This is a genomic window from Paenibacillus sp. MER 180 (assembly GCF_023713665.1).
Classification (GTDB): domain Bacteria; phylum Bacillota; class Bacilli; order Paenibacillales; family Paenibacillaceae; genus Paenibacillus_B; species Paenibacillus_B suaedae.
This window is the reverse complement of sequence record NZ_JAMAVT010000010.1, coordinates 172517-230187: the sequence shown is the minus strand read 5'-3', so window position 1 is coordinate 230187 and position 57671 is coordinate 172517. Positions and strand designations below refer to the sequence as shown.

The window sequence follows — 57671 nt, the reverse complement described above, 5'->3', positions numbered from 1 at the left end:
GGACAGCGACTGATCGTACTGCCGCATTCGTTCTTCGCAGCCACTTGTTCATCATTCGTTACCTCCACCGTTTTCTTTCAAGTACTTGGATACTCAGCACGACAAATACAATCGCGAGTGTTAGGAAAAAGAGTACGTCCGGCCCATTCAGTACCCCTTTCATAAAGGACTGCAATCGATTGTTCATCGAAAATGGAGCAATCCAATCACCGACGGCAGAAGAAGGAATGGCATCCAGCAGCCAGAACATGAGCAGGATCACGAATGCAGCGATGGCGGTTACCATCTGATGCTCAGACAGTGCAGATGCAAATAAGCCAATAGAAGCCATTGCAATCGTAAGCAGCAGCAATCCGAGTACAGAAGTCAGCAGCACACGCATATCCAATGTTCCGAAGAACGACATGACGAATGGATACACCAAGCTAAACCCGACAAGCACAACCATCAAGACACATGCTGCAGCATATTTGCCAAGAACAATCTCGCTCAGACGGGCAGGCGAAGTAAGCAGCAGCTCATCGGTACCGTGGCGGAATTCATCTGCGAACAGCCGCATCGTCAACAAGGGAATGATAAAAATATACATAAATGTGGTATTGCCCGTTACAAGCCGGAAATCGACGATACTAGGTTGGAACAATACAAAATTCAAATAAAACATAATCCCTGAAATCAACACATACACCGAGAAAGCCGCATAAGATGTCGGCGATGTGAAATATGCGAGCATTTCTTTGCGAAATATCGCGCTAAATCTGCGCATCACCAGACTCCTCCTCTGTCGTCAATCTCGTAAATACATCCTCCAGACTTGTCGATTCCCGCTTCATCTCTAGCAGGGGATACCCTGCATTAGCCAAAGTGAAAAAAAGAGCTTCCCTTATATCCGCCTGCTCCTTCGCAGTAACCTGAAGATGAACCTCTTGATCATTGCTTTCAGATTCGATGTGGGCGATCTCGGGAATAACCGTTATCGCTTCAACCACCTCAGCAGCTGTTCCCTTCACAATGAGATGCAGCTTCGATTCTTGACCAAGTGCAGTTCCCAATTGTTCAGGCAGCTCGTCAAGCACAATTTGCCCTTGATGAATAATAATGACCCGGTTGCATAGTGTGTTCACTTCCGGGAGAATATGTGTACTAAGCAATACCGTATGCTGCTCCCCGAGCTCTCGAATGAGCTGGCGTATTTCCACGATCTGATTCGGGTCTAGCCCTGATGTAGGCTCGTCCAGAACAAGCAGATCCGGCTTGTGAATGATGGCTTGCGCAAGTCCTAGCCGCTGCTTGTAGCCCTTGGATAGCCCCCGAATCGCCTGATTTTCTCTGCCTTGCAAGCCCAATCTGTCTACCATTTCACTAATTCGCACGCTGCGTTCTCGTACCGATACACCTCTTATATCCGCCACAAAACGCAAATACGACTTCACCGTCATATCTGGGTACAGCGGCGGGCTTTCCGGCAAATAACCAATCTTGCTTCTGGCCGTACCCCCATGGTCTGCCATGGAAATGCCATCAATGGAGATGCTCCCGCTTGTCGGATGCAAATATCCCGTAATCATCCGCATCGTCGTCGTCTTCCCCGCACCGTTAGGGCCTAGAAAGCCCACAACTTCGCCGCGCGCCATAGAGAAGTCGATATGCTGAACACCACGACGCTCGTTGTACAGCTTACTAACGTCCTTCACTTCTAACATCTGTATCCCCCTTGTCCAGACTTCATCCAAGACATACCTCACCCATGTTAACTAAGTAAGTCTGTATGAATCGCTATACTCATGTTAACGACTCAACTCTAAATCAAGCTGAAAAGAGGCTGAAAGGTAACTTAAAAACCCGTGTCTAATTTGTGAACAAAAAAATCATAGCCCGGCAAGGCTATGATTCATGGCATTGATATAAAAATAGATAAATAGAGGGATAGATAATAGGTTATCGCACTCGCAAGTCCTCCCATTCAGAGAGAACTAGCACATCCATATGCCTCGCATGACGCACCAACGCCTTCATAGCTCCTAACCTGCCCAAGCGGCGTACACGACTCGGCATCCCTACGATGATTTGGCTTGCCCGCAGTTGATCTGCTACATACACAGCCGTACTGGCCCATCTTCTGCGTGCAACTGCCTCATATTCTTGGTACGTACCGCCAAGCCGTTCGGTCAATGCCTGCACAGCGGCCATCTCCTTCTCTATATCTGCCGTCTTTCCTCTTCTTCTCCATGGAGCAATAGGCAGATGTACCACATGCATAGGCGCCTTCAAGCGATGGGCAATGCGGAAGCCATGGCGCACCAATCTCTCGGGCCGCACGTCAGAGTCGATACATACGAATATCACTTCCTGCCTCCGCCACGGTCCACGGAACAGTGCTCTTCGTTCCCATGACTCCAATCGCTCATCCACATCGTCAGCAACCTCGCGCAGTGCAAGCTCCCGCAGGCCAATCAGATTCGGCGTACGGAAGAAATTCGATAAGGCTTGATCTACCTTATCCGCCTTGTAGATCAACCCAGCGCGCATTCGTTCCTGGATCGTCTGCGGCGTTACATCAATCAATTGAATCTCCCGCGCCTGCCGAAGCACGATGTCCGGAACTGTCTCACGCACGCGTACTCCTGTTACATGCTCTACTGCATCATTCAAGCTTTCAATATGCTGGACATTGACCGTCGTCACGACGGATATCCCCGCCTCAAGCAAACATAAGACATCTTCATATCGCTTGGCTCGAATACTTCCCGGCACATTCGTATGCGCCAGCTCATCGACAAGTACAACCTCTGCATGAATGCGGAGCAGCTCCTCCGTATCCATCTCCTCCAGCATCTTGCCATTATACGCAATGCGCTTGCGAGGAATAACCGGAAGCCCTCCTACTTGACCGGCTGTCTCCGCTCTCCCGTGCGTTTCCAGCAAGCCAATGACGACGTCAACGCCCTGCTCCCGCAAGCGGTTGCCTTCCTGAAGCATATGATAGGTTTTCCCTACCCCTGGTGCCGCACCAATAATCACTTTCAGCTTCCCTCGCTTTAGTCCGGCTGCCTTCTCTTGAACCCGCTGTTCCGTCACCCGCTTAAATGGCGTCTCAGCCTCAGCTGCGCCGGATAGGCGGGCAGGCAGTATCCGCTCCCCCTCTGCAATCGAGTGATCGGCAATGAGGAACAAGTCCGTCAGCTCGATACGTTTCAGCAGAGCTCCAATCAGCGAACCTTTCAACAGCTCCTGCCACCGCGTCTGACGAGAATGGCCGAGTACGAAGCGGGTTATCCCATGCATCTTCGCATATTCAGCCAATGCAGATGCCATATCGTGGCGCGTTCGGGAAGGAATCTCCTCCCATACCGCTTCCGTCTTCATCGCCATCTTCTTCAGCGAGCGGCGGAATGCAGCCTGCTCCGTCGTCAATTCCATATCTGGCTGAACAAAGGTCACAATATACAGTTCACCGTTAAGCCGCTTCGCAATTTGCTGCCCTCTTCGAATATGAATCGATCCATTCCAGCCGTATTGTGCAAGAACAAGAATCCGTTCGGAAGCTCCCGAAGGGCCTGTAAGGCCCATCTCATTCCGATGCTGCTCAAGTGAGCCGTTGACATGCTCCGCCATCGTGCGGAGCGCGAGCTCGCGCAATATACTTATACGGCTTCGCTCTTCCGCTCGATGCTTCCGCGAATGCTTAGCTCGACTGAACTGCCCCTGCATTCTACGCTCCATTAAAGACTCTGCAGACACATCAAGGAGGCGGACTTCGTCTGCCTCCTTCAATGCCTCACTTGGTATCGTCCATTCGCTGACGACGCCGGTCATTTTCTTTGCCGCAGCTTGAACACTTTCCTCTTCATAAGCATTCATCGTCGCAATTACGTTCATGCCCCGTTTCAACAATTCTCTTACATCTTCCAGCCTCGTTGAACGTAAGGCTTCCGGTCGATTGCGATGAGCAAGTCCATCAATAAGCACCACATCCGGCATCCGAACTGTAATGGCCTCCACATCGATGTCGTAACGATCCTGTCCATCCCTCTGCCATGCGATCATCGGAATGGCTTGAATGGGGGAAGAATCAATGCCAACGTGCAGCCCAGCCTCATTCCATATTTCCTGCGTCGGCAGCACTGTGCCGTACACCACATCCAGCCCTTGCTTGGTACAATTCACCCCTTCCAGCAGCAGCTGTGTCGTCTTGCCCGCCCCACTGGCAACAGCCATAAGAATCCGCAGCCTTCCCCGCTTCATCTGCTCAAGCATTCGCAATATCATTTCCGGCGATTGCCTACGGTACTCATCCCCTTCATTCACAGCCGACACCTAACCTTTCATTTCGTGCTGTACTTCCAGGTTCAGCAACAATACATTGATGCGCTGTTGACCGAATACTCCCAAGTCTCTTCCTTCTGTATATTTCGTAATCAACTCTTCAAGTCGTTCCTTCGAGATTCCGCTAGCCTTCGCTACACGAGGCAGCTGTACACGTGCCGCCTCCGGTGTAATGTGCGGATCCAGTCCCGAGGCAGAGTTGGTCAGCAAATCCTGTGGAATCCGCTTCACATCCGCATCTGGATTCTCCTTGCCCCATTCCTCAACTGACTTCTCAACTCTCTCTTTAAGCGCTGGATTCGAAGGAGCGTAGTTCGGCGAACCAGAGCCAGCAGCATCGTTCCCGATGCTAGATATTCGCCCATGGAAATATTGCGGTTCTGTAAATGTCTGTCCGATCAACTTCGAGCCCAGCAACTGCCCCTTCTCATTGTATATCATGCTGCCGTTCGCTTGATTCGGCATTACCGCCTGTGCAAGCCCCGTCATCGCAAATGGATAAGCAAGGCCGCACAGCAGCAGCAAGCCGATTGTCGTCCGCACCATCGCTCCACCAATATTCATACGCTCTGTCATGTTCGTTCATCCTCTCTTCTTCCTTGCTTGAACCCGATATGATTATTTCAACAATCTTCTCTATCTACATACCAACCATTAGCGTTATTTCAGTTATTGCCGCTAATTACAATTTGGGACAGCTACTCAGCTATTACAGTTAAGGTTGTTATTCGGCTATTTGCAGTTACAATTGTTGCAAGGTTACACTAAAATGCCCACAATTAGATCGATCAGCTTAATGCCGACGAACGGAGCTACTAATCCGCCCAAGCCGTATACGAACAGGTTGCGCTGCAGCAGCTTAGCCGAAGACATCGGCTTATACGCCACGCCTTTGACCGCCAGCGGAATTAATAACGGAATGATGATGGCATTAAAAATAAGCGCCGACAAAATGGCCGATACGGGCGAATGCAAGCCCATAATATTAAGGGCTGACATCTGCGGAATGGCAATCATGAACATTGCTGGAATGATAGCAAAGTATTTCGCCACATCGTTCGCAATACTGAATGTCGTCAATGCGCCACGCGTCATGAGAAGCTGCTTGCCGATCGATACCACCTCAATGACCTTCGTCGGATCAGAATCGAGATCGACCATATTTGCCGCTTCCTTCGCTGCTGCCGTGCCGCTGTTCATCGCGATGCCGACATCCGCCTGCGCCAGTGCCGGAGCATCATTCGTACCGTCTCCAGTCATTGCTACCAGCTTGCCTGCCGCCTGCTCCTTGCGAATCAGAGCCAGCTTATCTTCTGGCTTGCTCTCTGCGATGAAGTCATCTACCCCCGCTTCCCGAGCAATGGTTGCTGCCGTCAGTGGATTATCCCCTGTACACATGACGGTGCGAATGCCCATGCGGCGAAGCTGTTCGAACCGTTCCCGCATGCCTGGCTTCACCGTATCCTTCAAGTAGATCAGCCCATAAATATCGCGTCCGACGGCCACAGCCAGCGGCGTTCCGCCAGCAGAAGCAATCGCATCTGAATTGGCATCCAAATCCTGCGGAACGGTACCTCCCTGGGCGATAACCCAGCGTTTCACCGCATCAACAGCCCCTTTGCGCACGCTGCGCCCATCCTTCAGGTCAACACCGCTCATGCGTGTTTCCGCTTTGAACGGGATGAATTCCCCTTGTATAGCAAGTTCTGCTTCATACTTAATTCCTGCCTTGGATACCCAATCCACGACAGAGCGACCTTCAGGTGTCTCATCATGATGAGAGGCAACAGCTGCCCACTGAGACAATGTGTTTACATTCGTTCCTTGCACCGGAATGAGTTCATGAGCCAAGCGATTCCCGAACGTAATGGTTCCCGTCTTATCTAGAATAATTGTATGAATATCCCCGCAGGCTTCAACCGCCTTACCTGACGTTGCAATGACATTGAACCGAGTTACGCGGTCCATACCTGCAATACCGATCGCGGACAGCAACCCCCCAATCGTAGTAGGAATCAAGCAGACCAGCAGGGCAATTAGCACCGCCGCATTCAATTCGACCTGCAAATAATGACTGAATACAGGCAAGGTCACAACGACAACCAAGAAGATAAGCGTCAAGCTGACAAGTACAGTATGAAGAGCAAGCTCATTCGGAGTCTTCTTGCGCTGCGCGCCTTCAACTAATGAAATCATTCGATCTAAGAACGATTCTCCCGGATCGCTTGTAATCCGAATACGAATCTCATCACTAATTACCTTCGTTCCAGCAGTTACCGAGCAGAAATCCCCGCCTGCTTCTTTCAATACTGGCGCAGACTCCCCAGTAATCGCTGATTCATCCACAGAGGCCAATCCGGAGATGACCTCGCCATCGCCAGGAATCGTCTCCCCTTCACGAACGACTACGACATCACCCTTACGGAGCTCGGATGAGGATACGCGAACCGTTCCACCTTCGGTTATCTTGTTCGCCCACAAATCCCGCTTCGCCTGCTTCAACGAATCCGCCTGTGCCTTGCCGCGACCTTCAGCGAGAGCCTCAGCAAAGTTCGCGAACCAAACCGTAATGAATAAGATGAAGCTGACCGCGCCGTTGAACCAACGTGGCATTGGCGAACCAAAGGCATCCGGCACGAACGTAAGCAGCAGTGTAATAACGAAGCCAACCTCGCAAATAAACATCATCGGGTTTTTAACCATCTGGCGCGGATCGAACTTCCGCAGCGCATCGATCGATGCTGCCCGCATTAAGCTGCCTTGGAACATGCTCCGTTCCTTGTCTTGATGTGTATGCGTACGCGCCGGTTCAAATGGCGCAGGTGTTTTCATCTGTTTTTCCGTCTTCATTTTCCGTTCCCCCTTATTTCCACAACGTCAGATGTTCTGCGACCGGACCGAGCACGACTACCGGGAAGAACGTCAGAGCACCCACAATAAGTACTGTGCCGACAAATACGATACCGAACAGCGCCGTATTCGTCTGAAACGTACCACTTGTGTTCGGAATTGGCTGCTTCTTCGCCATCGATCCTGCTACGGCAAGGAGCGTAACGAGCGATACGTAGCGCCCTAAGAACATGACAATACCTGTGGAAATGTTCCAAAACGGCGTTGCATCTCCCAACCCTTCAAACCCGGATCCATTGTTCGCCGCGGATGACGTAAACTCATACAACGCTTGCGACAATCCGTGGAATCCTGGATTGGACAGGGTGTCCGCCTGTGTAGCAACTGCAATTGCAGTCGGTACTAGAATCAATATCGGATGCACCAGCAAGGTAACCGCCAGCAGTTTCATCTCCTTACTTTCCAGCTTGCGGCCCAAAAATTCAGGTGTCCGTCCGACCATGAGACCGGATAGAAATACGGCGATCATGACGTACAGCAGCACGTTCATAAATCCAGCACCGACGCCGCCGAATACGGTATTCAGCATCATATTCGCCATCGGGATCAAGCCACCGAGTGGTGTCAGCGTGTCATGCATATTATTGACTCCGCCCGTCTCCGATGCAGTCGTAACGACCGAATACAGTGACGATTGCACAACGCCAATGCGCACTTCCTTCCCTTCCATGCTGCCTGTTCCACTTAATCCTGCTGCGTTCAGCACAGGATTGCCCATATGTTCGGCCGTAAGCGATGATCCGAGCATAATAAGGAACAAGATCGCCATGGAGACGAACAGCACTCGCCCTTCCTTCTTGTTGCCGACCATGCGGCTGTAGGCAAACGGCAGCCCCGTGCACAGCATCAACATGAGTAAAATATGAATTAAATTCGTCACACCGTTCGGATTCTCGTATGGATGTGCGGAGTTCGCTCCATAGTGGCCGCCGCCATTGTTGCCAAGCTCCTTAATCGACATCATGGCTCCTACAGGGCCGAGCGGAATGTGCTGCTCTGCTCCTTCAACGGTTACTGCACTTTCCATTGGACTTAAGGATTGCGGAACCCCATTCCAGATAAACAGTACACTGGCAACGATCGCAATAGGCAGGAAAATGCGCGTAATCGAACGCACAAGATCTGCCAAGAAGTTGCCGAGCGGCTTGCCAGTCAAACCGCGAATAATCGCCATTACTGCCGCAAGCGCAGTAGCAGGTGACGTAAACATCAAGAAAATAATGCCCGTCATTTGTGACAGCGGAGACAGTCCACTTTCACCGCTATAGTGCTGCAAGTTCGTATTCGCCATGAAGCTGATCGCCGTATTGAATGCTACTCCCGGTTCCATGCCAGGAATGCCATTCGGATTCAGCGGCAATACCCCTTGAAGGCGGAATATTGCATACGTCACCACAATCATTAGCACGTTCGTGGCAACTGCTGTAAAGGCGTATGCCTTCCAGCTTTGCGATTGATCCTTAATGCCGAAACACTTAAATAAAAAACGATCTATCGGACCAAATACAAGATCCAGCGGTCTTGGAGCTCCGCTATTATCAAACACCCCTGCCATATATATTCCGATCGGACGCGCTATCGCCAAGGCAAGCAATAAGGTAATTCCAATGGCGATCCATTCGATTGCACTCATTGTTCCGTTCCACCCTTCTCTAATGTACAAATATCATCAATCACTCTGCCCAAACTAAAATCGTTCCGGCTTGACTAAGGCATATAACAAATAAATGAACAGCGCCGTAATCAAGGTGAATAACACGATCATCATGAGCGATCACCCCGTTCATCCACTTCCGCCTTGCACCAATGGAGAATGCCCATTACGCTTAGTCCAAGCAGTGCGAGAAGAATCATCATGACTGCATCAAACATAGTCCCTTCCTCCTCCTGAATAAGGTTCTTATCTCTCCAGGCAATGCTGCCGCGATCCCGCTCCTACCAAGACTTCTCGCTCAGTAGGAACGCGCAGGCAACACAAAAAGCCACACGGAAAGAGGGACCCTTTCCGTGTGGCTTCACTCACGCATTGTTAAATAAACGTGCGCGTAATGTTCCACGACGAAATAAAGGCTGCCTCCTTGGACGCTTACGAGGTTAGCTGACGGATTCGGGCGCGAAGAGTCGCCCTACCAGCCAGGAACGGATTCCTGTGCCGGATTCACCCCTTGCGCGAACTGCAGATGTACAGCTGGCGCACTAACGTTGGTTCCCCCGTTCCCATGAATGGGATTCAGCGGTGAGCATTGCCTATATGGATAAATTAGATGATATCTGATAGTAAAAATGAAACTTGATCCGATTGCGTATAAATGACGTAATTTGCACCAAGCAATCGGTAGATCGACTGCGGATGATGACGCTTCGTAACGATTGTGATCGGATCCGTCGTCCATTGCCGGCATATTTGAAGCAGCCGGCAGGAAAGCGCAAAGCTCTGTTCAAACACATAGATTCGGCCAATCGGGACATGAGGGACGGCCCATGCCTTCGGCTCCGTCGTATTGATTGGGCATATGGAATGAACGCCAATACCTTCCAATCGCTTTGCCAATCGCCCATTATGGGCAATTCCCGCCACCGAATATCCTGCTCCTTTCAACTGACGTATGAATTCAATCCCCGTCTCACAGCCTGCGAACACTGTAATGACCCGGTCCGCATCGTACATATCCAGTTCCTCCTGTTCATCTGTCCGAAGCCCTACTTGCAAGAAAGAGGTGCGTCGCCATATGATCAGGCGCGCCTCTCCCGTACGCTTACGAGGTTAGCTGACGGATTCGGGCGCGAAGAGTCGCCCTACCAGCCAGGACAGCAATCCTGTGCCGGATTCACCCCATGCGAACGGTGGCTGCTGACTGTCCACTCAGCTCCATTCGCTTTATTGGTTCCCCCGCTTCCGCTTCCTGCGGAATTCAGCGATTGAGACGCAACGGATAACGTTGTTGTTGCTGAACTGAATCTTACGCCTTTCCCCCTCCTGCTGTAAATGAAATGAAAACCATAATTTCTCCATTTCCGGGCAATTGTGATCAACTAATCCCATCTTATCTCTCATTACAGCATCATTACCTCGCAATTTCTCAACTTTGCTTATGCGGCGATGATTTCATGAGAAAAACAAAGAAATTTAAATAAATACCTGTATGTAAACGCTTTGTTTGACCATTTGTTTGGATTTCCTGGATTGGATTCTATTTACAATCTCTATTCCAAAAGGTAGGATACGCACAACAACTGAGACGCTGCTTGCAATCGATTTCGATCTGCACGGCAGATATTGCATCTCATCGAGAGGAGGCACGATATGCAAGACCTAGAACTTGCACAATTACTAAGTCACAAGCTATCTGAACACTGGGGAAAATGGAACGAGCAGCATGGAGACAGAATCGTTCAACCAGAAGAGATGGATGTTCATCTTGCTTCCGACCTTGTTTATATTCGACTTCAACCGCGTGAACAGCTACTCGACAGTACGGAACACAACTATAGCGGCAGCACCCGTCTACGAGCTCACAAGGCGATCTCCCAATGGGAAGTGCAGCAGCGTGGAATCATGTGGGATACGATCATTCCTCGTGCATGGGGAGTAAGCGTTATGCGCATGTGGCTCGATCTACCTCTGGTAGGCGGAACCACGCTTGACGTCATACAACTGGAGCCACATTCAAGCAGGAAGCTATGTCTCTCCCCTTGAAACCAATTAATAGAGAGCTGTAAACGAAAATCAAGTTTCTGACGATGCGCAGGCATACAACTGCGCATCGTTCTACCCCGTTTACCCAAACGTGATACTTGTTCAAGTTCCTTCTTGCTCGAATCCTATCACTCGATAGCCATTAAAAAACAGCCCTCCTCTTGCCCATGCAAGTGTCAGACTGTTCACTTCGTTATGCTTGATTGGCATAGGACAGTTGATGTGCATCTTCATATCCTTTCGCATACCCCACCCGATATCCATCTTGATATGCAGGATGCTGAATGCGATGATGAGTCGAATGTGTTGAGGCAAATTGCTTCGTTGTACGCCGACGATCGGGCTGCTTCACAACCTGAAGACGGCGTTGCGATTTCCGTTGCGGAACCTGCTTGCCCGCTTTCCTTACGCTTCCCGTTGATCCAATGCCGCTAACCAACTTCTGCTGTCCTATTTGCCGCCGGGATCTCCGTGCTCGCTTCAGCTTATTCACTTGCAACTTCTCCCTCCTCCACTCTCATCTCCTCGAATTGACAATCCGGATGCAGCCATGGAGGCGCAGCTGTGCCTGTCTTGCGAATACGGGTCTGAAAACCTGTGACCATGCCGCATAGTGCAAGCTGATACATGGACAACAGACGAATATTGTCCTTGAGCAATTTCGTTGCAGCTTCTGAATGTGCTGTGAGGTCAGCCATTTGATTCAACATACGTGCCAATGCGGATTGGCTCTGCACAATAGCCTTGATCATTTCAATCTGCACCTGCTGCTCCTCGTGCGCTGCAGCCATTACATTTTGTCTCCTATTCCGAACTCTCCATTCAACATGCCCCCTCCGAGGCTATCCCCGTAACCCTCGGATTCCTCACGCCGGAGCAGTACCTTCATATTGTGGGACAGACTGACTTGCAGCTTCGTCAAACTCTCGATTACTTCAACCACTTGCGCATGCACGTCAAGAGGTTCGACAATCTGTTCCCGATGATTCGTGAACGAATGCTCTGTCATATGATTCAACGTCCAGTTGCGCATCTTTTCGGCCTCTACTGCTTTAGCTTCTAGGATCTTCGCTACATTGCCCTGCATCTTGGCCATAGCCTCCAGAATGCCGTGATAGGACTGTTCTCTATTCATGCAGATCCCCCCTTGCATGCGCATTATTCCTCTGCATCATCCGAAATCTCCTTCAACACATGCTGCAGCTGTTCCGCCATCGCTTCCTCTAGCTCCGCGATTCCGTTCAGATAAGCTACGATACTTTTCGTTAATGCCTGGGAGTATTCCTTATAATCGTTCTCCCCCCCGAATTGAGGGTCAACATCTGGCAGTGCATGCACGATTTGCGCCATGCGAGCCGCTACATGCCGCTCTGCGTCAAGCACGCGCGCCATATGCCGCTGCGTATATGACATTTGACCAATCATGTCCGTGATGAAATGTTGCAATATTCTCCCCTCCCAAGCACAAGGCCTAGCTTCCATTCTTCAATTCCTCAAATGTGATAGGAATGAATGACCGGGTGCGCCATAATTGGCAACTGTTCCGTAAGGTCGCTTCTCTCTTGTTCCGTACGGATTGCTACCTTATCAGCGAATCCCCAGCGGTTCAGCGCATGATCACTAACAAGCTCTCTGCATGCTTCACCCTCACGACGATAATACTTGCCTAGTTCTGTTTTAAATACAGCACCGTCAGGAATCCTTCCCTCTGTTGCATGCTGTTTACTCCATTTCTGCGCAACCGCAGCAGCCTCAATCGGTACTCCTGTTGGCCAGCCTCGCAATTCAAGCTGACTTACCCTTACAATCGGGATACGTAACTCCCCTTGAACAGGACGTTTTGCCCCATTTTCAATCCAATAATTTGCATCGTTTAGTCCAGTAACTGCCACCTGAGACGGATAAAATGCCTGACATTGCCGGCCCGCAAGCATCCCATGCTGCGTACGAATACGCTGAAGCCAATCATAAGCATTGCCCCACTTCTCTTGAAAGAAAGCCGCATGCTTATCCTGACTAGATTGAGTGTGACCGTCCTGCTCCTGCAGGCTTCCTTGGAACGAGCGATGGATAAATACGTCCCTCGATACGATAAGCTTGAGCCCTAGCAGCCGCATGCGCAAATGATAATCTTCATCTGCAAATCCGCTATTCTCAAATCGCTCGTCAAAGTATCCATTCGCTTCAAATGTGCTGCGGCGCATAAGGCGGCACACATGGAACAAACGATCTGTGCTATGCCACCGGCTTGGATCTGGGATATTATATTCAGCAGCAAAGTCATACATATCTTTGACATGTTCGTAAGGCACAGGTATCTGCTGTTCGCCGTCAACACGGTTCGACACGGATCCAACCATACCAAATTCTATGTTGCTGTGTAAGCAATTCAGCATACCGGACAACCAATTCGGCGTTACGAGCGTATCACTGTTCAATATGCATATCGTGCTGCCTTTGGACATCATCAATCCAGTATTGATTGCACTTGCCAGACCTCGATTGGTCTCATGGCTGTGATATCTAATCTGTCCGCTAAGCCTTTGCAGATAGGCCAGCGTATCATCGGTTGAGGCATCATCAACAACGATCACTTCGATCGGTCTGTCCGTATTCGAGAAAATACTGTCCAAGCACTGCTCCAGCTGATTCCGTTGATTATAAACAGGCAAAATGATGCTCGTTCCGTCGAATGGGGTGCCATATCGTTCTTGACCTGCCTGAAAGCCTCTGACATAACCTAACGAATAACCATGATCGAATCGGTCTTGCCTCCGGTCACCCTTGCCCTTCCCTGATAGCTGGTGTGTGCTGTTTGATGTTCGAGCTCCTGCCCTCCGCGTCTTCTGCAGTACCGGCCGACGATGTCGAGTCATAAACGTGTCACACCTCCCCTTCCCCTTAATGCAAGTTCACACTACCGAATCCAATTTTCAACTTCATATTGCAATGACTCCATCCGCGATCTTATTCGCTAGATGGCCGAAATCAATGGCCACTTTGTTGTATCGCTCTGCTATTTGCTGTGCCAGGATGACCGCTGGAATTCCTGCCGCTACCAAGGCGATATCAAATTCATATCGGGACACCTCATCTAGAATGCGTGGGATATCCGTTGTCCCCCGAACAGGAGCAATTGTACCGGTTACTGTAATTCCTCGCTTCCTCAACATGGATGCTAATCCCACGGCGGCATTGCCCACAGTCAATACGCGGCGCCTTCTAAGCAAGCCATACAGGTGTCCCTGCAATGCAATAGCGTAATTCACTGTCGAAACGGTCAGCCTCATATCACCCATGTGTATGCCATGTGCACGAAGCACCGGCAAGAGGAGGCCATGGAAATTCGGGGAACGGAAGGTAGGTACACCGACAAATGACGCCTTGCGCACAGCTTCAGCCAATTGTTCCCGGCAATTATGATCAGGAATTTCAAGTCCTGCATAGGCCAGGAAATCGCCATGTCTCCGCACGAGTTCAGTCGAAACGACCTTATCATGTGCCAAGGCGAACATCTCTCCATCACCAAGTCGGACAAGGGACATCGGTCTTCGCTCTTCCAGCGCCTTATGAAGCTCTGCGCATACTGCCTCCGGTTCTATGAACGACTGCAACTGATGCCGGAACTGTTCGAAGCCTGCAGTGATGACGTCTTCTACGGATATATCAGGGAGATACGTATTCTCAGGCAATAAATTCGCCAGAATCAACTCGCCTCCCTCATACCTTCCATGACGATATCCATCTTCAAAGCTAAGCCGCTTCTCATCCTCCAGATTGGGGATGGTTGGAATGAATTGATGAATAACAGGGTCGTTTTTTCCTAGCTTCGGCAGCTTCGGCAGCTTCGATAGCTTCGATAGCTTCGATCTCAGAACCCACTTTTTCCGTAACCCTCTTCGCGCCCCTTTGCGTCTCAGACTGCCCACTCGACCATTCTTTGTTCGCAATCGCTTGCCAAGCGGGCGACGCTTTCTTTTGCGTGGAGTACGAATAGAAGCTGTAGTTAGAATAAGCAGCGGCCTTTTGCGACCTACAGTCGTACTCATGCCTTCACCTTCCCTTGTCATCATGCAGTTATCTGCCTACAAAGCCTATATGCCTGAAGCCTGAATCAGCGTGCGCCTAAATAAGCGCCGGTGCGAACCCTCTCCCACCAAGTTCGGTTGGATACGTACCAATCGATCGTTTCCTGCATCCCTTGCTCCAGATTGACGGTTGGTCGCCAGCCCAACTCACGCTCACTTTTTGCTGGGTCAATGGCATAGCGCTTGTCGTGTCCAGGACGATCTGAGGTAAAGGAAATGAGTGATTCCGGTTTATCCAGCACTTGAAGAATCATCTTCACGATGTCAATATTCGTACGCTCATTATGCCCGCCAATGTTATAGACTTCCCCTGCCTTGCCCGCTCTCAATGCCGCATCAATTGCCGCACAATGGTCTGTAACATACAGCCAATCCCGCACGTACATCCCGTCACCATATACAGGAATCGGTTCATCATGCAATGCACGCAGGATAATCGTCGGAATAAGCTTCTCTGGGAACTGTCTTGGCCCATAATTATTGGAGCATCGAGTAATTACAACAGGCATTCCATACGTATGTGCATAAGCTCGCACAAGCAAGTCAGATCCCGCTTTCGATGCGGAATAAGGGCTGTTCGGCGCCAATGGAGACTCTTCTGTGAAATAACCTGTCTTGCCTAGCGATCCATATACTTCATCCGTAGATACATGAATGAACTTCGAGATCCGGTGACGCTTCGCTGCTTCCAGCAGCTGAAATGTTCCGAATACATTCGTACGGACAAATGCCTCTGGATCAGAAATGCTGCGATCAACATGGGACTCCGCCGCGAAATGGACAACCGCATCATACGCCGTCTCCGCAAAGATCTGTTCGAGACGCGCCTGTTCTGTAATGTCCGCTTTAATAAAACGATAACGACCGGATGTTACAACGTCCCCCACATTATCTGGGTTGCCAGCGTAAGTGAGTGCATCCAAATTCGTAATGCGCAATCCCTCATATTGAGAGAGCATATATAAAATAAAGTTGCTCCCGATAAATCCCATGCCGCCGGTTACGAGCAAATGCGTCACAACCGCACCTCCCACAATTGCTGCGAAGCCTCTGATAAGGAATCGAATGTCCCCGCATCGATCCACCATTGCTGAAGCGTATTGTATCGCAGCTTGCCAGCTTGCGCATAGCAGTTGTTCACGTCGGTAATTTCCAGTTCCCCTCGCGCGGATGGCTCAATTGCGCGAATATGTTCGAACACCTGAGTATCGTACATGTATATGCCTGTGACACAATAGGATGATGGGGGGCTTTTTGGCTTTTCTACAATGCATGCTATTCGATCTTGATGCTCGCTATCGAATTTAGGGACGCCGTATCGATGCGGGTCCTTGACTTTTTTGAGCAGAATACGGGCCTCTCCAGCATCTTGTTGATGAAACGCTTCTACAAAAGGGGTTAAATTGTCCAAAAATAAGTTGTCGCCCAGCAACACAACAAACTTCTCATCCCGCGTCAAATAGGGCTCTGCCAACGACAGCGCCTGCGCGATGCCCCCTGCTTCATCCTGAATTGCATACGTAATGCGCACCCCCATAGACTGGCCGCTGCCGTAATACTCGGTATACAACGAAGCAGACATTTTACCAATCACCATGAAAATGTCGGTTATGCCCGCTGAGCGCAATCGTTCTATCCCATAGCTAACCATAGGATGTTTGCCTACAGGTATTAAGTGCTTATTCATAAGCTTGGTCAGTGGATAGAGACGGGTTCCAGTTCCCCCAGCCAATATGATGCCCTTCATGACGTACATCCTCCCTACATGAACATATGCGTTCGATACTTGATCTCGCACATTTATCCGTTACTTGCGCGCATTATATGTTGAAATGATCATACTGGTGTGTGGATACGGATATGATTTCTTCAGCCAACATTTCTTCCCCTTGCAATGCGCTCTCGCTCCACATTGTCTGTTCGAACTGTATCCCTCTCCATCATTAGCGCCTGAAAGGCTTCCATGTGATCGCCAAGAATTAATGTGGCAACCGGATTGCTTGCTCCGACATTCGTTTGTCTAATTCGGTTATTATGAATGACGTCCACGACCTGTACGGCCTGAACATGAAGCCCACGTACGATAGCAAGTGCCTGCGCCTTGGGTGGAACACAGAGCGCCTCTTCACCCACCGTCTCGATGGCATGGCGGCTAAGGGCATGCGGAACTGCTGTCATTGAGTTCGCATACAGATCTTCTCTCCCCAAGCAGCGATTGAGCCATTGCTTGCAATGCGTAATTCCATCCTGCTGTCCGAAATGATGAAGTAATGGAGTAATATTATTCAGTGCAACATCGACCCCCGTCTCAATTGCCCATATGAACGGAGCCAATTTATCAGCAGGTACTGGAAAGTCCCCATCCATAAACAATACAATATCAGCGTCCGACAGCCTTGCCCCTATTGAGCGGCCTATATCGTGCCCTAACGGATCGGCATAATGAACAATGGTTGCCTCCTGGGCCTGCTCTTTGGCGATTTGCAGCGTACCATCTTTGGAACCATTGATGATGACAAAGAGATCATTTAGCGACAATTGCTGCAATTGCTGCAGAACAGCTCCTATGCTTCTCTCCTCATTGCATGCGCTGAGCACGACGTCTACACGCTTCGTTGTCGGCACAAGCACCGCATCTGCAGCTTGTGGGAAACGACTCTGTACGAACCCGTCTCGGAACGATTCAGCCATAGCCCTTATCCACTCAAAGTGCCGCAGGATGGGGCGATAAGGCTCCATAAACGATGCAAACCGCCTCTGCATCTCATTCTTGACGATTGGGCGCGGGACTTCTGTCGACACTTCTTGTTGCATGGCGTATTCGATGCCTTGCACCTGTCCAGCCCTTGAGGCCTCCATGCACATTTCCCGCGGGACGCGGGGAACAGCCGTGATGCTAACCTTCGGAGCAATTGGGCGAGGCTTCCTCCTCGTCCTCCGTTGGGATTTCCGCTGGCGGATTTTTTTGCGTCGCCGCCGACTGGCCACGCTGAATACTTGCCGGGTTCTACGCCGTATCTTGATGCGCCGTTGTCGCTTTCTCCTTAGCTTCACTTAATTCACCCGCCATCGTTGTCTAGTCAAGTCAGTATGTCCACCACGATCTCCAGCCTGTTCGAGCAGCCAGCAAACTGCCCGCATATGATCGTCATTGATGAGCTGTTCTAATGGATCCGCTATGTGCCCTTTGGTGCGAATTCGGTTCAATTTCCCTACATCGATGGAAGGAGCGGTCGTGACAACGAGCCCTTTGTTGATGGCCATGGCCTGTGCGAGCGGCGGTACGGACAACGCATCCGCTCCGATAACTTCCAATCCCCGACGGCTAATGACGTGGGGCACCGCTGTCATTGATGCCCCCTTCAAGTCAGGACGTGATAGCAGCGCGTTAAGCGCATGCTTGGCCAAGACGACCTGATGCACTTCATGGCGATTCACAGGTCCTGAATAGTCATTAAGTACAATGTCTTTGCCTTCTTCAACCTTCCGTATATAAGGTCTGAGCTTCGAGGATGCGATCACCATATCGCCATCCAAGAATAATAAAATATTCCCCCGAGCTGCCTGTGCCCCAACGGTTCGCCCTATGTCATGCCCTAATGGCTGATCATATCGGAGCACCCGGGCTCCCATTGACTCAGCAATCCGATCTGATCCGTCTGTACTGCCGTTCGATACCACGATAACTTCTGTCCTTGGATGGACTCGGGCAGCCTGTTCAATGACTTTTGACAGCGTGCGGCGTTCATTTAAGACAGGAATGATCACAGATAAGACCGGATAAGAATGTGCAGGTATTTTTATCTTGGGACTCCATCTGCGCATTCTCCGTTTACGCTTTTTTGTAGAACGGAACCGCCGCCGACGCAGTTTCACTCTCCGCAATTCGCTTCACCCCCTAGGACAGTTATGCCTGTGTAACCACCACATTGTATGTGCCTACCTGATAAGTTGTAACGGCATCTGTACATACACGAGGGATTAGCGGGGATAAACGGCTGAAATACGTGGGTGAATAACCGCCAGCAGCCATGTTGACGCTGACGGTTACTCATAATCACGAATCGGCATTCGCGAAGTGATCCTTTTCTATCCGATCACGATCCATGATACGAATCCTTCCGGCTGCGGACCAATGCGTGTACGGATAATTTCAATGACGACATGATCCGTGAACTGCGACTTCAGAACTGCATAACAAGAAGGATGATTGGTCATTGCGACGAAAACATAGTTTTCATGCGGATAGGATTCTTCGAACTGTATCGTTAACTCAATCTTCTCGTCTAGTTCACGGAAAGCGAAAGACGACATCCCGAATTGCTGCAGTGCAGAGGTTCTCGTCGATGTAGTACGAATAGACGAGAACGTACAATGTTCTGGCGTTATTGCCCCAAGGCTCACATGCTCCGAGCTTATCGCTCCTTGGCTCACGTGCTCCGAGCTTATTGCTCCTTGGCTCACGTGCTCCGCTGTTATTGCCCCGTGGCTCACGTGCTCCGCTGTGATCGCTCCTTGGCTTACGTGCTCCGAGCTTATTGCCCTGTGGCTCACATGCTCCGCTGTTATTGCCCCGTGGCTCACGTGCTCCGCTGTGATCGCTCCTTGGCTTACGTGCTCCGCTGTTATTGCCCCGTGGCTCACATGCTCAGAGCTTATCGCTCCTTGGCTTACGTGCTCCGCTGTTATTGCCCCGTGGCTCACATGCTCCGCTGTTATTGCCCCTTGACTCACATGCTCCGAGCTTATCGCTCCTTGGCTCACGTGCTCCGAGCTTATTGCCCCTTGACTCACATGCTCCGCTGTTATTGCCCCTTGACTCACATGCTCCGCTGTTATTGCCTCTTGACTCACATGCTCCGAGCTTATCGCTCCTTGGCTCACGTGCTCCGCTGTTATTGCCCCGTGGCTCACATGCTCTGAGCTTATTGCTCTGTGGCTTACGTGCTCCGAGCTTATTGCCCCGTGGCTCACGTGCTCCGCTGTTATTGCTCCTTGGCTCACATGCTCCGCTGTTATTGCCCCGTGGCTCACATGCTCTGAGCTTATCGCTCCGTGGCTCACATGCTCTGAGCTTATTACTCTGTGGCTAACGTGCTCCGAGCTTATTGCTCCGCGGCTAACGTGCTCTGCAGTTATTGCCCCGTGGCTTACGTGCTCCGAGCTTATTGCCCCGTGGCTCACGTGCTCCGCTGTTATTGCTCCTTGGCTCACATGCTCTGAGCTTATCGCTCCGTGGCTCACATGCTCCGCTGTTATTGCCCCGTGGCTCACGTGCTCCGCTGTTATTGCACCTTGACTCACATGCTCCGCTGTTATTGCCCCGTGGCTTACGTGCTCCGAGCTTATTGCCCCGTGGCTCACATGCTCTGAGCTTATCGCTCCGTGGCTCACGTGCTCCGCTGTTATTGCACCTTGACTCACATGCTCCGCAGTTATGGCTCCTTGGCTTACATGCTCCGAGCTTATCGCTCCTTGACTCACGTGCTCCGCTGCTATTGCACCTTGGCTCACGTGTTCCGAGCTTATCGCTCCTTGGCTAACATGTTCCGAGCTTATTGCTCCTTGCCTCACGTGCTCCGCAGTTATCGCTCCTTGGCTCACATGCTCCGCGCTTATTGCCCTGTGGCTTACGTGCTCCGAGCTTATTGCCCCGTGGCTCACGTGCTCCGCTGTTATTGCCCCGTGGCTCACATGCTCCGCTGTTATCGCTCCTTGGCTCACGTGCTCCGCTGTTATTGCCCCGTGGCTCACGTGCTCCGAACTTATCGCTCCTTGGCTCACGTGCTCCGAGCTTATTGCTCCTTGACTCACATGCTCCGAACTTATCGCTCCTTGGCTCACGTGCTCCGAGCTTATTGCTCCTTGACTCACATGCTCCGAGCTTATTGCTCCTTGACTCACATGCTCCGAGCTTATCGCTCCTTGGCTCATGTGCTGAGATTGGATACACTCCGGCTGCACATGAATCGATTCTACGCTCTCCGGGGCAAGATGATGCCCATGCACAGCATTCTCTACGAGATGAGTCTCATCAATCGAGCCGCTGGCCATATGCTGGCTGTTTATTTCTCCTGCCGCCAAATGAGATCCATGGATAGCTGCTACTGATATATGTTTTGCATGGATAGCGTTGGGCCCTATATGGTCTTTCGTTACAGCAAATGGTTCAAGTTGAGACGATCCAATGATTATGGGCTCTGCTGGTGGGGGATTGACGAGATTATTCAACATCGTAAACAATTCATCATCAAGATGTTCAATACGAACTGCCCCAGATGCCAAGTGTTCGTCCGCAACAGCCTGTGGCTGAATATGTGTCCCTTCCACTGACCCTGGAGCCAGCTTGGAGGCCGTTACCGACTGTTCTGCAAGCTGATAGGTGTCAATCGCCTGCGCTTCTACATGCTTGCCTGATACCAATCCGGGAGCAAGATGCTCCGCCTCAACAGCTTGATAGGCAATTGCTTCCGAGCTTACTGCACCTTTTGTCAAATGGATGGATTCTACACTGCCCGCTGCTAATTTCTCAGAAGTAACACTCTTATTCGCAAGCTTGCTGGATGTAACCGACATATCACTTAACTTGTCGCTGGATACACTCTCTGGAGACAACTTGAGGGATGTAACCACATGATCAGCCAAGTGATGGGAGTATATGGAGGATGAACCTATGTGTCTGTCTCGTACAGCATGCGGAGCAATCTTCTCACTCGTTACCGCTTCTTGCTTCAGCATAGCCGCATCAATCGATTGAGCTCGGATATGTTCGTCGCTAATTGCTCCAGTTGAAATATGTTCATCCTTGATGGAGTACAGCTCTATTTCCTTGGCCCCTACTGCACCCGCACTGATGTGACGGGAAGTTACGCTATCGTCAGCCAATATCTCAGCCGTCACACTTTGATTCGTCAGCTTTTGACGAGTAACCGCCTCATCAGCGAGCTGCAAAGAGGTAACGCTGTGTACACCCAACTTGCTTGTTGTCACTGCCTCATCTACGAGATGCGCTGTGTTAACAGCATTCGCGACTAAATGTCTCCCTTCTACTGCGCCTGAAGTAATCGTACGCTTATCAATTGCCCCGTCCTGCACATGCCGATTTGCGATGCTATCTTGCTCAATATGCTCCCCGCCGATCGCCTCTTCCTGAATATGAAGACCGACTATGGCAAGTGGTGCGATCTGCTGCGTGCTTATTGCATGCTTGACAACATGACGAGACTGAATCATGGCATCTGCAATTTTTTGCGAAGTAATACTCTGATCTGCGATTTTGGAGGAAGTGACGGCTTGATCTATCAACTTCGCTGTTGCGACTGATTGATCCGCTAATTTATCTGTCGTTACAGCCTGTTCGTGCAAATGCCAGCTATGAATTTCTCCTTCGCGCACATGCTTCTGATGGACCGCTTCCTTCTGCAAATGGGCAGATTGAACTGTTTCTGCTGCAAGATGGATCGAATGAATTGATTGAGGCTGTAGATGATAGCTGCTAATCATATTCGGGGTAAGATGTGAGCCTTCAATTTGGTTGGAACCAATATGCCGACTCTCAACAGCACGTTCAGCGATGATACGACTCACAATAATTTCATCAGCTAAATGGTCGCTAACAATGCTAGAGGGGGCTATTTTATCGCTCGTTACAGCATGATTCCGCAGCTTCGAATTCGTGACTACATCATCACTAAGCTTGGATGTGTCCACAGCGCCATTGGCCAAGTTTTCCGTATGGATCGCACCGCTGCGTATCTTTTCAGAGGTTATGGATTGGTCTTGAATCAATTCATTCGAGATGATTAGTTCGCTCAAATGCTTCGTATGAATAGAGCCTTCCGCTAATTTATCAGAATCGATCGTCTTATCAGCCAGCTTCTCGGAGGTTATACTGCCGTCCTTAATTTTGCCTCCTGTAATAGAACGATCTCGAATTTTACTGCCTGAAATCGCATTGCGAATGAGGTGCTCACCCATAATCGAATCAGGAGCGATCTTCCCGCCAGTGATCGCTTCATCTGCAATTTTAATCGATGTGACAGAATGATCCTTTAGCGCATCAGAATCAATGCTCTCACGTTTAATCTTGGATCCGCTTATCGAATACGCAGCCAGTTTCTCATTGGTAACAGCCTCATCCACGATATCATCTGTATATACAATCGCTCTTGGCCGGAAAATGCTTCTCTTCTCGAAAAGCTGTTTTTCCTTCTCTGCCTGCACAGCTATTACTGCATCAACGTCTACCTTCAGCTCCGTTTGCTCAACTGGATTGTTTTCAAGCACATGGAGTGCGTCCATAGAGGAAGCATCAACTGAGGAAGCTTCAACCTCTGCATCTTGGGACACCGTTCCTCTAATAGGCTTTGATGGATTTTTAGTCTTCTTCTTTTCTGTGCGGGTTGCTTTCGAAAGCTTGCTATCTGCTTGCTTCGATGAAGGTGCGTTTACGCCAGTGAGTGTGGAAGCTTCGACTTCCGAAACTTGAGTGGACTGCGCCTTCTGCTCGCTATGCTCAATGTCTGGGGATATAGTGAATGGAGGTACAGGCGTTGGTATGTTCTCTTCTCTACTTACATGGGCATCCAAAGATGGTGTCTTCGACTTCGAAGAACCTTCACCTGCTGTGGGCTGCTTCATGGCAACATTGCCTCTCTTTGCCTGCTGAAGAGCCAGCTTTGCTTGTTTCATCAGATGGTTCATTTCTTCCTGTGCTGTCGCAAACGCATTGATGTTAGCTTTCTTGGACTGTGCAACACTATCGGGCTTAGATTTCGATAATTGATCCAAATGGGGCTCAGATTTCGATAATTGATCCAAACTAGGCTTAGATTTCGATAATCGATCCAACATTTTCAGTTCCGACCTATTCGGATTATCTACATAATAGGAAGGCCTCTTTCCTTTCGGGGACAAGCTCCCTTTTTTCTTTTTCACGCTGCACTCTCTCCTTTCCGATGGGCTTCTACCTACACCTAATCCATCATATGCACCCAGTGCTCTCCCCGACACTCGCCTATACGTATGAATCTATTGCTCTGCAGGAGCGCCTATTTCGTTAGCCCACCGCTCGGCTGTTTTGTCCCATGTAAAATGATTCTGTACATGTTCCACAGCCGCTTCCCCCATTCTCTTTCTTCGTTCATCATCATCCAATAACCGATTTAGTTCATTCGCAAGCCGTACGCTTAGCCGAAACGGCCGCACGAGCACGCCTGTAATCCCGTCTGCAACAACCTCTTGAATGCCTCCGACACGTGTTGCAAGTACAGGGACTCCAGAAGCCATCGCTTCCACATTGACTAAACCGAATGCCTCCTTCTCGACCGAAGGCATGACTACAACATCCGCTAGCAAATACCAATCCGGTATTTGTTCATGGGATACATAAGGGACGAATCTAACGTGCTTCGGATACACTCTGCCCAAACGCTCAAGCTTACGCACATAGACGGTTCTCCGTGCAGATCCATAAAACGCGCTGCCGACGATGACAAATAGCGCCTTAGGCTGCCTCGCAATGACACGCGGAATGGCCTTCAATAAATGATGAACTCCCTTTAAGGGAATAAGACGCCCGACATATAGAATGATTTTGCGATCCGCCCAACCTAGCATGTCCTTGCCTGCTTCAGAACGCTGCATTCCTTCTTCCGTCCATTTAGAGCGGAATCGCTCTTGGTCAACTCCTAATGTATTCACTACGATTCGCGAAGCACAACTTGGACAGACTGCTGCAACTTTGCGATATAAATAGCGGCTGTTGACGAGAATCCGATCTGCCGCTCGAAGTGATGACCTTAATAATTTCAGGGGAATATGCTTGCGGCTCATGAAGGTGACGGAGTGAAGATTCAATATGATTTGGGCATTGGGAAAGGAACGCTTGATAGGGAGAACAAATCGGGGACGGTTCTCAATTTGAATCGTATCAGGCATGAACTGAGCCATGCTGCGAATAACCCCCTGTACGTACATCCGTGCATGGCTCGCTCGAATTCGAACACAAGGAACACCCCGAACCGTGTCTATCTCTTCCTGGCCGCTCCACAGTCTTGCATAAATTCGTGCATCTATTCGCTGAGCAGCCTTGCTTACCACATGCTCCACGACTCGCTCAACGGAACTGCTCGATCCAGAAGGAATCGGGAATGTTCCTGGCGTAATGACAGCCACCTTCTGAAGATGCATTTCGTTCCTCCTCATCTGCTTAGCCAAGCATCAAATTTAGTCATTATGCCTTCATCCACTCGTCCATACCGCCAATACTGGACATACATACGATGCATTATCGCCGATGGCTATTTGTATATCGCATTTTTGCCCCTAAGGAGGTATAACCATGTCCGATAATCGAATCGGCATTTTGTTCAATGCTCCCTTGCTGCGTGGACTCATCCGTGGTAAGACGAAGCACGAAGCTATCCTGTTCTATGAAGAAGCTGCGCGTCAGAACGGAATCATCCCTTGCTTCTTCCGAATTGAAGATGTAAATACCCGTCGAATGGAAGTAGCCGCATATGTAAAAGGGCCGACTGGCTATGTTCGCCGACGCATGCCTATTCCACGAGTCATTCATAACCGAGCGATTTATTTGCGTCCCACTTCACGCGCGCGTATCCGCTCTCTGGTTCAAGCGAATATTATCTTATTCAACGAGGTCAATCGATACGGCAAAATGAGCATTCACAACGTACTCAAGGCAGATCATATGATCGCCCCACATTTGCCAGACACAACCCTCGCAACTCGTTCTTCTATCGCCAGACTCATGGAACGCTATGACGCGATTGTACTGAAGCCTAATAACAGCAGCATAGGACGAGGGCTCACCAAAATTGAGCGAACAAGCAAAGGGTGGAGAACGACCTACATGCTGCGAACGTCAACAGGGGGCCGTAAGTGGAGAACCGTCGAGATGCCTGAGGGGAAATTGCCCGCATCCGTGAAGTCCCAAATGCTGAAGAAGGCCTTTTTGGTTCAACAGCTCTTGCCGCTCGTTTGCTATAAGGGTAGACCCTTCGATCTGCGTGTATCCGTACAACGAGACGGAACCGGAGAATGGAAAATCACAGGAATCGTGGGCAAGGTTGCACCATCGCATACATTCGTCACGAACGTAGCTCAAGGCGGAACAGTCTATCCATTTGAACTGCTGGCAGCTTCTGCACTGCCTTATATTCCGCTTGATATCCTTCGCGAACGAATCAGCCGCTTCTCCTTAGATGTCGCTTCACGGCTATCACACACCCTGCCCCATCTTGCAGACTTAGGACTAGATATCGGGATCTCTCCTGATGGAATTCCTTTATTTATCGAATGCAATGGACGAGATCAACGTTACAGTTTTCGTGAGGCTAATTTACTTGAATGTTGGAGAGCAACCTATGTGAATCCCATTGCCTATGGCGCATCTCTGCTTCGTCAAGCAAGTCAATAACCCTCTTTATTCTTAGCGTTGTGTAGGATCATATTGAAAATGATGGCGTTCTGTGTCAAGATAGTCCACAGGAAACATGCTTCTTATTCTGTTTCTTGAGGCTGAAAAATACAGGACGCCCTTAATTCAGGTGTCTTATAAACCAGGTGATTAATTAACAATGAAAAAAAGATTTTTACGGCTACTAACTGAATTATCCTCACGCAAGTGGGTATCTCGCATCGCAGGCCGCTTCGCCAACTCCGGATTAAGCCGCCGATTTATTCCAACCTTTGCGAAGACGTACAATATCCGTGTTGAGGAAGCTGAGAAGCCTATGGATCAATACGGGACTTTGAATGAATTCTTCACTCGCAAGCTTAAGCCAGATATGCGTCCTATTTCTGCTGCAGAAGACCAGCTTGCTAGCCCTGTAGATGCAATGATTACAGGTATGGGGCCAATTCAGGAAGGCAGTATATTTAATGTGAAGGGGCAGGATTACACTCTCGATGAGATGCTGAACCACTCTCCTCATCGACAAAAATATAGTCATGGCTATTGCTTCGTGCTGTATTTAAGTCCTTCCGATTATCATCGTATTCACGCCCCCGTTACGGGGACCACTGTGGAGAGCGAACATGTGCCTGGGCGTGTCTATCCAGTAAATGATTTTGGTCTGCATCATATGCCGCGTGTACTTAGCCGCAACGAACGACTTATCACGTACATACGACATGGACAAGGTGAAGTAGCGGTTGTGAAAGTTGGGGCACTCAATGTGAGCAGCATCCGTTATTCGGATGATAAAGTGAAGTCCAGCTACGAGAAGGGGCAGGATCTTGCCTATTTTGAATTCGGATCAACCGTTGTGCTGCTGACAGAAACGAATACATTCGAGCCCCTGGAGGGATTAGCGCTCGGCGCCAAGGTTAGAATGGGAGATTGCTTGGGAACGTTCCATGCGAAGACTGAACGCGTACAGAAGACACAGAGCTAACCCTACTTGCGTTCAATAGCATCTTACTGAAAAGGGGCTTTTCCATAGGCCATGAACCATGGCAATTGGAAAAGCCCCTTTTTCTGTGCTCATTTTCTCAGGCACCGACTACTAAAGAAAAGCGCTATAACTTTCTTTAAGTAGTTAACACTGCTCTTTTTAAAATGCTCTTTTTCTGAAATTCCACAATATAACCGTCCAGCTCTTGACTAAGTCGAACGACAGTAGCATCTGTCAGATTCCGGCCATCCGCTACAGCACTGATCATGTTCAATCGTGTCTGCTCCAATTGTCTCAGCAAGGCCTCATCCGTTTCCGTTAATCTAGTGAACATGGATATCCCCTTTTTGAAATAATCGATAGCTTCTTTCTGTCTATTCATTCCGCTCATTACTTTCCCTTTGTTGATGTAATAGTTTGCGAGTTCATTGATTTTCATCGGATTGGAGAAGTCTTCTTCCAGATAGTCTGATTCACCTTGGAGCAAATGTTGTGCGGCAACACCCATAAATATTAGGATTCATTCCATCAACAAAAACCGTTTAAGGATTCCTCTTTTCTGGATCTCAACAATGTAGTCATCAAGCTCTTGACTAAGCTGAACAACTGAAGAATCCGTCAAATTTCGTCCAGTTTCAGCCACACTAATCATCTGTAATCGTGCCCTTTCCATCTTCCTTAGCAAAGCTTCATCATTTTCAGTTAATACAACATAAACGCTTACACTTTTAATATAACATTCAACTGCTTCATCAATCTTTCCAAATCGATGCAGCCATCTTCCTTTATTTTTGTAGTAGTATGCGTGTCCTGTTATTGAGATTGGATTAGAGAAGTCTACTTTGAGGTATTCATGCTCTCGTTGGAGTAATTGAGCTGCAGAGTGTTTATCATTAGATGAGAAATATATACTAAGAAGTGAGTTTACGATATTTATCTTATAATTGGCTTCCGCAAGGCATTGCTGCAATTGGTTAATAGCCAATTCTATATTCCCTCTTTTTTCATTGAGCTTTGATATCATATAGTTAACGCGCTCTTGAACACATGGAAATTGATACTTGCTAAATCTGTTCAAATAGTACTCGGACAAATCGTATTCATCGAGCCGAAAATACGAGGAACAAAGAAGAAGAAGAGAATATGCCTTGTAGTAGTCATCAGAGTCATCAACATTATCTACCAACATACCGAACTCGATACTTTCATAGAAACGCTCTAAGTTGAACGCATGTGCGCCCAATTTATAATATAGAATAACTCGTTCCTCACATGAAAGAAGCTCGGCATAGCGAAGCACCCCCCGCCCCAGCTGATACGTGTCCTCCATTTTACTGAAATCATCTCGTGCCACTAAATACCGATAGAAGTTTCCTTTTGCAACACAAATCTGCATATCTCGTATCGCTGCGAAGGAAATGGCGTAATCCAATAGTTCAAGACGTAAATCTATGTTGCCGGCTTTTTGTTGAATCAATTGAATAACCTTACTTAATGACAATTCGTTGTTCTCAACTGATGAAGCTAACAAATGGACGAGAATATCTATCGTTATTTGTCTATCCTGATTGGAAAAGCTTGTATCTAAAAGAATTAGCCATAGTTCCAAACTAACGCCTTCACATTCTGATAGAATTGTAACCAATTCTGCCAAGGGAATATGCAGCACATTAATAAAAGTTTGCAATACTGCATTTCCCAATGGCAATTCACCCTTCTCAATCGTGAGAACAATTTCATCATCTACTCCTACTAATTTTGCTAGATCTTGTTGCGTTATACCCTCCCGATCCCGGTAGCATTTAATTAGTTCCCCTATGTTTTCATAAACCTCTATAACGGAACCCATGCTCGTTTCCTCCGTTAATTCAGGATTAGTATTACGTCCACCTTAAATTACCCAGCTATTTCTATCTCTAGTATCGCTTTTTTCAGAAGTCTCTTTTTTTGAATTTCAACCAAATACTCATCAAGCTGTTGACTAAGCTCAATGATTTCGGAATCGGTAAATGTTTTTCCCTCTTCAAGTGCCCCTTGTAGTTGCTCGCGAGCTTTTTCTATTGCATCCAGTAATTTTTCATCTGACAGGCTGATTTCATTAGTAGGGATATCAAAGTAAAATCGCATCGTGATAGCCTCCCGCTTTAATGAGATTTTATTGATTATTTCTATTATCCGACAATTATATATCATTGTTATTATATAACATTCTGCTTATTTCACTACATTTCTATGAAATAAGATATATTCGACTCTGTTCAACAATTTGCTCCATACAAAACAACAAAAAACGGACGCCTAGTCAGCGCCCGCCCCAGTTAAAACCTTACCAAGGTAAAACAGCTCCCCCGCCGCTATACAATGTATAGACTTGCGTTTGTTTTGACTGACTAGTTAGACTAGAATCCCCCATTCCATGTGCTACGGATGGAATGACGAGAATCGATGCTGCAATCACAACAGCACATAGCTTTTGGCAGATTGTTTTCAATATTTCTCCTCCTCGTATTTTTTTAAGTTATCAAACAACTCTTGAACTCTACTTGATATGGTCTTGTCATTTATATTCCCAGCAATTTGAAAAACAAGTTCAAGACATTCATATAAGTACTTCTGTTCACAAATCCTTACAAAAATAGAAGCGCTGCAAATATAGCAATCAACTGCTTCTTCTTGCCTATTTGTTATTTGCAAGTATTTCCCTTTGTTCAAATAAAAATGTGCCTTTTCCGCTTCCATTGCAGGGTTTATTTGATCACCAGCAATGTATTCTTGCTCGCGTTGTAGTAAATTTTCTATGGCCGTTAAATCATGGTTAATAAGAAACAAATTAAATAGTGAGTTAACAATATTCATTTTGAAACTAGAGGTTTCCAAACAATATTTCAATTGTTCGATTGCTAATTCAATACTCCCCTTTTTTTCTTGAAGCTTTGCAGACATAAAATCAACATATTCTTGCACAAATGGGAAACTGAATAAACTAAATGTTTTTAAGTACTTTTCCGCCATATCAAACTGTTCCAACTCATAGTAGGAGGTACAAATCGCTAAAGTTGAATATGCTTTAAAACTACTCTCAATATCATCTTCAATAACCGCTTTCTTAGAAAGCTCTATACAGTCGTTATACTTTCTAAGATTAAATGCATGAACGCCTAACTTATAGTAAAGTGTTACACGTTCATCTCGAGACAAAAATTCTACATAGTAGAGAACATATTGACCAGTTTGGTAAGTTGCCTCCATCTTCGAGAAATCGTCTCGCTCAATCAAATACTTATGTAAGGTCCCTCTCGCAACGAAGCGTTGAATTCCATGACTTCGTGCATAGGTAATAACGATGTTCAGTAATGAGAGCTTCAGCTCATTATCGTTCGATATTTCTTGAACTATTTGAAAAAGCTTGCCTAGCAGAACTTCGCTCTCTTCATTGCGGGATGCTAATAGATAGGAAGCGATCTCAGCTGACAAGGAGTAATCCCCACTCGATGTTGAATTATGCAATAATCCGAACCAAGTGTCTGAACGATGGTCAGTCAAGGACAAAGCATCAATCACTTCGCGCAAGGGCACGTTCAGAACGGAAATAATGGGTTGTATGGTCGCGTAATCAGGCCGTTTAATGTCCCCATTCTCAATCTTGGAGATGCTGCCTCGGTTAATTCTTGTCAACTCCGCCAGCTTCGCCTGCGTCATTGACCGCTCATACCGATAACGTTGAATTAATTCTCCTAATGTCGAATAAACAGCACTGATGGAACCCACTCCATCACCTCCTTATTATGGAATTTATTGTCTTAATTCTATCATTATATATATCTCTTGTAAATCCCTCACATTCCAACAAAATGAATATTTATTCGACTCGCACTTTCTACTATTAAAAGTAAACTAGTGAACACCTTTTGTCGATAACCTCGTGCTGATTTTATCGTTCCTTAACAATTCTAATCATTATCTAGGCAGATAAGGTTGTCGTTTTCGAGCAAATCCACACCCAGCAAAAAAAGCTGCCCGGACAATAGTGCCCAAAGCAGCTTGTATGATCCTTTTATCGAATTTCGGACGGGCTCCGTCCTGTATATTGCTTAAACTGGCGGCTGAAGAAGAAAATATCCCTGTATCCTAATGCATCCGCCACTTCCGTCACATTCATTCCAGCATGATGCAGCAGATGCTCCGCTCGTTCAATTCGAGAACGAATAATATACGTCTGCACAGACATCCCGATCAGTTCCTTGAACTTCACTGAGAAATAACGCGGGGACAACTGCGCTCGCTTCGCCAAATGCTGAATACGATGATTGGCACCTGGATTTTGCCTGATATAATTCGCAATTTCATGGATGGATTCCGCAAGCTGATGACTCGTCTTCCGTTCATCCGGCTCTTCCTTGTCTGCGCGCAGCAGATGAATCATCAACTGCTTCAGTACAAGCTGAGCTTCAATCTCTGCACCATACGTATCCCGCAAAAACAAGCGCACATATCTGGCAAGCAAATGTTCGAAGTCAACCGTTTCGTGCAGTTCTCGATAGGACATGGGAATGTCCGACAATGATGCATCCACATCAAAATGAATATAAGTTAATGTCAGCGGCTTTTGCGGATTATGTGTTGCGGATGTGTGATCCCCCGGACGGAATAAGAAGCAGCTACCTTTGCGAATCTCATAGACTTCGCCATTCAGCGTCAGCTCCCCCTCCCCACTCCATACATAGAACAGGTCATAGTTCGGCATTGGCTTCTCTCGCTTCTGCCATTTCCAGTTCGGTTCACATGTAATCTTCGCGCAAGCCGGCTTCAGAATGTACTGCGTCGGCGATGCTTGTAACACGGTAGTGCCCCCTTCTTTCTCTCTAACATGGTCTCTTCTCCATCATAATTAAGTCAATTTCATGTAGGATTGCTCGAAAAATTTGCACTATTTCACTATAGTACCATCACTTTTGCAAAATTTGAACCTCATTCTTTACTCATCAAATATTAGGCGTATCGTTTTTGTATGCCGCTTATAGGTAATGATAACCAATTCATCGTGACGAATGAAGAGCCATAATGCTATAATGAAGAAAGTATTTCAAGGGCGTATTCCATGCATGCATTGCATGGGCCCTCTTACAATGATGGTGGAAGGATGGACGCCATGAATCAACTGGCTCAACAATTGAACGAAACAATTCAACAGCACAATCCCAACATTTATGCCATGCTCTCCCGGCTCGCGCAGCAAATCTACTTTCCGAAGGAAGGCATACTGAGCCAATCAGCAGAAGCCAAAAGCAAGGCCAAGGCATTCAATGCCACAATTGGCATCGCTACGGAAGGCAATACCCCAATGCACCTCAGCGTCATTCAGGATACGTTGTCTGCCTATGACCCTGCTGATATCTATCCCTATGCACCGCCAGCAGGCAAGCCTGAACTGCGCAAAGCATGGAAAGAAAAAATGCTTACGGAGAACCCATCGCTTAGCAATGTAACAATCAGCAATCCGATTGTGACGAATGCATTGACGCACGGACTCAGCATCGTTGCGGATCTGTTCGCGGACGAGGGCGATGTTGTGGTGCTTCCAGAGAAGAACTGGGAGAACTACGAGCTCACGTTCGGCATTCGCCGCAATGCAGAGATGGTCTACTATCCGTTATATAATGACAATTGGAAATTCAATAGTGCAGGACTTCGCGATGCCTTGCTTGCCAATAAGGACAAGGGTAAGGCAATCGTTGTCTTGAACTTCCCGAATAACCCAACTGGCTATACACCTGGAAGAGAAGAAGGCGAGCAGATCGTTGCGGCCTTGCTTGAAGCAGCAGAAGCAGGCATGCGTCTCGTCGTGGTAACAGATGATGCTTACTTCGGTCTCTTCTTCGAAGACTCCATGCATGAATCCTTATTTGGCAAATTGGCTTCCATTCATCCTAACATCCTGCCAATTAAGGTCGATGGAGCTACGAAGGAAGAGTATGTATGGGGATTCCGCGTAGGTTTCATCACGTACGCAGCTGAGTCCGAAGCACTGCTCGCTGCCTTGGAGCAGAAGACAATCGGAATCATTCGGGCTACCATATCCAGTGGCCCACATCCTTCGCAGACGTTCGTGCTCCATGCGCTGAACTCTCCAGATTACGGAGCGCAGAAGCAAGCCAAGTTCAATCTGATGAAGGCGCGTGCGAACAAAGTGAAGGATCTGCTTGACAGCGGCAAGTACGGAGATGTGCTAAGCTACTATCCATTCAACTCCGGATATTTCATGTGCTTGAAGCTTCAAAATGTACATGCCGAAACCTTGCGCACACACTTGCTCGAGCAGTATGGTGTCGGCACAATTGCTCTTGGCGATACCGATCTGCGTGTTGCGTTCTCCTGTATTGAGGAGAACCAATTAGAGCAATTATTTGATACGATCTATCAAGGGATTCTTGATCTGACGAAATAGCACCCTGTGCTTGTTCGTGCAATTCAGCAGCCCTATTATCGTGCAACGAACAATTGTCGCCTAAGGAGTAGAACACTGCTCCTTAGGCGGCTCTTTTTATTTTAGATCCGTTCTCTGTGCTATCTTGAATCTTTCCTCCAATATTATGCAGCTTTGCGAAATTCCCCTCCCCTAACACAAGTTTGTATGTTACAATTTCCCAATATTAAGAATTCTTATAGAAAAGGGGGATATCCTTGCGTTTTATCGAATCACCGCCATTCGCGACCACAGGCATGACCACGGCTGAACTGCTCTTCTGCGGGAGAGCCGATATTCAGGACGATGCTACATTATCTGAACGCTGGCTGCTGATTTCCCAAGATGAAATCTTCATATGCACCTCTTCCGGAAAATTAGAAAAGCGCATTCTTGTAAGCGTTGTCAACAGGTGCCGAACGAATGATGCGATAGGCAGCTCGCAGCTCATCGCAGATACTGAGCACGGTTCGATCGTACTCGTTCGATACACATCGATGGAAAATGTGAAGTTCGCGTTCGCTTGCCGACTGATCCAAGCAATCATTCAGGGAGATGAGCTGCCGCTTCCATCCGTGGATGACATGCCGCGGCGGTGCTCCAAATGTGGGGCACGACTCGTTAACCAGAACGAAAGCTGCCTACGCTGCACCGATAAGGGAAAGGCATTCAGGAGAGTGCTGGACTATGCGAAGCCTTTTAAGAAATGGATGTCGGTTGCCTCATTGCTCGTCATCGCCACAACGTTAATTGAACTTATCCCTCCTTACCTCACGAAAATTATCGTCGATGATGTCCTGCAGACGACACATCCCGCCGCATCCCTGCTCGCACTCGTACTGATGCTTGGTCTTGTTCAGCTCACACTTTCTGTCATGACGACCGTTCGCGGCTATATCAGCGTACATACCGGCAGTAAGCTTATGCATAATATCCGTGAGGATGTATATGGTTCTCTGATGAAGCTGTCGCTCGGATTTTTTGATCGCCGCCAAACTTCACAGTTCATTGGGCGAGTCAACCATGATGCCGATGCACTCAGTCAATTTTTGAACGATGGCGTCGTATGGGTTACCAGCCAGATTCTGCTCATCATCTCCATTTTCACCATGATGGCTTCACTCAATTGGCAGCTTACTTTGCTCGCACTCGTCCCAGCTCCCATCGTCATCTTCTTCTCTTTTGTCATCTGGCCATTCATTCATCAGCGCTGGTATATCCACTGGAGAGCGCTTAATCGCATCAACACGATTGTAGGCGATACACTCCAAGGCATTCGCGTCGTAAAAGCATTCGGACAAGAGAGCACAGAAAGAAGTCGTTACCATAAGGCGAATGATGTGTTAATGAAGCAGTCCATTCGTGTAGACGGACTTTGGGCAGGTGTATTCCCCTTGTTCTCCCTTGTGACACAATCTGGTTTGCTGCTCGTCTGGTTCGTTGGGGGTCAATCCGTACTTGGTCAACATATGACACTTGGAACACTTATGGCGTTCATTGGTTACTTGGGTATGTTCTTTGGCCCACTGAAATGGTTCAGTCAAGCCGTAAACTGGACCAGCCGAGCGTTTGCTGCCGCAGGCCGCATATTTGAAATTATCGATATGAAGCCAGAGGTACCGGATCGAGATCAAGCAATGCGGCTCACCTCTGTACGCGGAGCCGTACAATTCGAGAATATTAGCTATGGTTACGAGAAGCATCGTCCCGTATTGAAGGAACTTACGCTTGCTGTACAGCCTGGAGAAATGATCGGTATCGTTGGTCATTCAGGAGCAGGGAAGTCCACGCTCATTCATCTGCTCTGCCGTTTCTATGATCCTGACAACGGCCTCATTCGCATCGACGGGATCGATATTAGAGATATGAAACAGGAGAGCTTGCGTCAGCATATTGGAGTCGTTCTTCAGGAAACCTTCCTATTCGATGGTTCTGTAGCCCAGAACATTGCTTATGCGAAGCCTGACGCATCTCCAGAGGAGATTATGCGTGCCGCCAAGATAGCGAATGCACATGACTTCATCATCCGAATGCCCGATGGTTATGATACTCGGGTCGGCGAACGCGGAGCACGATTATCCGGCGGTGAGAAGCAGCGGATTGCCATTGCACGCGCAATTCTCCATGATCCGGCAATCCTGATTCTCGACGAAGCTACCGCTTCTGTCGATACCGCCACAGAGCGCCAGATTCAAGAAGCGATGATGAGACTCATTCGTGGGCGCACGACCTTTGCTATTGCTCATCGGCTGTCTACGCTCCGCCACGCCACTCGTATTATTGTCCTGGATCAAGGCAGGCTCGTGGAAGTCGGTTCCCACGATCAGCTTCTCTCGCAGAATGGAGTATACACAAAGCTTGTGCAGGCTCAACAGGAAATGTCTGAAATGAAAGGGGAGTATCTCTTTGCCTGATGTACATGTCCAAGAACCGCTCCATCAAGCCGAGCTGGAAGAACATATCCGCAACCAGTCAGCGAACAACACTAACGATCATGATCAGTCAGCCACTTCCATAAGCGCATTTGCGGAAGATATCCGCTATTTTCCTCCTACCGTATCCTTTCGCCACAGTGAAGGAGGCCTGCTGGAGCTTAGGGATGGAGATACGGTAACATCGGAAGTATCAATCTATCGGGCATTTCCATTCTCTTACGCCTTATGCTATTTATCTGTACGAGATCGTGATGGCAAGGAAATTGGCATTGTACGCGATTTGCAGCAGCTGGATTCCAGCAGTCAAGACGCTATTCAGCTTGAGCTGAAACGTCGGTATTTCATTCCTAGAGTGGAGAGTATTGTGAGCATACATGAGAAGAACAATGTGTGGAAATGGGAGGTTATCACTGATAGAGGAACAATGAGGCTCGAGCTGGAAACTTTGCATGAGCACGTCCAGCCTTCACCAGAAGGGGGAATGATTCTGCTCGACAGCTTCGGACGACGCTGTATCGTGCCTCCGATCTCTGAACTAGACACAGGAAGCAAGCGATGTCTGAACCGGTTGTTCTAAATTCAAATAAAGCCAGTGCCGGCAGCTTCCACACCGTCACTGGCCTTTCCACCGTTCGAGCTATATTGTGAACGATCATCTAGAAATGATCGTTTTCATTCGTCTGCTCCCCTCCCCGACTCATCCAAACGAAATCAACTTCTTCCCAGTCCATATCGATTTCCGGTAAGACGAACTGCCCGCCCAATCCGCCAAGCCTGCCAGATTGTGACATATTCTCCCGAGCGCTAACCGCATGCTCTATTCGGATCCCGACAATCGGGTAACTACGTGTGGCGTGAACACCAAGAATTTGCTCGGCAGCCAGACGGACGCAGCCGACATGCTGCTTCCAGCTCCCCGCTTCATACGGCAGCAGCACCGTTAATTGAATATCATATCCTTGATTCGCCAAGCGCTGCTCAGCCCGGAACAAGGCTTCTGCCTGCATATCGATCCATTCCACAACTGCGCTCGACAGCATGCATTTGTCCCCGTTTCCGGAATGAAGCCACTGCTTCCATTGCTTAAGCTTCAACCACTGCTGATGCAGACGGTGCCGTTCCACTGATAGATCGGAATCGGCCGCAAAGCGCTGAACTACTCCCATTCGCAACTCCAAATCAGCTATACTCGGCAGCAGCTGCATAATTGGGGCATCGAGCAAACGCACATATCCATGTATAGCAGCATGTCGATGAAGGACAGCCAACATATGTTCATATTCGGCCGTCATCAGCGGAAGCAGCTTCTGAAGCGCTGAATCACGTTCCCCCGCCGTTCCAGCAAGCAGCATCTCACGAATGAGACGAACACGTTCCGACTTCATTAATAAGCTATGACTTGGCGCCAGCAGCAACTTATGATACCCTGCTTCTGCAGCAGCCTGCACTTCTGCAGAACTGCCGCACTGCGCAACATGCAGGCCATCTAATTGAGGCGAATAAGGGACGAAGTTCTTGTATTCCGTCTCCCGCCATAATGTGCCCACATGATGAATATGCTGCTGATGCAATTCGATAATCCGTATGCCAGCCGTACTGTTGGAATGGCCATGACGCTGGACAACCGTCTTATCCCACTGCTCCGCCTGATTCGAACTAAGCTTCAATGTACAGTACCTCTCTCTCCATCACTGCTGTTTGCTCTCTACAATCGCGCTTATTGCACTCCACATAGTACACCATGACTTTTTCCGTATCTTGCTCGGCAATTATCCGATCGCACCTCTTGCATATGATTGCCCCAAGCAATAGCTGACTACGTCCTTGCTCCATCGGACATTCACCTCTCCCTTCATCTGCATGACGGGCATCCCCTGCCGAAATTCAATTGGCTGCATATTTGATGATGATAGCGGATTCAGCCATCCCATTACCATAACTATGACGTCACAATGTATCGTATTCTTGTCGCTGTTTGTACGACTAGACACGAAATAAAGAATTAGTGCATATGCATGAACTGCTTGTGAAACATACTGACAGAAAAAAAGACAAGGAAGCAGATAAAGCATCTCTCCCTTGTCCCGTATAGACAATTGCAGTTATTTAATTCGTACGCTTCGAAATGTAATTCTAGGAACCCTTTATGTTGTAATCTTTATGCTTCCTATTCGATTAATCTTCATCATCCTTGCGCGGCTTCGAACGTTTCCATCTAGTCAACAAGACGATAGCCACACCCGATCCGATCATGGCTAGCTTGAATGAGACCGATAATGGCCCGACTGCAATTGGCAGCAGCAGCGCGAAGGCTGCCAGCGCATGCGCAACGGTACTGGCATATAATGCCGCTTCATGACGTGCATGCACGGGAAGTGGGTAAACTTCCTGCCACACATCATGTCGATGGAAGGCAAACACGGCCCCCATCTGTGTGCCTGCAACGAATACAACTGCTGCATACAGCAGGAGGCTCCACTCTGTAGCATTTGTCCAATATAAAAGCACAGCGCCAATGATGACCAGCCTCAATAAGATGCCCAGCAGCTCACTTCGCACCAACGTCTTCATCAGCAAATAACGATAGGCTAATGGTTTCCGCAATGCAAATCGATTGCCCATGAAATTGAGCCACGGTCTCGCATATCGACGTTCGTCTGTTGCTGGCAGATCCACGAATCCACTCAAAAACAAATAAACTCGTCCCTCATGTGCTTTCTCCGCTTCGAAATGCGCCTCCCATGGAAAACGCAGCGTTCTCCCTGTAACCAACCAGCCTATGTACACCAACCCACTCACACCGATGACAAGTAGCGCAGCAGGCATATTGAGCCACAGCCAACAAGCCGTTGCTCCCCAAGCCCATAGATAACGCACGTAGCGGGCAGCAATTCGACGGCGATTGTCACTATAGTGGCGCTCCTTCCAAGCGCCAAATGCAGCAACCGCCTTGAGCATCAACAATAGGATCAAAGTAAAGATGAAGTTCTTCGGGTTATCCTCTGCACGGCTGTATAACGGCCACAATACACACCACACAGCAATAAGGAGTACTGTTCGCGGCCATAGGCTATAGCGTACGCTCCTCTTCATATAGCCGGACATTCGATGCTCAATGCGCAGCAGAAAGGCAAGATCGGCCGGTCGCAGCAGCGTGCGATAGGTCGTATAGGCAACTGCGGGCGCTACCAGCAGCAGGGCAACCTCCTTAATCGGAAAAGTAGGTGGAATGTGCTCGATAAAGGAAGCATATAACGCCGTTCCTGCCACGAGCACGAATAACATGAGTGCCCCGAGTCCGCTCTGTATGACGTAGCGCATATAAGGCATGACCTTACCCCAGAATTCACGCTTGCGGCTTGCCCATAGCTCCTCAGGATGTAGAAGCACCTCTGTCAGACTACTGACGGTGGATGCCTCCTTCATTCGGGTCTGTGTCATCGCTGTGCACCATCCACAGAACCAGTGATACGCTCATCGCTAACCCACGCATAGAACAGCTCCTCCAGCCGCTCTTCCGCCCGCTTGCCTGACTGGGCCTCGTATTGATCGTGCATTCCATGCACCGTGCCCGCTCCGAGAACTTTACCATGATGCAGAAGCACGAACGAATCACAGTAATGCTCAATCGTCGACAAAATGTGAGAGCTCACCAGCAATGATGCGCCCTCTGCCTGCACTTGCTTCATATATTGGAGCAATGATCGAATACCGAGCGGATCAAGTCCAAGGAAAGGCTCATCAATAATATATAAAGGCGGCCGAACAGCAAACGCGCACATGAGCATCGTCTTCTGCCGCATCCCCTTCGATAAATGCTGTGCAGCTTTATCCAGGTGTGCGGTCATATGGAACATTTCCGCAAGCTCCCGTACCCTCTTCTCAAATACCCCTTGTTCGACGCCATATGCGGTAGCCGTCCATACCAGATGCTCGCGCACCGTCAGCGCATCATATAGAATCGGCGACTCCGGTACATACGCAATAGCAGCACGATACGCTTCCGCATCCTCCGCCAGCGTCTTCCCATGTATGGCAACGCTTCCTGCTTGCGGCTCAAGCAGTCCTAATATATGCTTCATCGTCGTACTCTTCCCTGCGCCGTTCAATCCAATGAGGCCAACCATTTCGCCTGCATTCACTTGCAAGGAGATATCATGCAGCACAGGTCTGCCTGTACTGTAACCGCCAGTTAGTCTATCTATCTTCAATAAAGGCTTCATGCCTATTCACCTCACTGTTCTCATTATATCGAACAACCTGACAGGAAGCGAATGGATATCCTCTAATCACGACCTTACATTTCTGTCACAATAGAAGCGATTTGTATGAACAATAAAAAGCCGTCTTTTCAGACGGCTTGTTCACACAAGAACCCTATTCATTTCATCAACCCGACTTTCCATTTTCAGTAGAACTTGATTCTTTGCCCTTCTCTTTAGCCTTGCGCGCTTTTTCGTCTTCATGCGCTTTCGTTAACGCTGCCTGCCCCTTGGCTTCCAGTTCTCCAACAGCCTCATCCACGGATTTCTTTTTCTCAATTACGGATTCGAGGGCTTGCTGAACCATACCGTCATAGGTGCTATAAAAATCTCTAGGAACATGTCTGTTCCACCAGCCATAAGCCGAGATGGATTTTGGCTTCAGCATATAGAGCGGATCCGAGCTCTTACCTGCAATATCCTTCTTATACTTCATTCGTGTCGGCAAGCTTCCCATCATGGAACGCGAGGCTGCCTTGGCCATTTCATTGCCGTTGACAAACTTGACGAACTCCCACGCTGCGCGCTTATTCGCTGAGTCCGCAGACACTGTATAGATTTCAGATAAATTCACATAAGCAGATTCGTCTGGAGACGAAGGGTCGATCGGACCTGTGACGAAGTTCCAGGCAAACTTCTTCGCCTTCTTGTCGTAGGTCGGACGATTATCAATCTCTTGCGCGAGCCAAGTACCACTCATCATCATTGCTGCCTTCCCTTGAACGAACAAGTTATTATTCATAAATTGCGTTTCTTCGCCCTTCGGCGGCATATATACAGCCTTGCTTCGCAGCGCATCCGTTGCCAGTGTAAAGGCCTGTTTCCAGCCATCAGCGTTAATCAGCAGCTTTTCACCCTTCGCATCAAATTGCTTCAAGGATGACGAGCTAACAATATCTTGAAACAGATTGCTCATGTTCCCATACTCCTGATAATACCCATAGACCTGATCCTCACCGGAACCAATACCGCTGAATCGTCTGGCCAAATCCAAGACATCCTTCCAGCTCATCTTGTTGTTCGGCAATTCAATATGATGCTCCTTGAATAAGTCTTCATTGTAATACAAGACTCGCGTATAAAAGGAAGGAGCGAGGCCATACAACTTGCCGCCCCCCTTGCTTTTGATACGCTCGATAAGGCCTGGCATAAAATCTTCTAAATCGAACTTTTCTTGTGCAATGATATCATCTAGGCCGTACAGCTTCCCATCTTCGGCAAAGGTCTCAAAAATATCCTCGCTCAGAAGCATAACGTCTGGCTTATGTTTCTCTATCATTTTCTTAAGTGCTTCTTGATAGTCGTCGCTCGAATTGAGCTCCTCCATACCAACGACTTCAAATTCGATATCCGGGAATTTAATATTGAAGTAGTTTCCATACTGCCTATAGAATGATTCCTCACTATAATAAAGAACTTTAATCTTTCCCTTTCCTTCCTCTAGCGGCTCTAGCACCGGCTTGTCCCCAAGACAACCGCTTACGAGCAACATGGCTGCAAGCAGTAAAGCACTCAACTTCCAGAATTTCCATCTCACCAACACACAACCTCCCACCCTCTATTTTCCAATAAGATTTAGTATATCTACCAAACCTCCAATATTCAAACAATTGCGTCACAAGATAAGGCGAATATCAGATTTCTATCAACAAAGCCGCTGCATCCATGTGCAAAAAGACTCTCCCTATTCCTGTATTATTGCTTCATCTTATCCAGTGCCTCCTGACCCTTCACTTGCAGTTCATCAAGCAGTTCATCAATAGACTTTCCGTTGGCAAGCACCGCCTGCAGTCCATCCCGCAATAACGGAGTGAGGGCGGAATTGAGCTCCATGGGAACGCGTTGATTGTCCCATATGAAGCGATGATGCGAATTCAGCTTCAATGCATACAAAGGCTCTGTACTTCGCCCTTTCCATTTCTTCATATACTGCATCCGGGTTGGCAGCTTAGGGGGCCTCATATCTGGAGCACTCTTCGCTAACTCCTTGCTATTCATGAATTTAATGAACTCCCATGCCGCACGCTTATTCACCGAATCAGCGGGGATTGCACATATCTCCTCTAGATGTGCATTTGTGGATTCCTCTGGATAATTCGGGTTAATAGGGGCAGTGACCATCCCCCAGTTCATCTGCTTCATATCAGTATTGATTTGACGCCTTTCCAATTCATTTGCTACTGATAGTCCAGTAAGCAGCATCGCAGACTTATCCTGATAAAATGCATCTTCACCTGATATCTTAAGAGCTTGACTTGCCTGATCGGTAAATACAGCGCCACTGCGGATCGCATCCACCGTCATTATCATAATCTGCTTCCAACTATCGGAATGAATTTGCAGCTTGCTGCCTGTTGGGTCGGTTAATTGCAAAGTGGATGCCTTAGCTATCTCTCCAAATAGCAAATGGGCATTCGTATATCCGAATGACAACCCATACTGTCCAGTTCTGCCTTCCGATGCAGATTGTCCAAAACGGGCAGCTAGTTGAAGCACTTCCGGCCAAGTCATCTTGTCCTTGGGAAGATCCACATGATTCGATTTAAATAGATCCTCGTTGTAATAAAGAACAAAAGTACTAAAGAAAGGAGCTAGACCATACAACTTTCCTCCTCCTATATCCCGAAGTGATTCAATTACACCAGGCATAAAGCCGCTTAAGTCGTACTGCTCTTGCTTCATAATTTCATCCAAGCTGTATAACAGCCCCGTATGTAGAAAATTGTCAAACAGTTCTTCGTTCAAGAACAGCACATCAGGTTTATTCTCCTTAATAAACTGCTCCATCTTCTGGTCCGATCTGTCCATCACATTATTTTGTATCGTAAATAAATTCGTGGTGCTGACAACTTCTATTTCGATATCCGGATAAAGGAATTGAAAATAATCGCCGTAATCATTGAAAAATTGATCTTCATCATCATATACAACTCGTAATTTCCCTTTACCGTCCTTAAGCGGTGCAAAAACAGGCTTTTCGCCATAGCACCCGCTCATAAGCAGTAAAATGACAACTAGCAACCCTATTGATATCCGTTTAATGTTGGCCCCCTCCATTCTGACTTGCTCGGGCCTGCTTCAATAATTCGTTCCCCTTGATGTCCAATTCATTAATTCCTTGCTCCACGGTCACGTCTTTGCGAATCATGCGAGTTAGGACTTGATTTAACAACTTGTCAAAAGGTTCTGTAAAAGAGTCTGGCACATTCACAGGGTATGGCCGTGAATCACGGTCCTGACTCATACGCAGCTTATAGAACGTTTCAAGCTTGTTATAATCCTTAGTTTTCTTGGACAAACCGCGAGTCATCATTTCGAAGGGGAAATATCGCAACCCCCTCTCTACTTTTTCTGGGCCATTTGAGAACTTAATAAATTCCCATGCTTCCCGCTTATGTTCCGCCTCGATAGGAATTGCCATAATAGTAGGGATCTGAATATAAGGGGTCTCTCCAGGCCGAAATGGATCAATTGGCGCTGTAACCACGCCCCAATCAAAGGCATAATTGTTGCCTCCTTGAATGTTTCCCCTCTGTAAACTAAACACACTCATGTTCCAATCCAACTTCATTGCCGCACGTCCAGCTAGAAATAAATCCGACCGTTCTTCCTTGATCACTCCGTTATTAGCAATTGAGAATTGAGGACGTATATCCCTGTTCTGAATCGCCTCAACGGTTTGGCTGAAAACTCGTTTCCAAGACTCCGATTGGATCAACATTCGCTCCCCTTTGGAATCAACGAGTTTTAGGCCCAAGTTCATAGAAATATCAAATATAGCAGCCTCAATATCCCACACATAGAGACCACTTACTTCATCATTTGAGGATCCCTCATTGCGGAACCGTGCGGCTAATTTCAACACGTCATCCCACGTCATTCCATCATGCGGCAGTTCCACACCGTATTGGTGAAATAAATCTGCATTATAAAATAACACTTTGCCCATAAAAGAGGGCGCTAAGCCATACAAGGCGCCCCCACTCTTTTTACGGATCCAATCGATGAGACCTGGAAGAAACGTATCCACATCGAACTGCTCTTGGCGTATTATCGTCTCCAAATTGTACAGCTTGTGCTCGACAGCTAGTCGTTCATAGGCATCAGGCGACAGAAAGACAACATCTGGTCTAACCCGGCTGATGTTCGCTTCCAGAGCCACTATGCTGTCAAGATTCGATGAATATCGTTCATCAAACGGAATTAACTCTATATCAATATTTGAATATTGAATCCCAAATAATCCCCCATAGAAATTCCTAAAAGACATTCTATCCATATTGGTTAGAATTCTAAGTGTAACTTCCTTCTCCTCGTCCAGATCTTTCAGAAGCGGTTTTTCCGAACTGCATCCTGCCATCATCATCGCAAGTACTAACATAGACACTATGGCACGCGTTAATACCTTAGACATAGACATTACGTTCTTCCCCTTCACCTCTGCAGCATCCCTTCAAACGATCAGTACCTATTCTCGCCACAAGAAGGCATGGAGAATAGGTACTGTAACGTCATATATCTATATCATTTGGACAGGTTAGCCACCCGATTTAGTGGATCCAGTGGATTCTGTAGAGCCTGTAGACTCTGTTTTCGTCGAAGATGAATCTCCTTTTTTCTCTTTCGCTAGACGCGCCTTCTCTGCCTCTTTCGCCTTTATCAATTCGGCTTGCCCCTTTGTTTCCAATTCAGCTACCGCTTCGTCTAACGACTTCTTGTTGTCGACGATATCCTGCAACGCTTTCCGCAGCAATTGGTTATAAGGCTCGTAAAATTCCATAGGAATATTTTTGTTGTAGCGCTCAGCGGTAGACTTCGGTTTCAGCAAGTAGAACGGTTCCGTGCTTCTGCCGTCGATTTCCTTGAAATATTGATTGCGGGTCGGAATTTGTCCACTTAACGCTCGGGAAGAAGCCTTCGCCATTTCTGTACCATTGACGAACTTAACGAATTCCCACGCCGCTCGCTTATTTGGAGAATCTGCGGATATCGCGTAAATTTCAGATAAAAACACATTGCCAGACTCATCAGGTGTTGCTGGATCTACCGGTGCCGTGACGATATCCCAATCGATTTGCTTCGCTTCCTTGTCATAACGATGTCGATCCTTAATTTGACGCGCAAACCACGTGCTCTCAATCATCATTGCCGCCTTGCCTCTCATGAACATATCATTACCGAACCGCATCATTTGTCCATTCTCACCATTATCTCGTGGTGGGACATAGACGGCCTTCGACCGTATCGCATCGGTAGCAAGGGTGATGGCCTTCTTCCAACCGTCCGAATTAATAAGCAGCTTCTCGCCTTTCTGGTCTACCAATTTCAAGCCAGAAGTAGAGACAATGTTGTCCATCACACGCTCAACATCCCCATAGTCTTGGTACAATCCAAAGATTTGATTGTCTCCTGAACCGATACCCGTAAATCGCTTCGACAGATCGATGACCTCCTGCCAGCTCATCTTATTGCGCGGGGGCTCGATATTGTGCTCCTTGAACAAAGCGCGGTTGAAGTACAATACATTCGTATAGAAAGATGGAGCAAGTCCATACAAAGTACCGTTCCCTTTCGCACGAATCATATCAATAAGACCTGGCATATAGCCTTCCAAATCAAATTTCTCCTGTGCAATGACCTCCTCTATGTTGTACAACTTCCCGTCCTTCGCATAGGTTTCATACATGGTGTCATTCAAGAACAAGACGTCAGGCTTATGCTTATCAAGAAACTTTTTCATTTCTGCTTCATAATCAAACGGCTCATTATCCTTCCGATTTGCGTACATATCTTCTGAGTTTACAACCTCGAATTCAATATCCGGAAATTTCACATTAAAATAATTGCCATACTGTTGATAGAATGATTCCTCGTTATAGTAGAGAACCTTAATTTTTCCTTTTCCCTCATCAAGCTGCTCCAACACGGGCTTCTCTCCGAGACACCCACTTAACATAGAAGTAATCGTTAGCAGAAATATGACGAGCTTCCATTTCGTCTTCACACACAACTCTCCTTCCTATTTTTCCAAATATCAACAATAAGTATATAGATCATTTTTCCATCATTCAACAATAGAATTGATTTTATGTGAAAGAAATTAATTTCCCCCTCTACTTCCATCCGATCTATAAGTGAATAAAAAATCCACCATAGAAGGTTCTATGATGGATCTGTGATGCATCTTGATTCAGATTCTATTATTTTTTATCTTTTGATTTGGCCTTTTGCTCTTCATACGCCTTATTCAACATTTGCTGCCCCTTCGTTTCCAGTTCAGCTACAGCTTCATCCACCGTCTTCTTATTATCGACTACCGCTTGTAGCGACGTAGTTACCAATGGCATGAAGCCCTCATGGAATTTCTCTGGAATTTTACTATTCCAAAAGCCTGATGAGGATGTACCCATTTTAGGTTTCAATAGGTAAAATGGCTCTGTGCTGCGGCCATCAATCTCCTTGAAATAGTCCTTGCGTGTTGGAATACGGCCAGACATGGAACGTGCAGAAGCCTTCGCCATTTCAGGCCCATTTATGAACTTGACGAATTCCCAGGCCGCACGCTTATTTGGGGAATCAGCTGCAACCCCATAAATTTCAGATAAGCCCACATTGCTTGATTCGTCAGGACTCGAAGGATCGATTGGTGCTGTTACGATGTCCCAATTGATTTCTTTTAACTTCTTATCATAACGAGGGCGATCCCTGAGTTGCTGTGCAAACCAAGTCCCCTCCGTTACCATCGCCGCCTTACCCTGGAAGAACGGATCATCCGACATACTTCTTTGCTCGGAAGATGGAATGCCAATCGATTTGTCGCGCACGGCATCTGTTGCCATCTTAATTGCCTTCTTCCATCCATCCGAATTAATAAGCAGCTTCTCGCCCTTCGTATCGAATAGATTCAATGCAGAGGATGAGACGATTTGATTCACGGCAGATCGTATGTCTCCATAGGGTTGATAATATCCATAAACTTGATTGTCTCCCGAACCGATAGAAGTAAATCGCTTGGACAAGTCGATAATCTCCTGCCAGCTCATCTTGTTGCTCGGCGGCTCTACATTATGCTCCTTAAATAGATCTCGATTATAGTACAGTACATTCGTATAGAAGGACGGCGCCAATCCATATAGAGTACCGTTCCCCTTGGAGCGAATCATATCAATTAGGCCTGGCATGTAGCCTTCCAAATCAAATTTTTCTTGGCTAATAATTTGATCAAGACCATACAGCTTTCCATTTTGCGCATACTTCTCGAACAGCTTATCGTTTAAGAGAAGCACATCCGGCTTATTTTTTTCTATGAACTTTTCCATCTCTTCATCATAATCAAATGGTTCGCCATCCTGATTGTTGGCATACAGTTCTTGATAGCTAACGACTTCAAATTCGATATCCGGGTGTTTAATATTGAAATAATTTCCATACTCGCTATAGAAAGATTCCTCGTTATAACTAATGACCTTAATTTTACCTTTCCCTTCTTCCAGCTGCTCTAGCACCGGTTTTTCCCCGAGACAGCCACTCATTAAAGCTACTACTGTAAGCAGCAGAACCCCTATTTTCCACTTTGACGCCAACTCATTCTCCCCTTCCTATTTGTCGCACAAGAAACAAGATATATGCTCATTTGTACATACCCCTATCTAATTAGACGATATTACCAGCCATTTGGTTTCCTAGATTCGAGAATTGATCCATGTTTTCTCCATCTTTTTTGTGCTCGTCATAGATTCACCCTAAGTCGAAGATACAAGTGAAGACTCGTATATGTTGTATCTTGAATTTTCCAATGGCAAACACTAGACGTTCATTCGTAGATGATTAGAAATATAATATAGAGTTATATGGAGGAATTAGGATATGAGAGCAATGGTTATCGATAAATATAGAAAAATCGATATGCGAATGGCAGAAGTGCCAATGCCCGAAATAAATGAATATGAGGTAGATAGTGATCACGCAAAAAAACCGCCGCAGGTCCTTTATCTGCGGCGGTTCCTCGTCCGAGTTCATACCATTGCTATTATTACTGGCGCTTCTTCTCTTTCAGCCATTTAGGTGCGCCTTTATCCTTGTCCTTGCCAGAACGCTTGTCCTTCGACAATGAGCGATACCCAGCCGACGGCTTGCTCAGCTGATGATTGGCAGCTGGCTTCGTCTTCGGACGACGTGATGCATCATTCGGCTCGAAGATGCGACCGTTGTAGAAGTCGCGCTCATGGATAACGATTCCGAGCTCTCGTTCGAATTTGCGCATAATGAACTGCTCACGATGAGAGATCAGGTTCACGGACACACCTTGACGTCCCATGCGACCTGTTCGCCCTGCACGATGAACATAATGTTCCGCATTCAATGCAGGCTGAGCACTGAAGATATACGGCAGATCCGGTATATCTAATCCACGTGCAGCTACATCAGTAGCTAACAACAATTGGAACTGTCCCTCACGGAAGCGGCGAAGGACATTCACCCGCTCCTGCTTCGGCGCATCTCCATATAACGAAGCAACTGACAAGTTCGCATAGCCCAGCTTCTGCTCCCATTCGGCAATCTCAGATGAGTCATTGATGAATACGATTGCCTGCTTCGGATTCCAATGACGAACGAGACGGCGCAGCATATCAATCTTATCGCGCTCCTCGCATACAAATACAAGATGCTCAATCGTATCCGCTATCCGCTTCTCCGGCTCAATGCCAATGTTAACGGGATCTTGCATCCAGCGCTCTGCAAGAGCCTTCACCTCAGCAGGCAGGGTAGCGGAGAAGAACAGGAGCTGACGATCACGCAGCGCGCTGCGCATAATCGAATCAGTATCGCTCGCACCGCCCTTCTGCAGTACATGATCGACCTCGTCCACGACGATGGTGCGCACCTCGTGCATCTTCAGCTTGCGCATCTCAATCAACTCATGAATCCGGCCCGGAGTACCAATGACAAGCTGCGGGTGAAGCTTCAGCTTCTCTACCTGGCGCTTCAATGCCGCACCGCCTATCAGCGACGCAATTTGAATGCTGCTGCCCTCACTGTAATATTCCGCTTCCCGAACAATTTGCATCGCAAGTTCTTGGGTAGGCGCTATAATCACGGCCTGTGTTGATCGTGCATCTTGCTGAATCCGGGTTAGGACAGGAAGCAAATACGCAATCGTCTTGCCCGTACCCGTCTGTGATTGTGCAAGGACATCGCGTCCTTCCAATGCAGCAGGAATTGCCGCAGCCTGCACGGGTGATGGCTCCGTAATATGTCTGGCTTCCAGCCGAAGCTTCAGCTCTTCTCGTATTGCAAATGTGTCAAATGTTGTACTCAACTTGTATCGTTCCTCTCTATGGAAGGCGCTGATTCATGACAAATGAACATACCTTCCCATTGTTCGCTGTACCCATTATATCGAAAAGAAGTCTTCACTCCAACTTTCCAAATGATTGCTCGTTATGATAGCCTAAACATGCACATCCAAAAAAGTAAGGAGGTATCTGCAAATGACCGACAACCTATCCGCTTCATTCGATGCGCTTCTGGAGAAATATGCCGATCTGCTTACCGGACACACTGATGCTGCAACGGTAGAAAAAGTGAAAATGTGGGCGCTCTATAATCATATGCACAAAACAATGCCCAACTTAACCCGTCATTGGAACAATGCCAATCCAGAGGGCAAGGCAGCCGTTCGTGCACTGTTCGAGGAAATTAAGCAAATGAATGAGGCTCACCGTGCCAATGAAGGCGACGAGCAGTAAGACGAGTAGTACTTGAAGCATGCCAATCGTGCTCAGCACACAAAAAGTCCGCCTTCTCCTGATCCCAATCGAACAGGAGTGGGCGGACTTCGCCATGCCAACCATCGGAATCGCCAATGGTTGCCTATCCTAACAACATCCACATGTTTATTTCTTATTCAACATTTTAGCCGCAATCCGGTTCGATATTCTCGGAAACAACCCATACAGCCGCCCTCCGAGCGCACCAATCCACGGAAGATCCACTTCCTGCTTGCGGGTCTCCATCACCCGAACAATATGCCGCGCAACCTTCTCTGGCTCCATCATGAACCAACGAATATTATTTACATATTGTCCGCTTGGATCTGCCTGCTCGAAGAATGGTGTATTCACAGGTCCTGGATTCACTGCAGATACAGCAACACCTGTCCCTGCCAGCTCCATGCGCAGTGCATTCGTAAAGCCCAGCACCGCGTGCTTCGTTGCCGTATAGCCAGCAGACTTCGGAGACCCAACCTTGCCTGCCATAGAAGCTACATTGATGATATGCCCTTCTCCCCGGGCCAGCATATGAGGCAGGACCGCCTTCGTGCAGCGCACCGTTCCCATGTAATTCACATCCATCATCGCGGCGAACTGCGAGGATGGCATATCTACAGTCCGTTCAAACAAGCCGAAACCTGCATTATTCACCAAGATATCGATACGCCCATACTTCTCCATCACAGTGGAAATTCCGCGCGTCACATCCTCATCCTTCGTTACATCCATCGTATAGACGGCAGGTGAAGGCGTCATCGAGACAGCCGCGACTTCCAACTTCTCTATGGAGCGCGCCGTTAAGATCGGAACGGCTCCCTTCGCAGCAGCAGCTTGAGCTGTCCAAGCCCCAATTCCGCTCGAGGCTCCAGTGATAAGCACAATCTTGCCCTTCAGTTCCATTGATTTACTCCTTTACCCTCCAATCCGCACCATGTCTACCTTATGTACAAAGCAGGTGCAGTTGGTCAGAACTGCGTCGCCGCATTAGGATACAACGTCGACTCTATCACTTTAGCCGATATGCATAAGTACATCAAATCGACCGATTCCATCCAATAATAACGGTACAGCCAAGACCTCTTGAATAGGACCAGGATGATCAGCCGATATGAGCAGCTGGGGAGGTGTTATATCAACGCTGATTCCCTGATTGTACATCAGTGACGTTGCGTTGCCACTAATCATGTTGCCTAGCTCTGAAATGGCGCTCTCACCGATAGCATCAAGGGATGCAAGAGGAGATCCCCCCATCATAGCCGATGCCATTTTCAACGCCACGTCTTCGTTCAAGCCAAATGCCACCTGTCCGGACAACTGCCCCGTCAGACCGACCTGGATGCGAAAGTCATGCGTACCGCTCCAACTTAACATTTGAAGCTCTCCCCGACTGGGACGGACTTGCACAATTTGTTCAATAACTGTGCTTGCCGATTGCAAAAAAGGTTGAATCCATTCGGCTCTCATCTCAGCTATCTTTTCCCCTTTCCGACATTAATGGAGTATATTCGACATATTCCGAACGTCCTATACTTCCACTTTTCTATGCCTATTATACTGAAAACGGTTCAGCCAAGCACTATATGATTTATCATTTTCACAAGAAAAACATATCCAAATTAAGTTTTTGAGTATAAAGAACTACTTCTTTGGGTTTAATTCGACATTTTTCTCCTTTTTTTCTTCTTTGCATTGCCTGCTGCAGGAAACAGCTCTTTTCTATTAGTAGGTAGTCTGCCTTTTCTTCGGATTATTTGATCCTTAATCAATGGATAATATGATCTTTCCAAACTGCCCCGGTTACCAACTACGACGATGCGGCCATTATTTTTAGATCAGTCTCCAAATTCACATTCGCCAAAAATTCGATGATTACATCGGATCCTCTCTCGTGTGTCAAAGACATAATTTTATCCATAAAAGCTTCTGTGATGTGATCGAGTACATGTAAGGCCCCTGAAGCTTGAATTATCGACAAATGAACGTAAATGCATACCGGATCCATTGACCGGAACAAACATTGAAAACATTTCCACTGTCGCTTGCAACAACTCTAGTCACTAGCTTGCGTAACAAGTGTTGGGACAGATTGCTGTAACCTTACCATGAATCCTAAAAATTACAAAATTGAATAAAATATGTAATAGATCTGTAACGAGTACATATGTGTTTTTTCGATATAGTAAGAGAGGTTATTCGAACTTTGATATTTGTATACACGGTTAGGAGATATAGGCACACAAGGAACGAGTAAGAGAATATCTGACACTCACACCCCTTCATCCTCTTCGCTACGAACACGGTTCAACGCAAGCAGGACTCACCTGAAACCTTTACCAGTTTATTATCCAAATCAATCATGTTCCCCTACATCTCAAGAAAGGACATCAAGACTACAATGAAATGGTTATGCATGAGACTTCATCCGAATAACGATTCAGTAGTACGGTTATTCGTCGTGGTCACACCACATATAGGGGGCGTCCAATATGCATGAGCTTCGACGCAACAATAGACGCTACATGCCCGCCCTGGATGGCCTGAGAGCAATTGCTGTTCTGGCCGTCATCGCCTATCACCTGAATCTTGGCTGGGCTCAAGGAGGCTTTTTAGGTGTCGGCATTTTCTTCGTCTTGTCCGGTTACCTTGTAACGGATTTACTGCTTGCCACAAGGCAGCAGCGAGGTGCAATTGATCTGTATACGTTCTGGGTACACAGGGTGCGCAGGCTAGTTCCCGCCATTCTCGTTATGCTGCTGTTCAGCGTTGCTTGGCTAACCATTTTCGATCCTGCGCGCTTGACCAAACTACGAGGGGATATATGGTCAACCTTCGTGTACGGGAACAACTGGTATCTCATTTTTCACAATGTTTCTTACTTTGACAGCTTTGGTTCGCCCTCACCCTACCTTCATTTATGGTCTCTTGCCGTTGAAGGGCAATTTTATCTGATGTGGCCTGTACTACTCATGATTGGATTAAAGCTTGCACCAAGGCGAGGTCAGCTTCTGCTCGGAATTTCAGCGGCAGCAGCTGCTTCTGCATTGGCAATGGCATGGCTGTATGAGCCAGGCACTGATCCAAGCCGTGTATATTACGGCACAGACACGCGAGTATTCGCTCTTCTCATTGGAGCTTCACTTGCTGTCGTATGGCCTAGCAGACGTCTTGCTGCAAACACAGCTCATAAGGCAGGCTTAAGCCTTGATCTAATAGGGGCTCTCGGATTAAGCGCTATGCTCTATATGATTGTAAAAGTAAGTGAATACGATGATTTTCTATATCAAGGGGGATTCGTGCTGCTCTCTATTGTGAGTGCACTTACGATTGCGGCGCTTGCACATCCAGCAAGCCGCTTGAGTAAGCTGCTCAGCTGGGGGCCGCTCGTATGGATCGGCAAGCGATCATATGGCATTTATTTGTGGCATTATCCGGTCATAATTCTCACCAATCCTGAAGTCAATACGAGTGGATTTGATGGGACGCGCGCCATGCTGCAGGTCACCGCGAGCGTGCTGCTCGCCGCCTTGTCGTGGCGATATATCGAACAGCCCATCCAACGCGGCTGCCTCTCCCAACTGTGGCGCAAGCTGCGCGAGCAACCTAATTGTTGGCAGCGGCTATCGTGGAAGCATTGGTCAGTCTCCGCCTGCTGTGTTCTGCTGCTCGCCCTTTTCTACGTTGGAATGAGCGGTCGTTCCTTAGTGGATGCCGCCCAAGCCCAATCCGAAGAATCTGCAGCTAACAAGCGGATAGTCATCACGCATGACAATCTGGGAGCTGCATCTAAGGCTCACCAAACCGAACATACCGGCTCCCATGTAGTTAAGGATACGACACCTAAGAAGCCGAAGCGCTCTGATGCTGCTTCTGATCCCATCAAGAAGCCCGGCAGTCCAAGTGCCGATGACCCGTTAGAATCTAGCTCAACTGCCAAGGGAGGCGGGCAGCCTAAAAGCAAGCAGACACAACAGCCGAATCAGCCGTCTCACACAGACCGCGCATCCGACAAGAAGCAGAACTGGTCTATTTCTGCAATTGGTGATTCAGTCATGCTCGATGTTGCTCCCTATCTGAGCAAGCAGCTCCCTGGTACTGTTGTCGATGCGAAGATTGGAAGGCAGATGTCCGCAGCCAGCGATATTATTCAGGGGTTGAAGCAGAACGGCAAGCTCGGCAGATATGTCATCATCGCACTTGGAACAAACGGCATATTTGGTGAAAAGCAGTTAAACAAACTGATCGAATCCCTTTCTGATGTTGAGCATATTATTTTCGTCAATACGCGCATGCCAGAGAAATGGGAAGGCAAGGTCAATGCGTTGTTAGCGAAAACGGCTGCTGCCCATTCCAACATTACATTGGTCGATTGGTACAACGCCACTGAAGACCATGACGATTATTTCGAGCCGGATGGCACTCATCTCGTACCTAAGGGCGCCAAAGCATATGCCGCCCTAGTGGCAGATGCTGTTCGGTCTCTATCTGAAGTTAAGAAAGAACAGCCTGCTCGTCAACCAGGATCAGAACACAGTTCTGGCAAGGAGTCTGTGACACCACCACCTAGCGGGAAAACACCCGCAACAAAACATTCATAACGAAAACCATGCTTGATCCTATAAAAAAATGTTCTAATTGTTTTATCTAATACTTAAGCCAATTATTTACTATCATCTGTAATATTACCTATTACGATTGCTGCAGGGTCTTGCCACATGTATGTAGGGCAGGCCCTTTTTCTTTCCCAACAAGAGATCCCTTCATACCTTACCCCGATTCGCAGCATGAATAACTTGTACGTTATAATAAACATATGAGGGAAACAGTCAATAGTATGACATGCCTTTGAAATACAAGAAAAAGGAGTGTAACTCATGACAATGAATAAACTAACCGAACAAGAAAAAGAAGGCGTTTACAAGGCGATATACAATCGCCGCGATATTCGTACATTCCTTCAACAGCCCGTGTCTGATGAGCTGCTGGTCAAACTGCTGGAGGCTGCCCATCACGGGCCATCGGTGGGCTTTATGCAGCCGTGGAACTTTATCGTCATCAAAGACGCAGAGACCAAGGCGAAGTTGGCAGAAGTGGTAGATCGCGAGCGTCGTGCGCTGGCGATTCACTATGAAGGCACAGATCGCGACACCAAGTTTATGGAGATTAAAATTCAAGGCATTCTGGAGGCCCCTGTTACGATTTGCATTACATGCGATCCTTCGCGTGGCGGGGATCATGTTCTCGGTCGCAACTCCATTCCCGAGACCGATATTATGTCTGTCAGCTGCGCTATTCAAAATATGTGGCTCGCCGCTTACGCTGAGGGCTTGGCAATGGGCTGGGTTAGCTTCTATAAAAAGCCGGATATTCGGCGGATTCTGAACATCCCGCTTCATATTGATCCAACAGCTCTTATCTCTATCGGTTATACAGAGGATTATCCGGAGCGACCACTGCTCGAAGCCTACAACTGGGAGAAGCGGAAAGTATTAAGCCAGCTCGTCTATGACAATACATGGGGCACTTCTTCCAATCTGCTGTAAATCTACGATAAGCAAGCTTCCCAAACTCAACAACAAAGCCGTCCACTCCCCTAGGGAAATGGACGGCTGCTTCTCATCATCGCTCTTCGTAATTGGTCAAACTTTATTTATCCAACAGCCCGCGATGCATGGCCTTCCACACAAGCTGCGAGAACAGACTGTTCGACCAAGCGAACCATGGACGTGTAAATACATTCGGATCATCCGCGAGGAAGCCCTCATGCATGAAGCCTGTATCCGCATCTGTTGCTTCCAGCATATTAATCATAGCGAGCATTTCTTCATCGCTTGCTGCCGTTAATCCTTGCATGGACAACGCCATGTGCCATACATAGCCGTCTGGCGTATGTGGGCTGCCGATTCCTTTGGCAACCTTGCCTTCGAAGTAGTACGGATTTTCTTTGCTCAGAATAAATTTGCGCGTATTTTCATAAATAGGATCACTTGCGTCTGCATATCCAATATAAGGGATGGACAGCAAGCTTGGCGTCCCTGCATCATCCAAGAGGCAATAGTTGCCGAAGCCATCTGTTTCATACACATAAATCTTGCCGTATGTCGGATGGTTGTGAACCCCGTACAATTGGATGCCGTGATTGATTTCCTCTTCCAGCTTCGCCATTTCGCTAACGAACTCTTCGTCACGGAAGCCGTATTTCGCAATTTCCTGCATTTGACGCAAGCTGACCACCGCGAACATATTGGAAGGAATGCTGTAGTGGAAGTCGCATGCATCATCACTTGGACGGAATCCGGACCAAGTCATTCCTGTGTAATTTACAGGCATTCCCTTGCCGTCGTTGCGGATCGTATCAATCGCTGGACAGTTCACACGTGTGAAGCGGTATTGCGATTGCTCGAAGTGATGCTGTTCTGTCTTCCACACGTCCACAATTTTGCGCATAGCGGACTTGAAGTTCGTATCGAAAATATCGGTACGTCCTGTCTCTTTCCAATACATATATGCGAGGCGAATCGAGAAGCACATCGAATCCAGCTCATACTTGCGTTCCCATACCCATGGGGACATCTCAGTCTGGTCATTCGCATCCCAGTGCCAGTCATTCGCAGTCTCGTTGAACGCGTTTGCATACGGGTCAATATTAATATAGAACATGTGACGCTTGATCAAACCACCGATAATGCGCTGCAAATCCTTGTCATTCTTCGCGAAAGGAACGTAATGAATCACCTGTTCCACCGAGTCGCGCAGCCACATAGCGGGAATATCCCCGGTCAAGACGAATGTTGTCCCGTCATCCAGCAATTTAGTCGTTGTTTCCAACGTGTTCGGGAAGCAGTTCTTGAACAGCTTCAACAACTTAGGACGATGCGCCAGCTTCTGTTCCGCTTCTTCCATAACGCGGACGACTGCTTTTGGCAAGTCAAATGCAGGTACATCGATTTTAGGCAAACGAAATTGTTCCATGTTATTATCCTCCACCTGTTCTCCACATGATGTAATTATCTCTCTTGTCACACTTCGGCAGGCCCGTTGTGGGCTTGTCCCCCGTGGCTCCTTACAGTGTACATGCAAACGCTTCATCTTGCTATACAGATCGAGAAACTTTATCATGTTGCACAAAAATGTTCCACATCAAGATAGCAAATGAGTTCCCATTTCATACTCACAAAGGATTGACATTCCTCTTTATTTCAGGTGAACTGGTAGATAGGCATCTCTTATGCAGCTTCTCACGCAGCTGCATAAGAGGTGCTCCGTAACGAGGAGGGGAACAATGCCCAACGTATGGACGC

General features: G+C 47.8%; 51 protein-coding genes and 2 riboswitches (2 of these 53 running past the window's edge). Of the genes, 11 read left to right on the top strand and 40 right to left on the bottom strand.

The window, feature by feature from the left end; translation table 11 throughout:
- From M3661_RS18150 to M3661_RS18115, 9 genes are all read right to left on the bottom strand, one after another.
- A protein-coding gene (locus tag M3661_RS18150; RefSeq protein ID WP_251487223.1) for a GldG family protein crosses the window boundary here: on the bottom strand, positions 1 to 55 show its 5' portion. Its footprint begins 1334 nt before the window's first position; 55 of the gene's 1389 nt are visible here — the first part of the coding sequence; its start codon is at positions 53 to 55; the stop codon falls past the left edge of the window.
- A gap of 3 nt (positions 56 to 58) precedes the next feature.
- On the bottom strand, positions 59 to 766 hold the full coding sequence (locus tag M3661_RS18145) for an ABC transporter permease subunit (RefSeq protein WP_021252365.1): 708 nt from the start codon (positions 764 to 766) through the stop codon (positions 59 to 61).
- Positions 753 to 1703: an ABC transporter ATP-binding protein gene (locus M3661_RS18140; protein ID WP_251487221.1), complete on the bottom strand. Its 951-nt coding sequence runs from the start codon at positions 1701 to 1703 to the stop codon at positions 753 to 755. The genes M3661_RS18145 and M3661_RS18140 overlap by 14 nt, the downstream gene beginning before the upstream one ends.
- Positions 1704 to 1938: 235 nt before the next feature.
- The gene (locus M3661_RS18135; protein ID WP_483874662.1) at positions 1939 to 4308 is read right to left on the bottom strand and encodes a histidine kinase; all 2370 of its coding nucleotides are present in this window, start codon (positions 4306 to 4308) and stop codon (positions 1939 to 1941) included.
- Between the two features lie 9 nt (positions 4309 to 4317).
- The gene (gene kdpC / locus M3661_RS18130; RefSeq protein WP_251487218.1) at positions 4318 to 4902 is read right to left on the bottom strand and encodes a potassium-transporting ATPase subunit KdpC; all 585 of its coding nucleotides are present in this window, start codon (positions 4900 to 4902) and stop codon (positions 4318 to 4320) included.
- Between the two features lie 183 nt (positions 4903 to 5085).
- Complete coding sequence (gene kdpB, locus M3661_RS18125) at positions 5086 to 7095, bottom strand: potassium-transporting ATPase subunit KdpB (protein ID WP_227775126.1); 2010 nt, start codon at positions 7093 to 7095, stop codon at positions 5086 to 5088.
- 94 nt (positions 7096 to 7189) lie between these two features.
- Positions 7190 to 8869: a potassium-transporting ATPase subunit KdpA gene (kdpA, locus tag M3661_RS18120; protein ID WP_094183160.1), complete on the bottom strand. Its 1680-nt coding sequence runs from the start codon at positions 8867 to 8869 to the stop codon at positions 7190 to 7192.
- A 54-nt stretch (positions 8870 to 8923) separates the two neighbouring features.
- The gene (gene kdpF, locus M3661_RS30810) at positions 8924 to 9001 is read right to left on the bottom strand and encodes a K(+)-transporting ATPase subunit F (RefSeq protein WP_227775128.1); all 78 of its coding nucleotides are present in this window, start codon (positions 8999 to 9001) and stop codon (positions 8924 to 8926) included.
- Between the two features lie 303 nt (positions 9002 to 9304).
- A riboswitch (cyclic di-AMP (ydaO/yuaA leader) is annotated at positions 9305 to 9482 on the bottom strand.
- Positions 9483 to 9496: 14 nt separating this feature from the next.
- Entirely contained in the window at positions 9497 to 9904 is a 408-nt protein-coding gene (locus M3661_RS18115; protein WP_251487215.1) for a hypothetical protein, read from the bottom strand.
- A gap of 70 nt (positions 9905 to 9974) precedes the next feature.
- Positions 9975 to 10164: riboswitch (cyclic di-AMP (ydaO/yuaA leader) on the bottom strand.
- Positions 10165 to 10540: 376 nt separating this feature from the next.
- Here M3661_RS18115 and M3661_RS18110 point away from each other — a divergent pair.
- On the top strand, positions 10541 to 10933 hold the full coding sequence (locus tag M3661_RS18110; protein WP_251487213.1) for a hypothetical protein: 393 nt from the start codon (positions 10541 to 10543) through the stop codon (positions 10931 to 10933).
- Positions 10934 to 11126: 193 nt separating this feature from the next.
- On the opposite strand, the gene M3661_RS18105 is transcribed toward M3661_RS18110, so the two are convergent.
- The 12 genes from M3661_RS18105 to M3661_RS18050 all read right to left on the bottom strand — a co-directional run bounded on the left by M3661_RS18105 (position 11127) and on the right by M3661_RS18050 (position 25212).
- Positions 11127 to 11426, bottom strand: coding sequence for a hypothetical protein (locus M3661_RS18105; protein ID WP_028533773.1), 300 nt, complete (start codon positions 11424 to 11426; stop codon positions 11127 to 11129).
- A complete protein-coding gene (locus M3661_RS18100) occupies positions 11419 to 11724 on the bottom strand; it encodes a hypothetical protein (protein WP_021259107.1) in 306 nt (101 codons plus the stop codon). Before M3661_RS18100 ends, M3661_RS18105 begins: the two co-directional genes overlap by 8 nt.
- Entirely contained in the window at positions 11724 to 12068 is a 345-nt protein-coding gene (locus tag M3661_RS18095; RefSeq protein WP_065294202.1) for an alpha-helical endospore appendage domain-containing protein, read from the bottom strand. The genes M3661_RS18100 and M3661_RS18095 overlap by 1 nt, the downstream gene beginning before the upstream one ends.
- Positions 12069 to 12091: 23 nt before the next feature.
- Positions 12092 to 12379 (bottom strand): nucleoside-diphosphate sugar epimerase, encoded by a 288-nt coding sequence (locus tag M3661_RS18090; protein WP_251487210.1) that lies wholly within the window; start codon positions 12377 to 12379, stop codon positions 12092 to 12094.
- A gap of 47 nt (positions 12380 to 12426) precedes the next feature.
- Complete coding sequence (locus M3661_RS18085) at positions 12427 to 13809, bottom strand: glycosyltransferase family 2 protein (protein WP_251487207.1); 1383 nt, start codon at positions 13807 to 13809, stop codon at positions 12427 to 12429.
- A gap of 63 nt (positions 13810 to 13872) precedes the next feature.
- Entirely contained in the window at positions 13873 to 14982 is a 1110-nt protein-coding gene (locus M3661_RS18080; RefSeq protein ID WP_251487204.1) for a GT-D fold domain-containing protein, read from the bottom strand.
- 65 nt (positions 14983 to 15047) lie between these two features.
- Positions 15048 to 16040 (bottom strand): dTDP-glucose 4,6-dehydratase, encoded by a 993-nt coding sequence (gene rfbB, locus M3661_RS18075; RefSeq protein WP_094183224.1) that lies wholly within the window; start codon positions 16038 to 16040, stop codon positions 15048 to 15050.
- Positions 16037 to 16768 carry a sugar phosphate nucleotidyltransferase gene (locus tag M3661_RS18070; protein WP_065294200.1) on the bottom strand — a complete coding sequence of 244 codons (732 nt, stop codon included), beginning with the start codon at positions 16766 to 16768 and terminating at the stop codon, positions 16037 to 16039. The genes rfbB and M3661_RS18070 overlap by 4 nt, the downstream gene beginning before the upstream one ends.
- A 122-nt stretch (positions 16769 to 16890) precedes the next feature.
- Complete coding sequence (locus M3661_RS18065; RefSeq protein WP_251487202.1) at positions 16891 to 17880, bottom strand: glycosyltransferase family 2 protein; 990 nt, start codon at positions 17878 to 17880, stop codon at positions 16891 to 16893.
- Between the two features lie 195 nt (positions 17881 to 18075).
- Positions 18076 to 18906 carry a glycosyltransferase family 2 protein gene (locus M3661_RS18060; RefSeq protein WP_251487199.1) on the bottom strand — a complete coding sequence of 277 codons (831 nt, stop codon included), beginning with the start codon at positions 18904 to 18906 and terminating at the stop codon, positions 18076 to 18078.
- 204 nt (positions 18907 to 19110) lie between these two features.
- On the bottom strand, positions 19111 to 23958 hold the full coding sequence (locus M3661_RS30525; protein WP_251487197.1) for a WIAG-tail domain: 4848 nt from the start codon (positions 23956 to 23958) through the stop codon (positions 19111 to 19113).
- Between the two features lie 93 nt (positions 23959 to 24051).
- Positions 24052 to 25212, bottom strand: coding sequence for a glycosyltransferase family 4 protein (locus tag M3661_RS18050; protein WP_251487194.1), 1161 nt, complete (start codon positions 25210 to 25212; stop codon positions 24052 to 24054).
- 151 nt (positions 25213 to 25363) lie between these two features.
- Between M3661_RS18050 and M3661_RS18045 the strand changes: the two genes are divergently transcribed.
- Positions 25364 to 26461: a YheC/YheD family endospore coat-associated protein gene (locus M3661_RS18045; RefSeq protein WP_142545848.1), complete on the top strand. Its 1098-nt coding sequence runs from the start codon at positions 25364 to 25366 to the stop codon at positions 26459 to 26461.
- Positions 26462 to 26621: 160 nt separating this feature from the next.
- Positions 26622 to 27440, top strand: a complete 819-nt coding sequence (gene asd / locus M3661_RS18040) for an archaetidylserine decarboxylase (RefSeq protein ID WP_065291513.1) — start codon at positions 26622 to 26624, stop codon at positions 27438 to 27440.
- Between the two features lie 136 nt (positions 27441 to 27576).
- Here the strand turns inward: asd and M3661_RS18035 are convergent, their stop codons facing one another.
- From M3661_RS18035 to M3661_RS18010, 6 genes are all read right to left on the bottom strand, one after another.
- Complete coding sequence (locus M3661_RS18035; RefSeq protein ID WP_251487191.1) at positions 27577 to 27948, bottom strand: aspartyl-phosphate phosphatase Spo0E family protein; 372 nt, start codon at positions 27946 to 27948, stop codon at positions 27577 to 27579.
- 12 nt (positions 27949 to 27960) lie between these two features.
- Positions 27961 to 29289: an XRE family transcriptional regulator gene (locus M3661_RS18030; RefSeq protein WP_251487188.1), complete on the bottom strand. Its 1329-nt coding sequence runs from the start codon at positions 29287 to 29289 to the stop codon at positions 27961 to 27963.
- A 47-nt stretch (positions 29290 to 29336) separates the two neighbouring features.
- On the bottom strand, positions 29337 to 29567 hold the full coding sequence (locus tag M3661_RS18025) for an aspartyl-phosphate phosphatase Spo0E family protein (RefSeq protein WP_251487185.1): 231 nt from the start codon (positions 29565 to 29567) through the stop codon (positions 29337 to 29339).
- 199 nt (positions 29568 to 29766) lie between these two features.
- Positions 29767 to 29931, bottom strand: coding sequence for a hypothetical protein (locus M3661_RS18020; RefSeq protein WP_251487183.1), 165 nt, complete (start codon positions 29929 to 29931; stop codon positions 29767 to 29769).
- Complete coding sequence (locus M3661_RS18015; RefSeq protein ID WP_251487181.1) at positions 29928 to 31208, bottom strand: helix-turn-helix domain-containing protein; 1281 nt, start codon at positions 31206 to 31208, stop codon at positions 29928 to 29930. The genes M3661_RS18020 and M3661_RS18015 overlap by 4 nt, the downstream gene beginning before the upstream one ends.
- A 286-nt stretch (positions 31209 to 31494) precedes the next feature.
- Positions 31495 to 32280, bottom strand: coding sequence for a helix-turn-helix domain-containing protein (locus tag M3661_RS18010; protein WP_028533760.1), 786 nt, complete (start codon positions 32278 to 32280; stop codon positions 31495 to 31497).
- Positions 32281 to 32589: 309 nt separating this feature from the next.
- Here M3661_RS18010 and M3661_RS18005 point away from each other — a divergent pair, with 309 nt between their 5' ends.
- From M3661_RS18005 to M3661_RS17995, 3 genes are all read left to right on the top strand, one after another.
- Positions 32590 to 33885, top strand: coding sequence for an aminotransferase class I/II-fold pyridoxal phosphate-dependent enzyme (locus M3661_RS18005; RefSeq protein ID WP_251487177.1), 1296 nt, complete (start codon positions 32590 to 32592; stop codon positions 33883 to 33885).
- Between the two features lie 236 nt (positions 33886 to 34121).
- Positions 34122 to 36317, top strand: coding sequence for an ABC transporter ATP-binding protein (locus tag M3661_RS18000; RefSeq protein WP_251487174.1), 2196 nt, complete (start codon positions 34122 to 34124; stop codon positions 36315 to 36317).
- Positions 36310 to 36915 (top strand): DUF1854 domain-containing protein, encoded by a 606-nt coding sequence (locus M3661_RS17995; RefSeq protein WP_251487171.1) that lies wholly within the window; start codon positions 36310 to 36312, stop codon positions 36913 to 36915. Before M3661_RS18000 ends, M3661_RS17995 begins: the two co-directional genes overlap by 8 nt.
- 79 nt (positions 36916 to 36994) lie before the next feature.
- Here the strand turns inward: M3661_RS17995 and M3661_RS17990 are convergent, their stop codons facing one another.
- The 9 genes from M3661_RS17990 to M3661_RS17950 all read right to left on the bottom strand — a co-directional run bounded on the left by M3661_RS17990 (position 36995) and on the right by M3661_RS17950 (position 48183).
- A complete protein-coding gene (locus tag M3661_RS17990; RefSeq protein WP_251487168.1) occupies positions 36995 to 38005 on the bottom strand; it encodes a hypothetical protein in 1011 nt (336 codons plus the stop codon).
- Positions 37995 to 38171, bottom strand: coding sequence for a GapA-binding peptide SR1P (locus tag M3661_RS17985; RefSeq protein WP_251487165.1), 177 nt, complete (start codon positions 38169 to 38171; stop codon positions 37995 to 37997). Before M3661_RS17985 ends, M3661_RS17990 begins: the two co-directional genes overlap by 11 nt.
- 342 nt (positions 38172 to 38513) lie before the next feature.
- Entirely contained in the window at positions 38514 to 39779 is a 1266-nt protein-coding gene (locus M3661_RS17980; protein ID WP_251487162.1) for an ABC transporter permease, read from the bottom strand.
- Positions 39776 to 40561, bottom strand: a complete 786-nt coding sequence (locus M3661_RS17975) for an ABC transporter ATP-binding protein (RefSeq protein ID WP_251487160.1) — start codon at positions 40559 to 40561, stop codon at positions 39776 to 39778. Before M3661_RS17975 ends, M3661_RS17980 begins: the two co-directional genes overlap by 4 nt.
- 166 nt (positions 40562 to 40727) lie before the next feature.
- On the bottom strand, positions 40728 to 42137 hold the full coding sequence (locus M3661_RS17970; protein ID WP_311279590.1) for an ABC transporter substrate-binding protein: 1410 nt from the start codon (positions 42135 to 42137) through the stop codon (positions 40728 to 40730).
- A gap of 158 nt (positions 42138 to 42295) precedes the next feature.
- Positions 42296 to 43657, bottom strand: a complete 1362-nt coding sequence (locus tag M3661_RS17965) for an ABC transporter substrate-binding protein (protein ID WP_251487154.1) — start codon at positions 43655 to 43657, stop codon at positions 42296 to 42298.
- Complete coding sequence (locus M3661_RS17960) at positions 43638 to 45020, bottom strand: ABC transporter substrate-binding protein (protein WP_251487151.1); 1383 nt, start codon at positions 45018 to 45020, stop codon at positions 43638 to 43640. Before M3661_RS17960 ends, M3661_RS17965 begins: the two co-directional genes overlap by 20 nt.
- 117 nt (positions 45021 to 45137) lie before the next feature.
- Positions 45138 to 46604: an ABC transporter substrate-binding protein gene (locus M3661_RS17955; RefSeq protein ID WP_251487148.1), complete on the bottom strand. Its 1467-nt coding sequence runs from the start codon at positions 46602 to 46604 to the stop codon at positions 45138 to 45140.
- Between the two features lie 196 nt (positions 46605 to 46800).
- Positions 46801 to 48183, bottom strand: a complete 1383-nt coding sequence (locus tag M3661_RS17950; RefSeq protein WP_251487145.1) for an ABC transporter substrate-binding protein — start codon at positions 48181 to 48183, stop codon at positions 46801 to 46803.
- 283 nt (positions 48184 to 48466) lie between these two features.
- On the opposite strand from M3661_RS17950, the gene M3661_RS17945 reads away from it, so the two are divergent.
- Positions 48467 to 48664: a hypothetical protein gene (locus tag M3661_RS17945; RefSeq protein ID WP_251487260.1), complete on the top strand. Its 198-nt coding sequence runs from the start codon at positions 48467 to 48469 to the stop codon at positions 48662 to 48664.
- Here the strand turns inward: M3661_RS17945 and M3661_RS17940 are convergent.
- Positions 48633 to 49919 carry a DEAD/DEAH box helicase gene (locus M3661_RS17940; protein ID WP_251487142.1) on the bottom strand — a complete coding sequence of 429 codons (1287 nt, stop codon included), beginning with the start codon at positions 49917 to 49919 and terminating at the stop codon, positions 48633 to 48635. The two genes, M3661_RS17945 and M3661_RS17940, sit on opposite strands and share 32 nt — an antisense overlap.
- A 172-nt stretch (positions 49920 to 50091) precedes the next feature.
- On the opposite strand from M3661_RS17940, the gene M3661_RS17935 reads away from it, so the two are divergent.
- The gene (locus tag M3661_RS17935; RefSeq protein ID WP_142545862.1) at positions 50092 to 50349 is read left to right on the top strand and encodes a DUF2573 family protein; all 258 of its coding nucleotides are present in this window, start codon (positions 50092 to 50094) and stop codon (positions 50347 to 50349) included.
- Between the two features lie 147 nt (positions 50350 to 50496).
- Here the strand turns inward: M3661_RS17935 and M3661_RS17930 are convergent, their stop codons facing one another.
- Both M3661_RS17930 and M3661_RS17925 read right to left on the bottom strand, forming a co-directional pair.
- On the bottom strand, positions 50497 to 51273 hold the full coding sequence (locus M3661_RS17930; RefSeq protein ID WP_065291526.1) for an SDR family NAD(P)-dependent oxidoreductase: 777 nt from the start codon (positions 51271 to 51273) through the stop codon (positions 50497 to 50499).
- A 111-nt stretch (positions 51274 to 51384) separates the two neighbouring features.
- A complete protein-coding gene (locus M3661_RS17925) occupies positions 51385 to 51837 on the bottom strand; it encodes a chemotaxis protein CheX (protein ID WP_021252682.1) in 453 nt (150 codons plus the stop codon).
- A gap of 1022 nt (positions 51838 to 52859) precedes the next feature.
- Between M3661_RS17925 and M3661_RS17920 the strand changes: the two genes are divergently transcribed.
- On the top strand, positions 52860 to 54968 hold the full coding sequence (locus M3661_RS17920; protein ID WP_251487139.1) for an acyltransferase family protein: 2109 nt from the start codon (positions 52860 to 52862) through the stop codon (positions 54966 to 54968).
- 282 nt (positions 54969 to 55250) lie between these two features.
- Positions 55251 to 55913, top strand: a complete 663-nt coding sequence (bluB, locus tag M3661_RS17915; protein WP_028533753.1) for a 5,6-dimethylbenzimidazole synthase — start codon at positions 55251 to 55253, stop codon at positions 55911 to 55913.
- 103 nt (positions 55914 to 56016) lie between these two features.
- On the opposite strand, the gene M3661_RS17910 is transcribed toward bluB, so the two are convergent.
- Positions 56017 to 57342: a glycoside hydrolase family 125 protein gene (locus tag M3661_RS17910; RefSeq protein ID WP_065291528.1), complete on the bottom strand. Its 1326-nt coding sequence runs from the start codon at positions 57340 to 57342 to the stop codon at positions 56017 to 56019.
- Positions 57343 to 57652: 310 nt separating this feature from the next.
- Between M3661_RS17910 and M3661_RS17905 the strand changes: the two genes are divergently transcribed.
- Positions 57653 to 57671: the 5' portion of a zinc dependent phospholipase C family protein gene (locus M3661_RS17905; protein ID WP_065291529.1), read on the top strand. It continues 941 nt past the right edge of the window; 19 of the gene's 960 nt are visible here — the first part of the coding sequence; its start codon is at positions 57653 to 57655; its stop codon lies beyond the right edge, outside the window.

Bases quoted from the DNA above. Each gene is read 5' to 3' on its own strand.
- M3661_RS18070 (WP_065294200.1), bottom strand. From the start codon at position 16,768: ATGAAGGGCATCATATTGGCTGGGGGAACTGGAACCCGTCTCTATCCA.
- M3661_RS18035 (WP_251487191.1), bottom strand. From the start codon at position 27,948: ATGGGTGTTGCCGCACAACATTTGCTCCAAGGTGAATCAGACTATCTG.
- asd (WP_065291513.1), top strand. From the start codon at position 26,622: ATGAAAAAAAGATTTTTACGGCTACTAACTGAATTATCCTCACGCAAG.
- M3661_RS17925 (WP_021252682.1), bottom strand. From the start codon at position 51,837: ATGAGAGCCGAATGGATTCAACCTTTTTTGCAATCGGCAAGCACAGTT.
- M3661_RS18050 (WP_251487194.1), bottom strand. From the start codon at position 25,212: ATGCATCTTCAGAAGGTGGCTGTCATTACGCCAGGAACATTCCCGATT.
- M3661_RS18145 (WP_021252365.1), bottom strand. From the start codon at position 766: ATGCGCAGATTTAGCGCGATATTTCGCAAAGAAATGCTCGCATATTTC.
- M3661_RS18140 (WP_251487221.1), bottom strand. From the start codon at position 1,703: ATGTTAGAAGTGAAGGACGTTAGTAAGCTGTACAACGAGCGTCGTGGT.
- M3661_RS18100 (WP_021259107.1), bottom strand. From the start codon at position 11,724: ATGGCTGCAGCGCACGAGGAGCAGCAGGTGCAGATTGAAATGATCAAG.
- kdpF (WP_227775128.1), bottom strand. From the start codon at position 9,001: ATGATCGTGTTATTCACCTTGATTACGGCGCTGTTCATTTATTTGTTA.
- M3661_RS18025 (WP_251487185.1), bottom strand. From the start codon at position 29,567: ATGCGATTTTACTTTGATATCCCTACTAATGAAATCAGCCTGTCAGAT.
- M3661_RS18085 (WP_251487207.1), bottom strand. From the start codon at position 13,809: ATGACTCGACATCGTCGGCCGGTACTGCAGAAGACGCGGAGGGCAGGA.
- M3661_RS17985 (WP_251487165.1), bottom strand. From the start codon at position 38,171: ATGGAGCAAGGACGTAGTCAGCTATTGCTTGGGGCAATCATATGCAAG.
- M3661_RS18065 (WP_251487202.1), bottom strand. From the start codon at position 17,880: ATGGAGGCCTCAAGGGCTGGACAGGTGCAAGGCATCGAATACGCCATG.
- M3661_RS17945 (WP_251487260.1), top strand. From the start codon at position 48,467: ATGAGAGCAATGGTTATCGATAAATATAGAAAAATCGATATGCGAATG.
- M3661_RS18115 (WP_251487215.1), bottom strand. From the start codon at position 9,904: ATGTACGATGCGGACCGGGTCATTACAGTGTTCGCAGGCTGTGAGACG.
- kdpB (WP_227775126.1), bottom strand. From the start codon at position 7,095: ATGTTCCAAGGCAGCTTAATGCGGGCAGCATCGATCGATGCGCTGCGG.
- M3661_RS17930 (WP_065291526.1), bottom strand. From the start codon at position 51,273: ATGGAACTGAAGGGCAAGATTGTGCTTATCACTGGAGCCTCGAGCGGA.
- M3661_RS18110 (WP_251487213.1), top strand. From the start codon at position 10,541: ATGCAAGACCTAGAACTTGCACAATTACTAAGTCACAAGCTATCTGAA.
- M3661_RS18080 (WP_251487204.1), bottom strand. From the start codon at position 14,982: ATGAGTACGACTGTAGGTCGCAAAAGGCCGCTGCTTATTCTAACTACA.
- M3661_RS17975 (WP_251487160.1), bottom strand. From the start codon at position 40,561: ATGAAGCCTTTATTGAAGATAGATAGACTAACTGGCGGTTACAGTACA.
- M3661_RS18030 (WP_251487188.1), bottom strand. From the start codon at position 29,289: ATGGGTTCCGTTATAGAGGTTTATGAAAACATAGGGGAACTAATTAAA.
- bluB (WP_028533753.1), top strand. From the start codon at position 55,251: ATGAATAAACTAACCGAACAAGAAAAAGAAGGCGTTTACAAGGCGATA.
- kdpC (WP_251487218.1), bottom strand. From the start codon at position 4,902: ATGACAGAGCGTATGAATATTGGTGGAGCGATGGTGCGGACGACAATC.
- M3661_RS17935 (WP_142545862.1), top strand. From the start codon at position 50,092: ATGACCGACAACCTATCCGCTTCATTCGATGCGCTTCTGGAGAAATAT.
- M3661_RS17910 (WP_065291528.1), bottom strand. From the start codon at position 57,342: ATGGAACAATTTCGTTTGCCTAAAATCGATGTACCTGCATTTGACTTG.
- M3661_RS18095 (WP_065294202.1), bottom strand. From the start codon at position 12,068: ATGAATAGAGAACAGTCCTATCACGGCATTCTGGAGGCTATGGCCAAG.
- M3661_RS18005 (WP_251487177.1), top strand. From the start codon at position 32,590: ATGAATCAACTGGCTCAACAATTGAACGAAACAATTCAACAGCACAAT.
- M3661_RS17980 (WP_251487162.1), bottom strand. From the start codon at position 39,779: ATGACACAGACCCGAATGAAGGAGGCATCCACCGTCAGTAGTCTGACA.
- M3661_RS18045 (WP_142545848.1), top strand. From the start codon at position 25,364: ATGTCCGATAATCGAATCGGCATTTTGTTCAATGCTCCCTTGCTGCGT.
- M3661_RS17920 (WP_251487139.1), top strand. From the start codon at position 52,860: ATGCATGAGCTTCGACGCAACAATAGACGCTACATGCCCGCCCTGGAT.
- kdpA (WP_094183160.1), bottom strand. From the start codon at position 8,869: ATGAGTGCAATCGAATGGATCGCCATTGGAATTACCTTATTGCTTGCC.
- M3661_RS17960 (WP_251487151.1), bottom strand. From the start codon at position 45,020: ATGTCTATGTCTAAGGTATTAACGCGTGCCATAGTGTCTATGTTAGTA.
- M3661_RS17965 (WP_251487154.1), bottom strand. From the start codon at position 43,657: ATGGAGGGGGCCAACATTAAACGGATATCAATAGGGTTGCTAGTTGTC.